General features: G+C 61.4%; 64 protein-coding genes and 1 pseudogene (1 of these 65 only partly in view). 24 read left to right on the forward strand and 41 right to left on the reverse strand.

Annotated features, from left to right (window positions below):
- Both AC13CE_RS02070 and AC13CE_RS02075 read right to left on the reverse strand, forming a co-directional pair.
- Positions 1 to 258, reverse strand: a 258-nt coding sequence (locus AC13CE_RS02070; RefSeq protein ID WP_482971202.1) for a tyrosine-type recombinase/integrase, incomplete at its 3' end; no start/stop codon positions are given.
- Between the two features lie 268 nt (positions 259 to 526).
- Positions 527 to 775, reverse strand: a pseudogene (locus AC13CE_RS02075) (MerR family transcriptional regulator); the annotation flags it as partial.
- Between the two features lie 119 nt (positions 776 to 894).
- Here AC13CE_RS02075 and AC13CE_RS02080 point away from each other — a divergent pair.
- The gene (locus tag AC13CE_RS02080; RefSeq protein WP_482971320.1) at positions 895 to 1,266 is read left to right on the forward strand and encodes a VOC family protein; all 372 of its coding nucleotides are present in this window, start codon (positions 895 to 897) and stop codon (positions 1,264 to 1,266) included.
- A gap of 56 nt (positions 1,267 to 1,322) precedes the next feature.
- Here the strand turns inward: AC13CE_RS02080 and AC13CE_RS02085 are convergent, their stop codons facing one another.
- Together AC13CE_RS02085 and ubiA are read right to left on the reverse strand one after the other, a co-directional pair.
- A complete protein-coding gene (locus AC13CE_RS02085) occupies positions 1,323 to 1,775 on the reverse strand; it encodes a tRNA (cytidine(34)-2'-O)-methyltransferase (protein WP_482971321.1) in 453 nt (150 codons plus the stop codon).
- Between the two features lie 48 nt (positions 1,776 to 1,823).
- Positions 1,824 to 2,738: a 4-hydroxybenzoate octaprenyltransferase gene (gene ubiA, locus AC13CE_RS02090; RefSeq protein WP_482971322.1), complete on the reverse strand. Its 915-nt coding sequence runs from the start codon at positions 2,736 to 2,738 to the stop codon at positions 1,824 to 1,826.
- Between the two features lie 39 nt (positions 2,739 to 2,777).
- Here ubiA and AC13CE_RS02095 point away from each other — a divergent pair, with 39 nt between their 5' ends.
- The 3 genes from AC13CE_RS02095 to AC13CE_RS02105 are packed head-to-tail and all read left to right on the forward strand — an operon-like array spanning position 2,778 to position 5,264.
- A complete protein-coding gene (locus AC13CE_RS02095; RefSeq protein ID WP_482971323.1) occupies positions 2,778 to 3,533 on the forward strand; it encodes a 16S rRNA (uracil(1498)-N(3))-methyltransferase in 756 nt (251 codons plus the stop codon).
- Between the two features lie 41 nt (positions 3,534 to 3,574).
- A complete protein-coding gene (locus AC13CE_RS02100) occupies positions 3,575 to 4,945 on the forward strand; it encodes a glutamate--cysteine ligase (protein ID WP_473822616.1) in 1,371 nt (456 codons plus the stop codon).
- Positions 4,946 to 4,961: 16 nt separating this feature from the next.
- Positions 4,962 to 5,264 (forward strand): putative quinol monooxygenase, encoded by a 303-nt coding sequence (locus tag AC13CE_RS02105; RefSeq protein ID WP_221539774.1) that lies wholly within the window; start codon positions 4,962 to 4,964, stop codon positions 5,262 to 5,264.
- Positions 5,265 to 5,285: 21 nt separating this feature from the next.
- On the opposite strand, the gene AC13CE_RS02110 is transcribed toward AC13CE_RS02105, so the two are convergent.
- The 4 genes from AC13CE_RS02110 to AC13CE_RS02125 form a co-directional block, all read right to left on the reverse strand.
- Positions 5,286 to 6,638: an outer membrane protein assembly factor BamB family protein gene (locus tag AC13CE_RS02110; protein WP_221539776.1), complete on the reverse strand. Its 1,353-nt coding sequence runs from the start codon at positions 6,636 to 6,638 to the stop codon at positions 5,286 to 5,288.
- Positions 6,639 to 6,655: 17 nt separating this feature from the next.
- Positions 6,656 to 7,423 carry a tetratricopeptide repeat protein gene (locus tag AC13CE_RS02115; protein WP_482971324.1) on the reverse strand — a complete coding sequence of 256 codons (768 nt, stop codon included), beginning with the start codon at positions 7,421 to 7,423 and terminating at the stop codon, positions 6,656 to 6,658.
- Between the two features lie 132 nt (positions 7,424 to 7,555).
- Complete coding sequence (locus tag AC13CE_RS02120; RefSeq protein ID WP_482971325.1) at positions 7,556 to 8,659, reverse strand: glycosyltransferase family 4 protein; 1,104 nt, start codon at positions 8,657 to 8,659, stop codon at positions 7,556 to 7,558.
- The gene (locus AC13CE_RS02125) at positions 8,656 to 9,525 is read right to left on the reverse strand and encodes an alpha/beta fold hydrolase (protein WP_482971326.1); all 870 of its coding nucleotides are present in this window, start codon (positions 9,523 to 9,525) and stop codon (positions 8,656 to 8,658) included. The genes AC13CE_RS02120 and AC13CE_RS02125 overlap by 4 nt, the downstream gene beginning before the upstream one ends.
- Before the next feature lie 80 nt (positions 9,526 to 9,605).
- On the opposite strand from AC13CE_RS02125, the gene AC13CE_RS02130 reads away from it, so the two are divergent.
- Positions 9,606 to 11,006: a protein adenylyltransferase SelO family protein gene (locus tag AC13CE_RS02130; protein ID WP_482971363.1), complete on the forward strand. Its 1,401-nt coding sequence runs from the start codon at positions 9,606 to 9,608 to the stop codon at positions 11,004 to 11,006.
- Positions 11,007 to 11,095: 89 nt separating this feature from the next.
- Positions 11,096 to 12,532, forward strand: coding sequence for a succinylglutamate-semialdehyde dehydrogenase (astD, locus tag AC13CE_RS02135; protein WP_482971364.1), 1,437 nt, complete (start codon positions 11,096 to 11,098; stop codon positions 12,530 to 12,532).
- Between the two features lie 101 nt (positions 12,533 to 12,633).
- On the opposite strand, the gene AC13CE_RS02140 is transcribed toward astD, so the two are convergent.
- The gene (locus AC13CE_RS02140) at positions 12,634 to 13,041 is read right to left on the reverse strand and encodes a glycine zipper 2TM domain-containing protein (RefSeq protein ID WP_473822665.1); all 408 of its coding nucleotides are present in this window, start codon (positions 13,039 to 13,041) and stop codon (positions 12,634 to 12,636) included.
- Positions 13,042 to 13,282: 241 nt separating this feature from the next.
- On the opposite strand from AC13CE_RS02140, the gene rarD reads away from it, so the two are divergent.
- Positions 13,283 to 14,185, forward strand: coding sequence for an EamA family transporter RarD (rarD, locus tag AC13CE_RS02145; RefSeq protein WP_482971327.1), 903 nt, complete (start codon positions 13,283 to 13,285; stop codon positions 14,183 to 14,185).
- On the opposite strand, the gene pyrC is transcribed toward rarD, so the two are convergent.
- Positions 14,163 to 15,209, reverse strand: a complete 1,047-nt coding sequence (gene pyrC, locus AC13CE_RS02150) for a dihydroorotase (protein ID WP_482971328.1) — start codon at positions 15,207 to 15,209, stop codon at positions 14,163 to 14,165. The genes rarD and pyrC overlap by 23 nt on opposite strands.
- Before the next feature lie 39 nt (positions 15,210 to 15,248).
- On the opposite strand from pyrC, the gene ygfZ reads away from it, so the two are divergent.
- Positions 15,249 to 15,989 (forward strand): CAF17-like 4Fe-4S cluster assembly/insertion protein YgfZ, encoded by a 741-nt coding sequence (gene ygfZ / locus AC13CE_RS02155; RefSeq protein ID WP_473820875.1) that lies wholly within the window; start codon positions 15,249 to 15,251, stop codon positions 15,987 to 15,989.
- Here the strand turns inward: ygfZ and AC13CE_RS02160 are convergent.
- Complete coding sequence (locus AC13CE_RS02160) at positions 15,979 to 16,572, reverse strand: TetR/AcrR family transcriptional regulator (RefSeq protein ID WP_221539794.1); 594 nt, start codon at positions 16,570 to 16,572, stop codon at positions 15,979 to 15,981. The genes ygfZ and AC13CE_RS02160 overlap by 11 nt on opposite strands.
- Before the next feature lie 115 nt (positions 16,573 to 16,687).
- Here AC13CE_RS02160 and AC13CE_RS02165 point away from each other — a divergent pair, with 115 nt between their 5' ends.
- Positions 16,688 to 17,566: a metal-dependent hydrolase gene (locus AC13CE_RS02165; protein WP_482971329.1), complete on the forward strand. Its 879-nt coding sequence runs from the start codon at positions 16,688 to 16,690 to the stop codon at positions 17,564 to 17,566.
- A gap of 56 nt (positions 17,567 to 17,622) precedes the next feature.
- Here the strand turns inward: AC13CE_RS02165 and AC13CE_RS02170 are convergent, their stop codons facing one another.
- The 3 genes from AC13CE_RS02170 to rplU all read right to left on the reverse strand — a co-directional run bounded on the left by AC13CE_RS02170 (position 17,623) and on the right by rplU (position 19,173).
- On the reverse strand, positions 17,623 to 18,162 hold the full coding sequence (locus AC13CE_RS02170; protein WP_473820878.1) for a GNAT family N-acetyltransferase: 540 nt from the start codon (positions 18,160 to 18,162) through the stop codon (positions 17,623 to 17,625).
- A gap of 204 nt (positions 18,163 to 18,366) precedes the next feature.
- Positions 18,367 to 18,636 (reverse strand): 50S ribosomal protein L27, encoded by a 270-nt coding sequence (gene rpmA / locus AC13CE_RS02175; protein WP_221539800.1) that lies wholly within the window; start codon positions 18,634 to 18,636, stop codon positions 18,367 to 18,369.
- 12 nt (positions 18,637 to 18,648) lie between these two features.
- Positions 18,649 to 19,173: a 50S ribosomal protein L21 gene (rplU, locus tag AC13CE_RS02180; protein ID WP_473820879.1), complete on the reverse strand. Its 525-nt coding sequence runs from the start codon at positions 19,171 to 19,173 to the stop codon at positions 18,649 to 18,651.
- Positions 19,174 to 19,376: 203 nt separating this feature from the next.
- On the opposite strand from rplU, the gene AC13CE_RS02185 reads away from it, so the two are divergent.
- Complete coding sequence (locus AC13CE_RS02185) at positions 19,377 to 19,895, forward strand: hypothetical protein (protein ID WP_482971330.1); 519 nt, start codon at positions 19,377 to 19,379, stop codon at positions 19,893 to 19,895.
- Positions 19,892 to 20,572 carry a Crp/Fnr family transcriptional regulator gene (locus AC13CE_RS02190; protein ID WP_482971331.1) on the forward strand — a complete coding sequence of 227 codons (681 nt, stop codon included), beginning with the start codon at positions 19,892 to 19,894 and terminating at the stop codon, positions 20,570 to 20,572. Before AC13CE_RS02185 ends, AC13CE_RS02190 begins: the two co-directional genes overlap by 4 nt.
- Positions 20,573 to 20,595: 23 nt before the next feature.
- On the opposite strand, the gene AC13CE_RS02195 is transcribed toward AC13CE_RS02190, so the two are convergent.
- The 8 genes from AC13CE_RS02195 to AC13CE_RS02230 all read right to left on the reverse strand — a co-directional run bounded on the left by AC13CE_RS02195 (position 20,596) and on the right by AC13CE_RS02230 (position 25,170).
- The gene (locus AC13CE_RS02195; protein ID WP_482971332.1) at positions 20,596 to 21,003 is read right to left on the reverse strand and encodes a hypothetical protein; all 408 of its coding nucleotides are present in this window, start codon (positions 21,001 to 21,003) and stop codon (positions 20,596 to 20,598) included.
- A 75-nt stretch (positions 21,004 to 21,078) separates the two neighbouring features.
- On the reverse strand, positions 21,079 to 21,546 hold the full coding sequence (locus AC13CE_RS02200; protein ID WP_482971333.1) for a molybdenum cofactor biosynthesis protein MoaE: 468 nt from the start codon (positions 21,544 to 21,546) through the stop codon (positions 21,079 to 21,081).
- Positions 21,539 to 21,781, reverse strand: a complete 243-nt coding sequence (locus AC13CE_RS02205) for a MoaD/ThiS family protein (RefSeq protein ID WP_482971334.1) — start codon at positions 21,779 to 21,781, stop codon at positions 21,539 to 21,541. The genes AC13CE_RS02200 and AC13CE_RS02205 overlap by 8 nt, the downstream gene beginning before the upstream one ends.
- Entirely contained in the window at positions 21,778 to 22,083 is a 306-nt protein-coding gene (locus tag AC13CE_RS02210; RefSeq protein ID WP_473820885.1) for a Rossmann fold domain-containing protein, read from the reverse strand. The genes AC13CE_RS02205 and AC13CE_RS02210 overlap by 4 nt, the downstream gene beginning before the upstream one ends.
- A complete protein-coding gene (locus AC13CE_RS02215) occupies positions 22,080 to 22,454 on the reverse strand; it encodes a dihydroneopterin aldolase (RefSeq protein ID WP_221539809.1) in 375 nt (124 codons plus the stop codon). Before AC13CE_RS02215 ends, AC13CE_RS02210 begins: the two co-directional genes overlap by 4 nt.
- Before the next feature lie 11 nt (positions 22,455 to 22,465).
- A complete protein-coding gene (locus AC13CE_RS02220) occupies positions 22,466 to 23,353 on the reverse strand; it encodes an RsmD family RNA methyltransferase (RefSeq protein ID WP_482971335.1) in 888 nt (295 codons plus the stop codon).
- Positions 23,353 to 24,744 (reverse strand): threonine synthase, encoded by a 1,392-nt coding sequence (gene thrC / locus AC13CE_RS02225; RefSeq protein ID WP_482971336.1) that lies wholly within the window; start codon positions 24,742 to 24,744, stop codon positions 23,353 to 23,355. The genes AC13CE_RS02220 and thrC overlap by 1 nt, the downstream gene beginning before the upstream one ends.
- 48 nt (positions 24,745 to 24,792) lie before the next feature.
- Positions 24,793 to 25,170: an ArsR/SmtB family transcription factor gene (locus AC13CE_RS02230; protein ID WP_482971337.1), complete on the reverse strand. Its 378-nt coding sequence runs from the start codon at positions 25,168 to 25,170 to the stop codon at positions 24,793 to 24,795.
- Positions 25,171 to 25,219: 49 nt separating this feature from the next.
- Between AC13CE_RS02230 and AC13CE_RS02235 the strand changes: the two genes are divergently transcribed.
- Positions 25,220 to 25,699, forward strand: a complete 480-nt coding sequence (locus AC13CE_RS02235) for an SRPBCC family protein (RefSeq protein ID WP_482971338.1) — start codon at positions 25,220 to 25,222, stop codon at positions 25,697 to 25,699.
- A 1-nt stretch (position 25,700) separates the two neighbouring features.
- Here AC13CE_RS02235 and AC13CE_RS02240 read toward each other — a convergent pair whose 3' ends face one another.
- The 8 genes from AC13CE_RS02240 to coxB form a co-directional block, all read right to left on the reverse strand.
- Positions 25,701 to 26,276: an SURF1 family cytochrome oxidase biogenesis protein gene (locus AC13CE_RS02240; RefSeq protein ID WP_473820890.1), complete on the reverse strand. Its 576-nt coding sequence runs from the start codon at positions 26,274 to 26,276 to the stop codon at positions 25,701 to 25,703.
- The gene (locus AC13CE_RS02245) at positions 26,276 to 26,665 is read right to left on the reverse strand and encodes a DUF983 domain-containing protein (RefSeq protein WP_482971339.1); all 390 of its coding nucleotides are present in this window, start codon (positions 26,663 to 26,665) and stop codon (positions 26,276 to 26,278) included. The genes AC13CE_RS02240 and AC13CE_RS02245 overlap by 1 nt, the downstream gene beginning before the upstream one ends.
- Complete coding sequence (locus tag AC13CE_RS02250) at positions 26,665 to 27,486, reverse strand: cytochrome c oxidase subunit 3 (RefSeq protein ID WP_473820892.1); 822 nt, start codon at positions 27,484 to 27,486, stop codon at positions 26,665 to 26,667. The genes AC13CE_RS02245 and AC13CE_RS02250 overlap by 1 nt, the downstream gene beginning before the upstream one ends.
- A 77-nt stretch (positions 27,487 to 27,563) precedes the next feature.
- Positions 27,564 to 28,127: a cytochrome c oxidase assembly protein gene (locus tag AC13CE_RS02255; RefSeq protein WP_221539823.1), complete on the reverse strand. Its 564-nt coding sequence runs from the start codon at positions 28,125 to 28,127 to the stop codon at positions 27,564 to 27,566.
- A gap of 123 nt (positions 28,128 to 28,250) precedes the next feature.
- A complete protein-coding gene (locus AC13CE_RS02260) occupies positions 28,251 to 29,171 on the reverse strand; it encodes a heme o synthase (RefSeq protein ID WP_482971340.1) in 921 nt (306 codons plus the stop codon).
- A 31-nt stretch (positions 29,172 to 29,202) separates the two neighbouring features.
- Positions 29,203 to 30,162 (reverse strand): alpha/beta fold hydrolase, encoded by a 960-nt coding sequence (locus AC13CE_RS02265; protein WP_482971341.1) that lies wholly within the window; start codon positions 30,160 to 30,162, stop codon positions 29,203 to 29,205.
- A gap of 82 nt (positions 30,163 to 30,244) precedes the next feature.
- Positions 30,245 to 31,960, reverse strand: coding sequence for a cytochrome c oxidase subunit I (gene ctaD, locus AC13CE_RS02270; RefSeq protein WP_482971342.1), 1,716 nt, complete (start codon positions 31,958 to 31,960; stop codon positions 30,245 to 30,247).
- 39 nt (positions 31,961 to 31,999) lie between these two features.
- A complete protein-coding gene (coxB, locus tag AC13CE_RS02275; protein WP_473822597.1) occupies positions 32,000 to 33,055 on the reverse strand; it encodes a cytochrome c oxidase subunit II in 1,056 nt (351 codons plus the stop codon).
- A gap of 213 nt (positions 33,056 to 33,268) precedes the next feature.
- Between coxB and pyrE the strand changes: the two genes are divergently transcribed.
- The 10 genes from pyrE (at position 33,269) to AC13CE_RS02325 (ending at position 40,005) form a co-directional block, all read left to right on the forward strand.
- Positions 33,269 to 33,850, forward strand: a complete 582-nt coding sequence (gene pyrE, locus AC13CE_RS02280) for an orotate phosphoribosyltransferase (RefSeq protein ID WP_221539831.1) — start codon at positions 33,269 to 33,271, stop codon at positions 33,848 to 33,850.
- Positions 33,847 to 34,587 carry a pyridoxine 5'-phosphate synthase gene (locus tag AC13CE_RS02285; protein ID WP_482971343.1) on the forward strand — a complete coding sequence of 247 codons (741 nt, stop codon included), beginning with the start codon at positions 33,847 to 33,849 and terminating at the stop codon, positions 34,585 to 34,587. Before pyrE ends, AC13CE_RS02285 begins: the two co-directional genes overlap by 4 nt.
- 163 nt (positions 34,588 to 34,750) lie before the next feature.
- On the forward strand, positions 34,751 to 35,152 hold the full coding sequence (acpS, locus tag AC13CE_RS02290) for a holo-ACP synthase (protein WP_473821346.1): 402 nt from the start codon (positions 34,751 to 34,753) through the stop codon (positions 35,150 to 35,152).
- Positions 35,149 to 36,030: a signal peptidase I gene (gene lepB / locus AC13CE_RS02295; protein ID WP_473821345.1), complete on the forward strand. Its 882-nt coding sequence runs from the start codon at positions 35,149 to 35,151 to the stop codon at positions 36,028 to 36,030. Before acpS ends, lepB begins: the two co-directional genes overlap by 4 nt.
- Entirely contained in the window at positions 36,027 to 37,166 is a 1,140-nt protein-coding gene (locus AC13CE_RS02300; RefSeq protein WP_482971344.1) for an AI-2E family transporter, read from the forward strand. The genes lepB and AC13CE_RS02300 overlap by 4 nt, the downstream gene beginning before the upstream one ends.
- A 1-nt stretch (position 37,167) precedes the next feature.
- The gene (locus tag AC13CE_RS02305) at positions 37,168 to 38,406 is read left to right on the forward strand and encodes a DUF3089 domain-containing protein (protein ID WP_473821343.1); all 1,239 of its coding nucleotides are present in this window, start codon (positions 37,168 to 37,170) and stop codon (positions 38,404 to 38,406) included.
- Positions 38,385 to 38,873 (forward strand): Holliday junction resolvase RuvX, encoded by a 489-nt coding sequence (gene ruvX, locus AC13CE_RS02310; RefSeq protein WP_482971345.1) that lies wholly within the window; start codon positions 38,385 to 38,387, stop codon positions 38,871 to 38,873. Before AC13CE_RS02305 ends, ruvX begins: the two co-directional genes overlap by 22 nt.
- On the forward strand, positions 38,873 to 39,025 hold the full coding sequence (locus AC13CE_RS02315) for a hypothetical protein (RefSeq protein ID WP_221539843.1): 153 nt from the start codon (positions 38,873 to 38,875) through the stop codon (positions 39,023 to 39,025). The genes ruvX and AC13CE_RS02315 overlap by 1 nt, the downstream gene beginning before the upstream one ends.
- A gap of 115 nt (positions 39,026 to 39,140) precedes the next feature.
- Positions 39,141 to 39,599 (forward strand): PaaI family thioesterase, encoded by a 459-nt coding sequence (locus tag AC13CE_RS02320; RefSeq protein WP_473821341.1) that lies wholly within the window; start codon positions 39,141 to 39,143, stop codon positions 39,597 to 39,599.
- Positions 39,592 to 40,005, forward strand: a complete 414-nt coding sequence (locus AC13CE_RS02325) for a PaaI family thioesterase (RefSeq protein WP_473821340.1) — start codon at positions 39,592 to 39,594, stop codon at positions 40,003 to 40,005. The genes AC13CE_RS02320 and AC13CE_RS02325 overlap by 8 nt, the downstream gene beginning before the upstream one ends.
- Here AC13CE_RS02325 and AC13CE_RS02330 read toward each other — a convergent pair.
- The gene (locus AC13CE_RS02330; protein WP_482971346.1) at positions 40,002 to 42,188 is read right to left on the reverse strand and encodes a transglycosylase domain-containing protein; all 2,187 of its coding nucleotides are present in this window, start codon (positions 42,186 to 42,188) and stop codon (positions 40,002 to 40,004) included. The genes AC13CE_RS02325 and AC13CE_RS02330 overlap by 4 nt on opposite strands.
- Before the next feature lie 68 nt (positions 42,189 to 42,256).
- The gene (locus AC13CE_RS02335; protein ID WP_482971347.1) at positions 42,257 to 43,249 is read right to left on the reverse strand and encodes an AAA family ATPase; all 993 of its coding nucleotides are present in this window, start codon (positions 43,247 to 43,249) and stop codon (positions 42,257 to 42,259) included.
- Between the two features lie 55 nt (positions 43,250 to 43,304).
- Between AC13CE_RS02335 and AC13CE_RS02340 the strand changes: the two genes are divergently transcribed.
- Both AC13CE_RS02340 and AC13CE_RS02345 read left to right on the forward strand, forming a co-directional pair.
- Positions 43,305 to 44,150 carry an oxygenase MpaB family protein gene (locus AC13CE_RS02340; protein ID WP_482971348.1) on the forward strand — a complete coding sequence of 282 codons (846 nt, stop codon included), beginning with the start codon at positions 43,305 to 43,307 and terminating at the stop codon, positions 44,148 to 44,150.
- 278 nt (positions 44,151 to 44,428) lie between these two features.
- Positions 44,429 to 45,067: a hypothetical protein gene (locus tag AC13CE_RS02345; protein ID WP_482971349.1), complete on the forward strand. Its 639-nt coding sequence runs from the start codon at positions 44,429 to 44,431 to the stop codon at positions 45,065 to 45,067.
- On the opposite strand, the gene AC13CE_RS02350 is transcribed toward AC13CE_RS02345, so the two are convergent.
- The 9 genes from AC13CE_RS02350 to ccmC form a co-directional block, all read right to left on the reverse strand.
- Positions 45,056 to 46,153, reverse strand: a complete 1,098-nt coding sequence (locus tag AC13CE_RS02350) for an IS630 family transposase (protein WP_482971350.1) — start codon at positions 46,151 to 46,153, stop codon at positions 45,056 to 45,058. The two genes, AC13CE_RS02345 and AC13CE_RS02350, sit on opposite strands and share 12 nt — an antisense overlap.
- Positions 46,154 to 46,207: 54 nt before the next feature.
- On the reverse strand, positions 46,208 to 48,145 hold the full coding sequence (locus tag AC13CE_RS02355; protein ID WP_473820380.1) for a potassium transporter Kup: 1,938 nt from the start codon (positions 48,143 to 48,145) through the stop codon (positions 46,208 to 46,210).
- A 119-nt stretch (positions 48,146 to 48,264) separates the two neighbouring features.
- On the reverse strand, positions 48,265 to 48,912 hold the full coding sequence (locus AC13CE_RS02360; RefSeq protein ID WP_473820379.1) for a tetratricopeptide repeat protein: 648 nt from the start codon (positions 48,910 to 48,912) through the stop codon (positions 48,265 to 48,267).
- Positions 48,909 to 49,313: a cytochrome c-type biogenesis protein gene (locus AC13CE_RS02365; RefSeq protein WP_473820378.1), complete on the reverse strand. Its 405-nt coding sequence runs from the start codon at positions 49,311 to 49,313 to the stop codon at positions 48,909 to 48,911. The genes AC13CE_RS02360 and AC13CE_RS02365 overlap by 4 nt, the downstream gene beginning before the upstream one ends.
- Positions 49,310 to 49,837 carry a DsbE family thiol:disulfide interchange protein gene (locus tag AC13CE_RS02370; protein ID WP_473820377.1) on the reverse strand — a complete coding sequence of 176 codons (528 nt, stop codon included), beginning with the start codon at positions 49,835 to 49,837 and terminating at the stop codon, positions 49,310 to 49,312. Before AC13CE_RS02370 ends, AC13CE_RS02365 begins: the two co-directional genes overlap by 4 nt.
- On the reverse strand, positions 49,834 to 51,789 hold the full coding sequence (locus AC13CE_RS02375; protein WP_482971351.1) for a heme lyase CcmF/NrfE family subunit: 1,956 nt from the start codon (positions 51,787 to 51,789) through the stop codon (positions 49,834 to 49,836). The genes AC13CE_RS02370 and AC13CE_RS02375 overlap by 4 nt, the downstream gene beginning before the upstream one ends.
- On the reverse strand, positions 51,786 to 52,247 hold the full coding sequence (gene ccmE, locus AC13CE_RS02380; RefSeq protein WP_482971352.1) for a cytochrome c maturation protein CcmE: 462 nt from the start codon (positions 52,245 to 52,247) through the stop codon (positions 51,786 to 51,788). The genes AC13CE_RS02375 and ccmE overlap by 4 nt, the downstream gene beginning before the upstream one ends.
- Entirely contained in the window at positions 52,244 to 52,399 is a 156-nt protein-coding gene (locus tag AC13CE_RS02385) for a hypothetical protein (protein ID WP_482971353.1), read from the reverse strand. The genes ccmE and AC13CE_RS02385 overlap by 4 nt, the downstream gene beginning before the upstream one ends.
- Positions 52,399 to 52,815: the 3' portion of a heme ABC transporter permease CcmC gene (gene ccmC / locus AC13CE_RS02390; RefSeq protein ID WP_482971354.1), read on the reverse strand. 306 nt of this gene lie beyond the right edge of the window; 417 of the gene's 723 nt are visible here — the last part of the coding sequence; its start codon lies off the right edge, out of view; the stop codon is at positions 52,399 to 52,401. The genes AC13CE_RS02385 and ccmC overlap by 1 nt, the downstream gene beginning before the upstream one ends.

The raw sequence follows: 52,815 nt of genomic DNA on the forward strand, positions 1-52,815 counted from the left end.
CGAGAGTGCCCCAAACCGTGGTATCAGCCGTTTGTCGATGTAAGCCCGAGATGCATCGCGCGTGGAAGGCTTCCAATGCGGTGAATAGTCGAGCCAGAACTCCTCCGCGAATTCTGCAAAGAGTGGAGCCTTAAGCTTCTCTGGAGCAGTAGGCAGATCGGCAAGTGTCGCCTTGATGAGCAATCTGCGCGCGGCAGCGCGCGCGGCGGGAGCGCCTAACGCACCTGCCGCCACTCCCGCGCTTCCCAGCGTCACCATTCGCTGCACGCCTCGCGGCCTGTGCTTTACGATCCACGTGAGATGTCCCGACTTGCGCTTGCGAAGTCCGAAGCCGGGAAGCTCTGTATCCCATGTGATGCCGACCGGAAGAGACTTTCGCCGCGCAACATAGCCGGTCAGTTTGAGACGATGGGACTGCCTGCGGCGGGATACTGCTGTGCCTTGGCTACCACCTGATTGCTCAGTCTTTCGGACTTGCGATGCTTCTGTTTCTTCGTGCCTTTTTGCCATTCCATGCAGCTACCGCTGCGTACGGTGTGCGTCCTTGCGGCAGGTCCGCCAGCGCATCCTCGATTTCTCCCAGTGACAGTCCGAGCTTCTGCGCGATCAGTATGAAACTGAGCCGCCTAATGTCGCTGCGCAGGAAACGGCGCTGGTTGCCGGACGTGCGCAGGGGTTCGACCAGTCCCTTTTCCTCGTAGAAACGGATGGCCGAGACGGACAGACCGGTACGGCGGGCAAGATCGCCGATCGGCAGGAGGTCGTTCGCTTTCATCGATTACAGAGATAGTGCAAATGAGGCTTGACCTCAACTTAGCTTGAGGTTGCATATACCCGTGCATCGCAACCAGCGCCGCGTCTCTGTGAGATCGGCGCGACAGAAGGAGATGCACCATGGCGCAAGGACGCCTCGAACACGCCAATATCTCGGTCACCGATCCGGAACGGAGTGCCGCGTTGTTGATCGATCTACTCGGCTGGCACGAACGCTGGCGCGGGCCATCCCAACTCGGCGGACACTCGGTCCATGTCGGCGCGGAGCATGACTATGTCGCGCTCTATACTGGCGAGCACGTTAAGGGCGAATATCGCAAGGGCCAGCCGCTCAACCATATAGCCTTTACCGTCGAAGATCTCGATGCGGCGGAAGAAGTGGTCAAACGCCATGGCATGGAGCCCTTCGGACATGATGATTACGACCCGGGTAGGCGGTTCTATTTTTTCGACTGGGACGGGATCGAATTCGAGGTGGTCAGCTATGAATGAGATCATGCCTCGCCGCCCTCTGTTCGGCTCACGAGAACACATGAAAGAGCGTGACGTCAGCCCGGAAGAGTCCCCGACTGCCGCAGTGCCTCTGCCAGAGCGATCGCAGCGCTTGTCGCCAGGTTGAGCGAACGCACCTCGGGTCGCATAGGCAGCCGCACGCTGGCATCGACGGACGCGCGCACCGCGTCCGTCACACCCGCGCTCTCCTTGCCGAACAGCAGCACATCGTCGGGGCGATATTCGAAATCGTAAGACGACTGGGTCGCTTTAGTGGTGAACAGCACCAGGCGGCACCCGGCACGCGCCTGACGGAAAGCCTCGAAACCGCTGTGCCGCACCACCTCGACATGGTCGATGTAATCCATCGCGGCGCGCCGCACACGCCTGTCGTCCCACGGAAACCCAAGTGGCTCGATCAGATCTACGCCCGCACCCATGCAGGCACCAAGCCGCATCACGGCACCGACGTTTCCGGCAATCTCGGGTTCGAACAGGGCTATGCGCATGGCTTCAGAGCAGCCCCACCCGGCCGTTGCCCTTGGTCCTGATGCACATCACGCATTGCCTACGACGAAGCAGGCGGCGGCGACCAGCGCGCCTGCCCAGCGGTTCGAACGGAAGCGTTCAAGCGGGTTGGCGGGATCGTCTCCATCGAGAGTCGAGACTTGCCACGCCAGATGGCCGGCCGCCGGGATCAGCGCCAGCAGCGCAATCCAGTCTGCGCGGTAAAGCCAGAAAGCCAGCGCCCACAGCGCCACCGCCCCGGTGTAGAACACCGCAACTCCACCCTGGACCTGACCGCCGAGTCGCAGCGCGGAGGAGCGGATACCGACCAGCGCATCGTCCTCGCGGTCCTGCATGGCATAGATCGTGTCGTAGCCGATGACCCACAGCGCCGCACCCGCATACATGGCGGCCAGCGCATCGAGATTGTCGGCGCGGAGCTGGGTCCAGCCCACCAGCAGCCCCCATGTAAACACGAGACCGAGCCAGGCCTGCGGCCACCATGTAATCCGCTTCATGAAAGGATAGGCGGCGACCATGGCGAGACTGGCCAATGCGACGATCTGCGCCAGCGGACGCAGTTGCAGCAGCGCGACCAGCCCGACGAGGCAGAGCGCCAGCAACCAGCCCCAGGCGAGTTTTTTCGGCACCCGTCCGCTAGCCACCGGGCGGCTGGCGGTGCGGGCCACCTTCCGGTCAAGATCGGCATCGACGATGTCGTTATAGACACAGCCCGCCCCGCGCATGGCGATACTGCCCAGCAACAGCCAGCCGAGCAGCGCCCATTGCCAGCCGGCACCTGTCAGCCACACGCCCCAGACGCAGGGCCAGAACAGCAGCCACCAGCCGATCGGCCGGTCGAATCGTGCGAGCTGCGCAAGGTCTCGCAGGCGCTGCGGCAGGCGCCCGACGAGCCCGCGATGCTCGCTGTCCGGTACGATATCATTCGAAGCTGGTTCGCTCATGGGTTGCTCCCTACCCTCGCCCGTGCCACCTGCAAAGCCATGCCCGCAACTCCCGCCTGGCCGCCCAAGAGCGCACCGCGCCTGTTCGTCGACAGCCTCTTGTCCGAAGGTGCGGAGGTGCGCATCGAAGGCAATCAGGCGCATTACCTCGGCAAGGTCATGCGCATCTCGCCAGGCGACACGGTGATCCTGTGCGATAACGAATCCGGCGAATGGGCCGCGGAAGTTATCGAGGCTGCCAAACGCCATATCACCCTGACGGCGCGGCAACATCTGCGCGAGCGGGAGGAAGTCCCGGACTTCTGGCTCTGCGCCGCGCTTCTGAAAAAGGACCGGTTCGACATGGTGCTGGAAAAGGCGACCGAGCTGGGCGTCGCCGCGATCCATCCCATCGTTACCCGCCGCTGCGTGGCCGACAAGCTCAATTCCGAGCGCGCTTCCGCCATCGTGACCGAGGCGGCGGAGCAATGCGCGCGCACCGCGCTGCCCGTAGTGGCCGAGCCGCGCAAGCTCGATGCACTGCTACGTGACTGGCCCGAAGACCGGATACTTTTCTTCGCCGACGAGGAAGGTGGTGAATCTGCCGCAGACGCCTTCTGTTACGCCGAAGGTCCCGCCGCCCTGCTCACCGGCCCGGAAGGCGGGTTCGACGACGAAGAGCGCGTGGCGATTCGCGCGCATCCCAATGCCCGGCCCATCAGCCTCGGCCCGCGGATTTTGCGCGGCGAAACTGCCGCTCTTGCCGGCATCTCCGTATGGATGGCGGAAGCTGGTGACTGGATCGATGCAGAATAATTCTCTTTCCTCGCGAGGTTGGGTTTCCTATCGCAACTTTCATGAGCACGCGCGACACATCCGCCAGGGAAGACCCGATCATCGAGAGCCGCGACCAACTGGTCGCCCCGATGCAAAAGGGAGAGAAACCCAAGGCGGACTGGCGTATCGGAACGGAGCATGAAAAGCTCGTCTTCAACAGGTCGGACCACCGCGCTCCATCTTACGAGGAAAAGGGCGGTATACGCGATATCCTGCTGAGTTTGCGGCAGTTTGGATGGGAACCTGTGGAAGAAGGCGGCAAGGTCATCGCCATGCGCGGCGAAGATGGCACCGTCAGTCTGGAGCCTGCGGGCCAGCTGGAACTTTCCGGCGCGCCGCTGGAGAATCTCCACGAAACCTGCGCGGAAACCGGCCGCCACCTCGATCAGGTGAAGCAGGTCGGCGAAGCCTGCGATGTCGGTTTCCTCGGTCTCGGCATGTGGCCGGACAAGACCCGCGAAGAGCTGCCCATGATGCCCAAGGGTCGCTACGAAATCATGAAACGGCATATGCCGCGGGTCGGCACGCTGGGCCTCGACATGATGCTGCGGACCTGCACGATCCAGGTCAATCTCGACTATTCTTCCGAAACCGACATGGCGCAGAAATTCCGCACCGGCCTCGCGCTGCAGCCGCTGGCCACCGCGCTGTTCGCCAATTCGCCCTTCACCGAAGGCAAGCCGAACGGCTACCTTTCCTACCGCAGCCATATCTGGAGCGACACCGATCCACACCGCACGGGCATGCTGCCGTTCGTCTTCGAGGACGGCTTCGGCTACGAACGCTGGGTCGATTACATGCTGGATGTGCCGATGTATTTCGTCTTCCGCGACGGGAAATATATCGATGCGGCGGGCCTCAGTTTTCGCGATTTCCTCAAGGGTGAACTTTCGGTCCTTCCGGGCGAGAAGCCGACCGAAAGCGATTGGTGGGACCATCTCTCCACCGCCTTTCCCGAAGTGCGCCTGAAGAGCTTCCTCGAAATGCGCGGAGCGGACGGCGGGCCGTGGAGCCGGATTTGCGCCCTGCCCGCCTTCTGGGTCGGCCTGCTCTACGAGCAGACCGCGCTCGATGCGGCGTGGGACCTCGTCAAACACTGGACGATGGAAGAGCGCGAGGAATTGCGCAACGCGGTTCCGAAACTGGCTCTCGATGCGCCCATTCCCGGCGGGGGCAAGCTACAGGATCTTGCGAAAGACGTTCTCAAGATCGCACGTTCGGGGCTGACCGCACGCGCCCGAGTCAACGCGTCGGGTGATAACGAGACCGGTTTCCTCGAGACGCTCGACGAGATCGTGGCGAGCGGCAAGGTGCCCGCGCAGATACTGCTCGACCGTTATCATGGGGAATGGGGCGGCGATATCAGCCGGGTTTACAAATACAGCTTCTGACCAAGGGAAAGCGTGGATGATCCAGATCAACGGAACGATCAAGCTGGGGCGCACGATCGACGCCACGATGCAGAAATCCCTTGTCGAGATGGTCCGCGCCAGCCGCGCCGAAGACGGTTGCCTCGATTACAGCTTTGCGCGCGATCTTGCCGATCCGGACACGCTGGTACTGTTCGAACGCTGGCGCGACCGTGCAGCGCTGGATGCACATGGGCAATCCGCGCACATGGCGGAATTCCAGAAGGTCATGGCGGCCAACCCGCCCGCCTCGCGCGATCTCAGGATCTACGAGACCGACGAGGGCCAGCCGCTCGGCTGACCCTCGGCACATCAGGCGCGTCTAGCGGAAAGCCGTGATCCGACCGCTGTCGTCGAGCACGTAGAGCGTATTGTTGGCAACGATCGGGGGGAGGCTGATCGGCTGTTCCAGTTCGCGGAAGAGGGTGGCCGAACCTTCGCCCGTGCTTACGGTGTAGATCTGGCCTTCCGAATTGACCGCCCACAGGCGATCGCCTGCGAGAACCGGCCCCTGCCAGAAGATCGGATCTTCCTTGTCTTCCTCGTCACGGAAGCGCGGAAGCTGGGTAAGCCAGCGAACCTTGCCGGTGCCGCGCGCAATCGCCAACATGCGTGCATCGTCGGTCAGCGCGAAGATCCAGTCACCCGCAATGGCCGGGGTCGAAATGCCCGCGACCGTAAGTTCCCACAGGCGCTGGCCAGTGACCAGTTCGTAAGCTGCCATCCGACCGCCTTGGCCGAGCGCGAAGACCTGACCCCTGTCGATAATCGGATCGGCATCGATATCGCTCAACGCCCCGACTTGCGTTGAGATCGAGGTGCGTGCCAGCGCATCGGCCCACAGGCTGCGGCCGTTTTCGTACCGATAGGCAACCAGTTCACCTGAAGTATAGCCGGCGACCACTGTCCCGTTTCCGGCTGCAGGTGCGGCAACTCCGAATACGCCCGCCATCGTGGTGGAACCGGATTCCTGCCACACTTGGCGTCCGTCGGCAGCGTTCAGCGCAAAAAGCTGGTTGTCCTGGGACATGACAAAGACATTGCCGAAGGAAACCGTGGGCGAGCCGCGCAGCGGTCCGCCGGGCTTGACCTTCCAGAGTTCGGCACCGTTGTCGGCGTCCAGCGCATAGACGTTACCGGCACCATCGGTGCCATAAACCCTGCCACTATCGAAGCTCACCCCGCCGCCGAAGGCCGAAGGGCGCGTGTCGTCGGTCAAATCACCCTGATAGGCCCAGATGCGAGATCCGGTCTGTGCGTCGAAAGCGGAAACCTGCCCGTCCGCGCCGACGGCAAAAAGCTTGCCGCCTCCCACAACCGGTGCCGCACCCAGACGGCGCTTGTTGCTGGCGCCTTCGACCTGGGCGGTGAAGGCCTGCGCGGGAGTCGCCCCGAGAGCCAGATGGCCGTAGCTTTTGCTCGCGGTCCCGCCAGCCTGGCCCCAGGTATCGTTGGACCGGGCTGCCGGAAGCGTGACCGCCGTTCCCGCCAAGGCAGGGTCGACTTTTGCGCCGCTTTCGATCCGCGAAAGGATCGGCTGGCGGTCGCCGATGGTAGGCGTGTCCTTCTTTCCGTCGCCGCCGCCGAACAGGCCGCCACTGCACGCTCCAAGCGCAACCGCGGAGGTTGCAAGGATCGCGCCTCTGAAGAGGGATTTAGCGTAGTTCTGGCTCATCGAGTTTCCGTTTCGTGTCATTCGGTGCCTTCACCGCCTGCGCCTTGCGCATCGAGGATATCCTGCACATCGTCGACTGCGTCGACGCCAAGGATACCCGCCATGTTGAGCATGCGGGCCCGGGCCGGTTCGGGAGTATTTTCGTCTCGCGCTATCTCGGCAAACAGCGCACCAGCTTCGTCGCGCTGGTTCTGTGCGAGATAAGCGTGTGCGACCAGTTCGCCCGCGCTGGCGAAGAACGGTTCGCCCGGGACAGCGAGCGGCTTCATCGCAGCGATGACCTCGGCCGGTTCCGTCTGGTCGAAAAGCAAAGCCGTGCGGCGGATGAGCGCAAGGTTCCGCATAACGTCCGGCGCGTTTTCGTCATCGGCAATCTCGCCGAACAGGGTGGCCGCCTGCGCGACATCCCCGCTTTCGGCGGCAATTCCGGCCCTCAGCATCTTCGCGCTGATGGCGGGCGTACCCTCTCCCTCGAACGCTTCGAGACGCGCGGTTGCGGTATCGACGTTCCCGGCTTCCAGCTGGTCGAGCGTCGTGACGAGTTCCTCGCTCGATGATTCGAGCGCCGTTTCCTGGCGGTTGTCCCAGTAGAGATAGCCGGCGAAGGACAGAAGTCCGATCACTACCACCCCGATGAGCGGCTTGCCGTAGCGGTCCATGAAGCTTTCGAGATCGCCCTGGCGAACGGCATCGTCGACTTCGCGCAGCAGTGCTTCCTGCTCTGCTGCGCTGGCTTTCGCCTTTTTCTCTTCACGGGTGAGTTCGGTCTTGGGTGTTCGTGCCACTGCGGCGCGGTCTCCGGTCCTTGGATATCAGGTCTGCGGGTCTTTAGGCATGGCACCTTCGAAGGGCAATGCCTTGGCGACCGTGCACCAACGCCTGTCCCCGTTCGCGTGAATGTGCGATGAAAGCCACTTTCAAAATTCGCGTCTCATTGCGCTGGAATAGAGACGCCGGAAGGTGGCGATCATCTTATCTCGGTCGAATTCTCGTACGGCCTGGACCCGGTTCGCCTCGCCTATGGCCTTGCGCAAGCCCCCGTCTTTGGCGAGCGCGTGGAGATTTGCCGCAAACATGCTTTCGCTGGCACCTTCCGTCAGCCACTCGCGATTGGGTTCGCTTACGATATCTGCAGTTCCGCCTTCCCGGGGCGCGATGACCGGCACGGACGCCGACATCGCCTGGACGAGCCGTTCCGGAAATATCGGTGATACGCCCGGATCGACGAAGATGTCGAACAGGCCGAGCACGCGCGCCGGCTCCTTCACCGCGCCGGGGAAATAGACCCGGTCGTTCAGGCCGAGCCGGTCGATTTCCGCCTCAACGCCAGTTGTATTCTGTCGTTCTCCCAGAACAATCAGCTGCCACTTCTCGTCCAGGTTGGCGAATGCCCTCACCAGACGCGCAATTCTGGACGCGCCGGGATCATCGGGCCATGTGCCGACCCAGTTCTCACCGGGATGCTTGATAAGACGGAATCCGTCGTTCTTCGGCTTCTTGGCGAAAGCCTTGGTGTCGATTCCCGGGGCGATGCGTTTCACCCGGCCCATAGGCTGTTGCCAGTCGACCAGCGCGGCCTCTTCAAGCCTTTCGCCCGGTACAACGACACCGGCGGATTTCCCCAGCGCGATCCGGCGATACCACTTGCGGCGAAAAGCGCGCCGCTGATCCGGCGCATATTCGTGATGCACCAGCGGCGGCAGGTTCATCGCATCCTTGAACAGCGTATGAGCCATCGCAACGTCGAGCGCTTCCGGCCCGTGGGTCAGCACCAGATCGAACGGGGTTATCGCGCGCGCCAGCTTGAGCATGCGGCCAGGAATAGGCAGGCCCTCCAGCGCGGGGAAGTTGCTTGCAGGCTTGAGATAGGCGCTCCGGCGAAGCCCGGTCGGCAATTCTCCGTCCTGGGTCACCAGCGTGTGTCGCAACTTGTTGCCGAAAGCAGATATCAGCTCGACTGAAGCGCCTTGGGGAAGGACATGGAGGAGGTTCGGCGCCAGCTCGCCTTTCCCACCACTCATCCCACTTTGCCGAGCAGTGCATCGATGGCACTGCGCACTTCAGGCTCGTCGAGCGTCGGGGCATGTCCGGCATTCGGGACCACGACGATATCGGCGCCGGGGGCGCGGCGCTGCATTTCGGCCAGCGTCTCTTCGCTCAGGATCGTGGAAAGCGCGCCGCGAACGAGTACTATCGGCTTTCCGGCCAATGCCTCGAAGCCGGGCCAGAGATCGGGCGGAACCGCATTTTCATCGGCCTCGTTGAAGGGATCGGCGATCTTCATGTCGTAATCGAAGGCGATCCGGCCGTTGTTGCACAGCGTCATCGAACGCTTGGCCATCCTGATCCAGTCGTTCGTGTCGAAGGAGGGGTGCGAATCGCCATGGACCTCCTCGAGCGAACGCGCGGCATGCATCCATGTCGGAAAGCTGCCGCCCTTGCCGAGATAGGTCTTGATCTTGTCGATCCCCTGAGGGTCCACGACCGGGCCGATATCGTTGATAACCGCTCCGGCAATCCGATCGGGCGCGAACTGGGCGATCAGCATGGTCATCAGACCTCCCATTGATGTTCCGATGGAAATGAAGCGCTTCATTCGCTCCTGTTCGAACAACGCCATGACGTCCGCAATATAGGTCGGCACGGCGTAACTCGCGCTGTCCTCGGCATAAGCGCTTTGCCCGCGCCCGCGCATGTCGGGCACGATGACCCGGTGCCCCAGCGACGCAATATGCGGCGCCAGCGCATCGAAATCGCGGCTGTTCCGGGTGAGACCGTGCAGGCAGACGACCGGAAGCTTGCCCGTATCGTCGCCTGCATAATCGCGGAAATACAGCTCCAAACCGTCGGGGCTTTGCCAGCTGCGTTCGATGAATTCGCTATTCATGATTGTTCCGGTAGCGCCACTGCGCGCAAATTTCGAGAGACGACTTGCATGGATGGTGCATGACCCCCATCCCCTATGGCATGCCCAACCTCCCAGCGCCTTCCGAATATCGCCCCGACACGCCGATTCTGGGGGTTGCTGACTGGCTGGCAGACCCGGTCCAGTCGGCCGATTTTCCCGAAACGCGGCTGCGCTTCCGCAATGATCGCTGGGCAGAGGCTGTAGGGCTTGCAGATTTGACCGACGAAGAATGGCTCAGCCATTTCGGGCGTTTCGAACCGCTTGAGGGCAATCTGCCCCACCCGCTGGCGCTGCGTTATCACGGACACCAGTTTCGCGTGTACAATCCGGAAATCGGTGACGGCCGCGGCTTTCTTTTTGCGCAGCTACGCGACGGCGAAGGCCGTTTGCTCGATCTCGGCACCAAGGGATCGGGCCAGACTCCCTGGAGCCGGGCAGGAGACGGTCGGCTTACTCTAAAGGGCGGTGTGCGCGAGATCCTCGCCACCGAAATGCTCGAAGCACTGGGCGTCAATACTTCCAAGACCTTCAGCATCGTGGAAACGGGTGAGGAATTGGTCCGCGGGGACGAGCCTTCGCCCACCCGTTCCGCAGTGATGACACGGCTCAGTCACGGCCATATCCGCATCGGTAGCTTCCAGCGCCTGCTCGCACTCGAAGAAAAGGCGCATATGGAGCAACTGGTCGACTATTGCCTCACCCAGTTCCCCGGCCCTCCTCCGCCGGAGGACGCACCTGGACGTAACGAACCGGCCGTGAAGCTGATGCATCTGGTCGTCCAACGCCTCGCCGACCTTGCGGCAAGCTGGATGGTAGCAGGCTTCGTCCACGGCGTCCTGAACACGGACAATATGAACATCACGGGCGAAAGCTTCGACTATGGCCCCTGGCGGTTCCTGCCCAGATGGGAGCCGGGATTCACCGCCGCCTATTTCGATCATGCGGGGCTATACGCCTTCGGACGCCAGCCGGAGGCACTGCATTGGAACTGCGGCCAATTCGCGATTGCACTGCGGCTGATCGCCGATGCGCCGCCGCTGATTGCCGCGATGGAGCGCTTCGGGTCTCTTTACATGGAAGCCGTTGCGCGGCGGTGGTGCTGGCGGCTCGGTATCGAAAGCAAAGGACTCGAAGGAGACAGCAAGCTTGTCGGGGCCTGCGAGGCATCTATGGCGGAGAGCGGAGAGCAACCGGACGCCTTCTTCTATCGCCATCGCGGCGGAAAGGATGGCGATGACGAACTCGGCGATCTGCTCTCCACCTATCGAGCGGTTGGCGGTAGCCATCCATACTGGTCGGAAGGCAACCCCGAAAGCTTGGTGATCGACGAGGTCGAGGAGATCTGGTCCGCGATCGACGAGCGCGATGACTGGCAACCGCTATATGACAAAGTAGAGCGTCTGCGCCGCATGGGCGAGGCTCATGGGGTGGCTCCTGCCCCTGCAGCACACAGCGCCTAGACTCAATTTGACGCACCATGGCAGAAAGCACATAGGCCATTTCATCCAAGGCAACCGTTTCAAGGACAGGCTATTCAGTGTCGGACAAGATGATTTCCACCGAACCCGCCACAGGCAACCAGATCTGGCGCGGCAAGGTCGGCAATGTCGATGAAGTCCTTGAACGCGCGGTCGCCGCCAAACGTGGATGGGCCACTGAATCCGTCGCGCGGCGGATTGAATTCGTGCGCCGTTTTGCCAACCAGGTTCTCAAGCACGCCGAACCCTTCGCGGAACTGATCGCGCGCGAAACCGGAAAGCCCTTGTGGGAAGCTCGCACCGAGGTCGAAGCGGTCAAGAACAAGGTCGAGATTTCAATCACGGCCTATGCCGAACGGACGGGCCAGAAAAAGCTCGACAGTGCACTGCAGGGCAGCGCCGCCCTGCGCCACAAGCCGCACGGTGTGATGGCGGTGCTTGGGCCCTATAATTTTCCCGCGCACCTTCCCAATGGTCATATCGTCCCTGCACTCATCGCGGGCAACGTCGTGGTCTTCAAGCCGAGCGAGAAAACGCCTGCAGTGGGCGAATTCCTGACCAAGCTGTTTCATGAAGCAGAAGTACCGGAAGACGTGGTGCAATGTCTCCACGGCGGCCCCGACGCCGGCAAGGCGCTCGTCGCGCATGATGCGGTCGATGGCGTTCTGTTCACCGGTTCGGCCCCGGCGGGCATCGCGATCAACAAGAAGCTCGCATCCAATCCGGCAAAGATCGTTGCGCTGGAAATGGGAGGGAACAATCCCATTGTCATGCTCGATACGCCGAAGATCGAGGATGCGGCCGTTACGATTATTCAGTCGGCTTATACAACGGCCGGTCAACGCTGCACTGCTGCGCGTCGCCTTATCGTGCTGGACAGCGTATACGATGAGATTGTTCCCGCTGTAAAAAGGCTTGCCAGGCGTCTTCTGGTTGACGAACCGTTTGCCGAGCCGCAACCGTTCATGGGTACCGTGATCGACAATGCAACCGCCGAAATGCTGATGGAAAGCCAGGAGGCTCTGCTATCGCACGGCGGAGAAGCGATCCTGGGCATGACCCGTCCACAGGGAAAATTGCCTTTCCTCACGCCCGGCATCGTCGAAGTGACCGCAATCGACGAACGGCCGGACGTCGAATTGTTCGGCCCGTTGCTGCAGGTAATCCAGGTCAAGGATTTCGACGAGGCGATCGCCGAAGCCAATAATACGCGTTACGGCCTATCTGCCTCGCTGGTCGGCGGCAAACCCGAAAACTTCGAACGCTTCTGGAGCGAAACCCGTGCCGGGATAGTCAACTGGAACCGTCCGACCAACGGCGCTTCCTCTGCCGCGCCCTTTGGCGGGATCGGCCTTTCCGGCAACCACCGCCCTGCGGCCTATTATGCTGCGGATTATTGCGCTTATCCGGTCGCAAGTACCGAGATGGATCAGCCGCGCGCCAGTATCGGCGTGGGCCTGAAAGACGCCAGCAAGCCCACTCGCAAGACCAAGGACGCGCATAAATAAAGGGCGCCGCCGGTTCCTCTTATAATGAGGATACCGACGACGCCCACAACGACCCGAAGGCCGCCTTCGAACTGCGGGTGGGCGCAGTTCGAAGATCGTAATTATCCGCAGCGCGTGCTGGAACGATCGATCGAACGACCCAGGAGTGCGCCGGCTGCTCCGCCAAGGATGGCACCGAGCGTCCGATCACCGCCACGGCCGGCTACTTCGTGGCCAAGCAATGCACCCACCCCGGCTCCGACCAGCAGGCCGGTCGTGCCATCATCCTTGCGGCAATAGTAACGGTTGTCGCGGCCGCGCCAGATACGGGTGTCGCGGCGCACCGGCTGCCCCCAATCACGCGAGTAGCCTTGATAATAACCGCGCTGACGATCACGACCGTAGTATTGGCGCTGGTTATGACGCTTGCGCCCGTGCTCGAAGACCGTCCCGCTGGCGATATCGGTATATCCTTGCGGTGCCGCGCTTGCAGGCGCGACATTCGAAGGCACTGCAGCGGAAGCCGGCATTGCCAAGCTTAGACCGGTTGCTGCGAAAGCTAGTGATAGAGCTTTTGTAATTTTTGGCATGGCGCTCGTCCTTTGGTCGTTTTTGACTCGCTGGTTGTTGATGTCGTTCATGAATAGCGATGGTTTCCTGAACCAATTGCAACCGAAGCGTCAGATTTGAGATAATCGACCAGCCGTGCAGAGCTGATGGACGAAATGAGGCTTGCAGGCCTTTACAGGCCCACCTAGGCGCTCGGAGTTCATGGAAACGACAGGAACCGAACACCCGAAGACGGGTCTCTGGGCAGCCGTTGGCGCCTATCTGATCTGGGGGTTTTTGCCGCTCTACCTGATTCTGGTGCGCAGCGTTCCTGCGATGGAATTCGTCGGCTGGCGGATTGTCTGGACTCTGCCGCTGTGCCTGGTGATCGTGACCGTGCGCAAGCAGTTGCCGCAATTGCGCGCGGCATTGACCAATCGCAGGACGATGGGTTGGCTCTTCGTCTCAGCTACCCTCATCGCGGTGAACTGGATCGTCTATGTATGGGCGATCCAGAGCAATTACGTCTATGCTGCTAGCCTCGGTTACTACATCAATCCGCTGATAAACGTTCTGCTCGGTACCCTGCTTTTGAAAGAGAAGCTTTCGCGTTTCCAATGGGCGGCCGTTGCTCTGGCAGCGGTCGGCGTATCGTTGCTCCTCGGCGGCGCTCTGACCACGCTCTGGATCAGTCTTACACTGGCACTAAGCTTCGGAACCTACGGTCTCATACGCAAGCAGGTGGATGTAGGCGCCCTACCCGGCCTGACCATCGAATCCCTATTGCTGCTGGTCCCCGCCTCCGGCGTGATCTGGTTCTACTCGGGCACACCTGGAGGTTCGTCATTCGCCCAGTCGACCGAGCTTAGCCTCGCGATCATGCTGGGCGGTGTACTCACGGCGATACCGCTGCTTATGTTCGCCATCGCCGCCAAACGACTTCCTTATTCGACGCTCGGTTTTATCCAGTTCCTCGCTCCGAGCATCGTCTTCGTTCTCGGACTGACCGTCTTCGGCGAGGAATTGAAACCCGTCCAGGCCGCATGCTTTGCCTGTATCTGGGCAGCGGCGGCGATCTTCGTGTGGGATCTGTGGTCGCGCTCTAGGAAGCCAGCCGCCATTTGAGTGTTTCGCCCGCGTGGAAGGGCACGATGGCTGCTTCTCCGCCTTCCACTTCGGAAGGAACTTCGACCGGCCTTTTTTCCAGCGTGATGCGCGCCTCATTCACCGGCAAGCCGTAGAATGCGGGACCATTGAGGCTGGCAAATCCCTCGAATTGCTCGAGCGCATCTTCCTCGTCGAAGACCGTGACGTAGCTTTCGAGAGCGAAGGGTGCGTTGAAAATGCCCGCGCAACCGCAGTCACTTTCCTTGGCGTAACGATGGTGCGGCGCACTGTCCGTCCCGAGGAAGTATTTCGCCGAACCGCTCGTCGCCGCCTTGCGCAGCGCCAGGCGGTGTTCCTCGCGCTTGGCAACCGGCAGGCAGAACATGTGCGGGCGGATACCGCCGACGAGGATCGCGTTGCGGTTGATGTGCAGATGCTGGGGCGTGATCGTCGCCCCGACCCTTGGCCCGGAAGCATCGACGAACTGCACTGCCTGTTTCGTGGTGATATGCTCGAAGATAACCTTCAGCTCGGGCAAACGCTCGACAAGCGGGGCGAGGACTTGGTCGATGAATACCGCCTCGCGATCGAAGATATCGATCTCGGCGTGGGTAACCTCGCCGTGAACGCATAACGGCATTCCGATCTGCGCCATGCGCTCGAGAACGCCAGATATATTTGCAACGTCCGTCACGCCATGGGCGGAATTGGTCGTCGCCCCCGCAGGATAGAGCTTCGCTGCTGTAAGCACGCCATCGGCGAAGCCCGCGGCCAGATCATCGGCATCGGTTTCGTCCGTGAGATAGGCGGTCATCAGCGGAGTGAAATCCAGCTCTTCGGGCACGGCCTCGAGAATCCGAGCGCGATAGGCGGATGCAAGCGCGCTTGTAGTCACCGGCGGGGCGAGGTTCGGCATTACGATGGCGCGTGCGAACTGGCGCGCGGTATGCGGCACGACTGCGCGCATCGTGTCACCGTCTCGGAAATGGAGATGCCAGTCATCGGGGCGGCGGATCGTCAGCGATTCGGTGGCGGTACTCATGGCGGTTGCCTATGGCGGCAGGCAGCCTATCTGTCACCCATGACAGCTACCCGCCTGACCAACCGCGCGGTCATCCGCCTCTCCTCGCAGGACGATAGCGAAAGCGTCGCCGATTTTCTCCAGGGACTGCTGACCAACGATGTGAAGCAGAAACTGCCGGTCTATGCTGGCTTGCTGACTCCGCAGGGCAAGGCGCTGTTCGACATGATTGTCTGGCCCGCAGGCAACGGCCAGCTCCTGCTCGACTGCGAAGCGGAGTTTGCCGAGGAACTGGTCAAACGCCTCTCGCTTTATCGACTGCGCCGGAAAATCGACATTGCGGTGGACGAAAATGTCGGTGTGCACTGGGAGAAGCATGGTGGCGACGGCGGCGCGCCCGATCCGCGGCTCGCTGCAATGGGCCAGCGCTGGCTTGCCCCCGTGTCTGATGGCGACGAGGCGATAGATGATGCGTATATCGCCCACCGCCTATCGCTCGGCGTACCCGAAGGTCGTGCCGAACTGGGTGACATATTGTGGCTCGAGACCAATGCCGTCGAGCTACACGGCGTCACTTTCGATAAGGGTTGCTATATCGGGCAGGAAAACACTGCGCGGATGAATTGGCGCAGCAAGGTCAACCGGCGACTGGTGGTGGTGCCGTTCGACATGTCGGAAGAGAAACGCCGCAAAATCGGCTATCCCGATCTAGGCTTCGCCGTCGATCACTTGCGTGTGAGCGACATCGATCCGCTGATCGCTCCCGACTGGATGCGTTCGGGCCTGGTACCTAAAGAATAGTCGTTTCGAGCGAGCGGACCAGCATCCGCTCCGCCCGGTCTCGCGCAGCGGTTTCAGGGAGGCCCAGCGAGCGAGCGAGCGCTGATCCGATCAGCGCATCGCCCATTGCCATCAGCACGAGCGCCAGCGTTTCCTCATGGACCTGGGTCGCGTTGCCCGAATGCGCGGCTTCCTCAGGCGCTATCTCATCAACCAGTGCATGGATCGTTTCGACTATGGGCGTTAGCGCGTCCTCATTGCCGGTCAGGATCATCCAGCTGGCGAGCGCGCCTGCACCTTCCTTGTCGAAAGCATCGAATGCGAGATCCACGACTTCGCGCGGGTGGCCAAGGCCGGCCCGGCTGGCACGCACGGCATCGGCAATGGTGGAGCAGACAGCCTGAGCCAGATGACCCGCGAGTTCTTTCTGCAATCCGGCAGCCGAACCGAAATGGTGCAACAGATTGGCATGGGTACGTCCGATCCGGCCCGCCACGGCCTTGAGCGTGACCGATTGCGGCCCGGTCTCGATCAGCAGGCTGCGCGCCGCTTCGAGTGCGGCGAGACGGGATTCTTCTGGAGATAGACGTTTGCGGGTTGCCATGGCCACATAGCGTTATCGTATCGACCGTTTAACGCAAGGCGTTAAGCTCACGTTATTGACATGAATGTAAGTAATCACTACTGACATCAATGTAAGTTAACCCGGAGCCGTCCCGATGAACGCCCCCGCGCATTTCGATCACTCACAAACCAAATCTACGCCCACTCCGGCAGACCTCACGATCACTGTTCGTGACGAGCGCTTCAATCGCGCCACTACCCCGCGTCGCTGGTGGGCGGGCGAGCCATTCGGCACAGCCTGGCACAATGCCCTGTCTGCCACCTTCCCGCGTGGCGAAGCCTTCTTCATCGAAGCCGTAAAGGCGCATCGCGACGGCGCCGATCCGCAGCTTGCGGCAGAGATCCGCGCTTTCGTAAAGCAGGAAATCAACCACACCCGCGAACATATCGCCTTCAACCGTCTCGCCGAGGATCATGACTATGACATCAAGGCGATCGACAGGCGGGTGGAACAAATGCTCGCCCTGACCAAGGATCGCCCGGTCATCGTGAACCTCGCCGCAACCATGGCGCTCGAACATTACACCGCCATGATGGCGAGCGAGTTCCTAGCCAATCCGCAGCATTTCGAGGATGCCGATCCGGAAGTACGCGCGATGTGGGAATGGCATGCGATCGAAGAGATCGAACACAAGGGCGTCGCTTTCGACACCTGGAACCATGCCACGAAGGACTGGTCGAAGTGGCGGCGCTGGAAGCTGCGCAGCCTGATGATGTTGATCGTCACCTTCAACTTTTTCCGCAATCGCTGGATCGATACACTCGAACTGCTCGCTCAGGACGGGATCAAAGGCGGAAAGGCCAAATGGGGTCTGCTCAAATACCTTTTGGTCAGCCCGGGCGTGGTGCGCCGGATCTTCCCCGCTTGGCTCGCCTACTTCAAGCCCGGCTTCCACCCATGGGATCACGACGACCGTGAATTGATCGGCAAGTACGAAGGCGAATTCGAAGCCGCTCTCATCCCGGCGGAATAATTTCGCGCGCCTCGCCACAGAAACAAGGGCCCCGCGATTATTTGCGGGGCCCTTTTCTATGCCGCCTGGAGCGGAGCGGCGATCTCGTCGCCTAAATCGATGCGATAGAGCATGCATTCGGCCTCTTCGCCGCGTCCGCAGCTATGCCGCAGCGCAACCTTGCCTGTGGGCCGGAAGCCTAGTTTACGAAGCACCCGGCCAGATGCCGGATTGTCCGTGAAATGGCCCGCGCTCAGGCTGTTGTGACCGAGCAGACGCGCGATCTCCATAACCCCGCGCGCCGCTTCGGTGGCATATCCCTGCCCCCAGAATGGCTGGGCGATCCAGTAACCGAGCTCTGTGCCGTCCACTCCGGGATCGATTCCGATGCAACCGATCAGGTCAGAACCATCGGCTGTCGGACGGGTAATCAGAAACACCGGATGGCGCGGATCGTGATCGCGCTGGACGAAGCTTCGGGCATGCTCGGGGAGATAGGGCCAGGGCGCCGAGGCGAGATTGCGGACGACTCCCTGATCGGCGATTACGCCAAACAGCGCTTCGGCATCTTCGGGCCAGGCAGGCCGCAGCAGCAACCTGTTCGTAACATGGAACATCGGTATTCTCCCCGTGAGAACCACGCTCCGGGCTCCTAGGCCGGACGCGTGACAATTGCGTGGCGGCGATACAAAGTTTCGCCGAATGGAGAGGGAGAAACGACAAGAGGGAGACGGGTCGGCCCCATCTCCCTCTTCGTCTGCCGGATCGTTAGCCCGGCTGGGACCGTCCCGTCTGGACGATCCCGTTATCGGAGCGTCCTGTTATTCCGCAGCTTCCGCCATCATATCGACCGATACGTATTTGCGGCCGAGCTTGCCCGAGTGGAATCGGACGACGCCGTCGGTAAGCGCGAACAGCGTGTGGTCCTTGCCCATGCCGACGTTGACGGCCGGATAGAACTTCGTGCCACGCTGGCGCACGATAATGTTGCCGGCGACCACGGACTGGCTGCCGAACTTCTTCACACCAAGACGACGACCGGCCGAATCACGACCGTTACGCGACGAACCGCCTGCTTTTTTATGTGCCATGGTCCGGTTTCCTTACTTCTTGGATTCGGTCTTCTTAGGCGCTGCCTTCTTGGCCGGAGCCTTCTTAGCAGGTGCCTTGTCGGTAGCTGCGGCCTTCTTCGGTGCAGCCTTCTTCGCCTTGGGCGCGGCCTTCTCTTCGGAAGTATCCTTCTTCGGAGCGGCCTTCTTGGTTTCAGCCTTCGGCGCGTCGTCCTTCTTGGCGGATTCCTTCTTGGGAGCAGCCTTCTTCTCGGCCTTCGAATCGCCCACCGCGGTGATGCGCAACAGGGTCATCTGCTGGCGATGGCCGTTCTTGCGGCGATAGTTGTGACGGCGACGCTTCTTGAAGACGAGGACCTTTTCGCTCTTCGCCTGCGCAATGATTTCGGCCGACACGGTAACCTTGCCGGCGTCCGAAAGCTTGTCGCCTTCGCCTGCAAGCAGGACATCGCCCAGCGTGATGGTGTCACCGGCTTCGCCAGCCAGCTTCTCAACCGCGATCTTGTCTCCGGCGGCAACCCGGTATTGCTTGCCGCCCGTGCGCACTACTGCGAACATGGTACGTATCTCTCGTTCAAATTGCTGTGCCGCAATCCACAAAACGAACTCTTGCGAATCCGCGGCGCACCCGTCGACCCACCGATTGGCGGGCCCGGAAAGAAGCGTGCCGTTAGGCGAATGCCGTGCCCAAGTCAACGCCGGACAATGCGCTTTTTTGCATTCCCGCTGGCACGAAGCCGCGCCCGTGCTATGTGGCGGGCATGCCGCGTCATGCAAGAGCTACCCTTCTCACCTCGCTGGCAATCCTGCTGGGTGCCTGTGCCTCGACCGACGGGAATTATCCTTCGCTCGCCATACGCGACGCCGAGCGGGCGGAAGGACAGTTCGACACGGGCGAACCCGCTCGCCTCGACATTCCACCTGTCGAAGTAGACCTGACCGGCGGACTGGACGCACGTCTGTCCAGCCTGGTGGCGGCTGCCGAGGAAGCGCATGCCGAATTCCTGGAAGTTCGACCCCGCGCCGAACGCCTTGTTTCCACAGCAGCGGGCAATGCCGTGGGCAGCGATAGTTGGGCCAGTGCCCAAGTCGCCCTCGCCGAACTCGATTCGGCTCGTAGCCGTGCAGCCGTTCCGCTGGGCGACCTCGACGCGCTCTACGCAGCGGCGCGCGTAGCCGCCGAAGATACCGCCGCCGTCGATCTCGCCCGCGACCGGGTTATTGCGCTGGTCAGTGAAGAGGACGCAGTTCTGGAATTCCTGCGCGCCCAAATCCGATGAGTCTCGCGTGTTCGACCTGTCCGGTTCGCGATCGGGCGGCCTGTTCCGTATTGGAGGAGGCCGAGCGAGAAGAACTGGCCAAGGCCGGACGGACGCGCAAGCGCGCGAAAGGCGAAACCCTGTTTGCCGCAGGAATGAGCGCAGCGTCCTGTGCCACCCTGCTCAGCGGCGCACTCAAGATTACGTCGACCGATGCCGACGGGCGAGAGCGTATCCTTTCCCTGGTCCACCCTTCCGGCTTCGTGGGTGAGATGTTCGCACCCTATATGCGGCATGACGTTGTTGCCTTGGGCGATAGCGAGCTTTGTGTATTCTCCGGTCCCGCCTTCGCCGATGCGATCGAGCGCTACCCGAAACTGAGCCAGGCGCTTTTGCGGCGGACGCAGGAAGATCTTTTCGCCAGTCGCGAGTTGCTGGCGCTGACCGGCAATGCCTCGGCAGAGCAGCGCGTCTCCGGCGCCCTGCTTTCGATGTCCCGCGCAGCGAGCGATTCGCCCTGCCATCTGGCCAGCCGTTTCGACTTGCCCATCACACGTGGCGAACTTGCAGACATGCTGGGCCTGACTATCGAGACGGTCAGCCGCATGCTGACCCGGTTCGAAAGGGAAGGCGCGATCAGGCGCAACGGAAAGCGCGGGATCGAACTGGTCGACCCCGCGCTCCTCCCCCTGTCTTGAGGCGATCTAACGGACTAGGGACGCTATAGAGACCGTTGCCACGCCCCAGCAGAAGATGATGATCGGTAGTATGAGCATTGCACGCTGGCGTCCCGCGCGTGCAATCGGCCCGTCAGCGTGGCGATGCCATCGCGTCGAAGCCTCGAGAAGGTCATTTGCTTTGACGCGGTCTCCGGAGCCAAGCGCGTCCAGATGGCCGGGACACCGAAGCCCGCGACGATGAAGACCGTGAAGATCGCCATCGGAATGATGAGGCCCGGCGTTGACAAGCCCGCCGCCATGACGATCAGGAAGCCGAGATAAAGCGCCACGGTCGCGGCATAGAGACCCTTTGGCAGTTCGAAAGTGCGATCGACTTCATGCCGCGGCTTCGGCGCGTCAACTATGATAGCCTGCTCGGCAACGAGTTCGCGAGTGAGGTGCTTGGACATTTCCGATCTCCTTCGTTGGAGATGGATTGCCTCTTTGGCGGGCCGTTTTCCTTGATCGAGATCAAACGGCCTAATTTATTTCCAGCGGGCGAGGTCGATCCGGTCCTGTGCGCGCGGCTCGATCCAGTGCCAGCCACCGACACGCCGTTCGCGCTTCCAGAACCACGCAGCGGATTTGAGATGATCCATCAGATAGTCGGCCGCATCGAAGGCGCTGCGTCGGTGATGGGCGGCAGTTGCGACCAGTACGATTGTTTCGCCCGGGCTCATTACGCCGACCCTGTGCCAGACAAGAGCACCTTCGAGATCGAAACGTACACTTGCTGCCTTGGCCAGTTCTTCCATTCCCCGGAGGGTCAAGGGTTCGTAGTGCGAGAGTTCGAGGGCGCGGACACCGTCACCGGGGCGAACCTTGCCAAGGAATGAGACGATCCCACCTGCCTCGTCATGCGCTGCGTTGAACGCGGCGAGCGCCTCCCCGACCGATAGCCCCTTATCGAGCAATCGCACGTCGAGCGGACTGGAAAGCGCGAGCCTAGCCACCGCTCACCGGGGGCAGCAAAGCCACCTCGTCGCCGTCTTTGGCTTTCAGCGCGCGCTTGTCGGCGAGCACGCGGCCCTTGCAGGCGAGATTGACGCGATCCTCATCCAGCTGTGCCGCAACTTCTGGCCCGACCGCTTCTCGCAACCCTGCCCAATCGAGCGGACCGTCCACCTCACGCGATTGCTCACCCGCAATATCGCGCAGCGGGCCCAGGAAAAGGATGGTGACGCTCACGAAGCAGCCTGAAGATATTGTCCGGTGATGCCCGGCGCAGTGGAGAGATAGTCCTCGATCGCCGCCAGAGATCCGCCCGTGCCCGCGACGAGATTCACACGTTGCGGCGTGTGCTTGCGGGCCAGCATAGCGGCCACGGCCTTCCGCCATTCGCCATGAGTATGGTCCGCAGGTTCCAACGCCACCATCACGTCCTGCCCCGCGCCGAGTGCACGTTCGATGGGATCAAGCCAGTTCTGGTGGAACAGCCCTGCAGCGGCAAGGGGTTCGTCCGGCAGGCCTTCGACTTCGATCCGCTTCATTCACGCCGCTCGCGGTGGAGCGTGATGCCGATCTTCTCTCCAGCCTCGGCGATGGCCAGCTTGACGATCTTCACCGTCACCGCCTCGACGCGCCGGTCCTGCAAAAACAGCGTTTCGCAGATATGATCGGCTACCGCCTCTATCAGTTTGAAATGCACACCCTCGGGTAGCGCGCCTGAAGCTGCGAACTTGAGATCCATGTAATTCTTCGAATCATCGAGCGAAGTGTCCGCGTGATAATGCCGCAGCGGTTTCATCCGTGCCTGGATCGTGAAGCGCAAAGGCTGCGGCTTACCTGTCTCCTCCGAGTAGATTCCGGTGAGCACGTCGTGTTCGAAATCGGCGACTTCGAGGATAAGCGAATCGTTCATGCGACGGGGCTTTAGCGCGGATTGGACCAGCGCGCGAAAATTGCTGTCGGCAGCAGGCGTCCGCCCTCTTCCTGCACCGCCAGATCGCCATGTTCGACTGTGCCGGGAAGTTCCGCGAACATCTCTTCCAGCAGACCACCCAGCGCAAGGCTGCTCATGCGCACGGCATAGACGGTTAAAAACAGGAAGCTGCTTTCGTCATCGAGCAGCTGGCGGCAATCGGAAACGAGATCGGGCAGGCCCTGCTCGAGCCGCCAGACTTCCCCGTCCGGACCGCGACCGAATTTGGGCGGATCGAGTATGATGCCATCATACCGGCGTCCGCGGCGAACTTCGCGCGCAGTGTATTTCATCGCGTCTTCGACCAGCCAGCGGATCGGACGATCCTCCAGCCCCGCCAATGCTGCATTTTCGCGGGCCTGCGCGACGGACTTCTTGCTCGCATCGACGTGGGTGACACGGCCGAAACGGGACAGGGCCTGGCTACCCACACCTGTATAGCCGAAGAGATTCATCGTTTCGGCATCGGTGCGGCCGTCCAATTGGTCCCCCATCCATGTCCACACCGGGGCCATATCCGGAAAGAAGCCGAGATGGCGGAAGGGTGTGCATTGTGCAGTAAAGCGCGCTTCGTCACCCCAGCCGAGTTCCCAGCCGTCACGCGGCACATCGCGAAAGAATTGCCAGCGCCCGCCGCCGTCCTCGTCGCTGCCGGGGACGAATTCGCCATGCGCATCCCACTCGTCGAGACGCGGCGACCACATTGCCTGTGGCTCGGGGCGGATGAAGCGATACTCGCCATAAGCCTCGAACTTGCGTCCGTGACCGCTATCGAGAAGCCTATAGCCGTCCCAACCCTCGCCGACCATCAGCACCGGTTTGTGCAAGAATTCGGCCATCAAGCGGCGTTCTCGAGGATATGATCGCGCACGGCCTCATATGTACCGGGCAGCTCGACATAGCTCTCTTCGCGAGCGAAGAGATCGCCCGTACGGGCAGGAAGGCCGGGGCGGATACCGGTGGCCCGCTCGACCGCGTCGGGGAATTTCGCCGGATGCGCGGTGGCCAAAGTAACGACCGGAACTGAAGGATCCACATCCGCCTGCCGCGCGGCGTGGATACCGATCGCGGTGTGCGGGTCGAGCAACTGACCGCATTCCTCATAGGCCCAGCGCATGGCCTGAGACGTCTCGGTCTCATCCGCGCGGGTGCTGGTAAAAAGCGTTGCCGCGCCTTCACGCTGAGCGTTGGTTAGACGCATTGCCTTTTGCGTGTCGAAGCCGCGCATCTGCTGCGCCATGGCCGCCCCGTCGCGCCCGCCGACATCGAACAACAGCCGCTCGAAGTTCGAGCTTACCTGAATGTCCATGCTGGGCGCGGCAGTGGGCGTGACCGTACCGGCCGAATAATCCCCCTGGCTGAGCGCACGGTGGAGGATATCGTTGACGTTGGTGGCGACGATCAATCGCTCGATTGGCAGACCCATTCGCGCCGCAACATGACCGGCGAAGACATCGCCGAAATTACCCGTCGGGACGCTGAATGCCAGCTTACGATGTGGCCCGCCCAGCTGAAGCGAAGCTGCGAAGTAATAGACGACCTGCGCCATCAGTCGCGCCCAGTTGATCGAATTGACTGCGCCGATGCGAAGCTTGGCAGTCACATCACTGTCGGCAAAGATGCGCTTTACCATCGCCTGAGCGTCATCGAAGCTGCCCTCGATGGCGATGTTGTGAACATTGGGTGCGCGCACCGTCGTCATCTGGCGGCGCTGGACATCGCTCACCCGGCCCTTCGGGTGGAGCATGAAGATTTCGACATTCTCGAGCCCCGCCACCGCATCGATCGCTGCACTGCCCGTATCTCCGCTGGTCGCGCCAACAATCGTCAGGCAGTCATCCTTGCCGCTGAGGAATTCCTCGAACAGCAGGCCGAGCATCTGCAATGCCACGTCCTTGAAGGCCAGCGTTGGGCCATGAAAAAGCTCGAGCACCCAATGGTGTTCGTCCAATTGCACTAACGGTGTCACCGCCTTGTGCGAGAAGCGGTCATAGGCCTTGGCGGTCAGCCTGCGCAGACGTTCGGGCGTCAGGCAGTCGCCCACGAAAGGCTGCATGATCCGCGCCGCCAACGCCGGATAGGAAAGGCCTGCCAGTGCGGCGATCTCCTCCTGCGAGAAACGAGGCCATTCGCGCGGCAGGTAAAGCCCACCGTCGTTGGCCAGCCCGGCGAGAGTGACGCCTTCGAAATCGAGCGCCGGTGCGCTGCCGCGTGTTGAGACGTATTCCATCGAACCGAGCGACTAGCCGCGCCCCGCGCGCCTCGCAAGCAACACCGGCTAGGCCCGGTCGTGGCCTTGCTTCTTTTCGGCCTGTTTCCCGGCGCCTTCCTCGCCCGCTTCCAGCCCAAGCTTGAGGCGATGGAGGCCGGCAGCAGCAGCAGCCGCGTGCGGCCCGATCCAGCGTTCGTGAATCGCCTGGATCGGCATGGCGTCGAGGTGATTGAACCGTTCGCGCCCCTTGCGCACCGGCACCACCAGCCCGGCCTCTTCCAGCACGCGCAGGTGCATCATCACCGTTGTGCGGTCCAGTGCCGGGAAGCAGGTGCACAGTTGCTTGGTGGTGAGCGGCCGCAATTTCAGCGCATCGCAGATTTCCCGCCGCACCCGGTTAGCCAGCGCCTTGAAAACATGATCGAGTTCATCTTCGTTTGACATGTTAGATTTTTATAACATAATTGGCCGCGACTCAAGTGGAGTATGAAGTATGCAGGTGAATTTCAGAGTGTCGGGGCGGATCGCTAAGCCGGTGGCAGAAGTGTTCGAAGCGGTCGCCGATCCGGAAAAGCTATCCCGATATTTCACGACCGGCGGCGCCGAGGGCAGGATAGAGCCGGGTGCCACGGTGACATGGGATTTTCACGATTTTCCCGGCGCCTTCCCGGTCGAGGTGATCGAGGTCGTTCCGAACGAGAAGATCGTTCTGGAATGGGACGCAAGCGAAGGCGAAAGCGGCGAGATTGGCACGAAAATGCGGGAGGCGGGCTACAAGACCACCGTCACCATAATGTTCAAGCCCATCGAAAACGGGCGCACGCTGGTGGAAATCGCCGAGGAAGGCTGGCGGGACACGCCCGGCGGGCGGCGCAGTTCCTACAACAACTGCGAAGGCTGGACCGGGATGCTGATCGCGATGAAAGCCTGGCTGGAGCACGGCATCAACTTGCGCGAAGGGTTTTACAAATAGGTCACTCGCCCGGCCGCCGCCTGCGCCGCAGGGCGAGCACATAGATTACCAGCGCAGTGAGGGCGAAGAAGAACCACTGTCCCGCATAGGCGAGATGGTTATTGGGAATGTCCGCAGGATCGGGGGGTGAGAGCGGTTCCAGCCCGGCTTGCGGCGGAGATGCGACGAGCCGGGCTTCCTGCCCTGCCGGCCCAACGATACCCTCGACGGGCCCACCACTCCACTCGACGACCTGTGGCCGTGCGCTCCAGCCGAAGGCAACCTCGGCTTCCCCGCCCCCTGCGAGCCTGCATCGCGCCATCTGCGCCACGCCGCTCTGTCCCGTGAGATTCCGTCCAGGGGTGGTTCGCTGCGAAAGAACTTCTTCGCAAACAAGGTTGCTGCGCCTGTAAAGTGTGCCTTCGATTTCTTGAGTACTTCGCGGAAATTCGACCGGACTCGCGAGATCCTGCGCCGAGGCAAAGCGGGCCAGCATCGCTTCTTTCTCGTCCATTCTTGCAAGCTGCCAGAAACCCAGAGCCACCATGGTCGCGATTGCCGCAGCCACGATAATCGTTGAAAGGAGCGGAATACGCATCACAGCTTTCGGCTCCCTGCCTCGCGCGCGTCATTGCCGTATTCACTGGCCAGCAGTCCCGCCTTGGTCACCCGTAGTAAGCCGATGACCAGTGCAAAAGTCAGCGGTATCCAGAGCAAAGCATGCACCCACCAGGGCGGTTCGACCGAGAGCTGGAACCAGATCGCCAGGCCCACGGTAATCGTCCCCACCACCAGCGTAACCAGTGCAACGGGTCCATCACCCACGTTGAAGCGCGAATAGTCGAGTTCGCAATTCGAGCATTTATCGGAGAACGCCAGCACGCCGTCGAACATGGTCTTCTCGCCGCAGCGCGGGCACAAACCGAAAAGGGCAGCCTGGCCAATGCCGGGCTGCCCCTTGTACGGTTCCGGCGAACCGGATGTCATCAGTGGGTCGCGGCGCCCCAGCCGCCCCATACATAGACGACAGCGAAGAGGAACAGCCATACCACGTCGACGAAGTGCCAGTACCAAGCAGCGGCTTCGAAGCCGAAGTGCTGGCGCGGTGTGAAGTGGCCCTTGTAGGTGCGGATGAGGCAGACGATCAGGAAGATCGTACCGATCAGCACGTGGAAGCCGTGGAAACCAGTCGCCATGTAGAAAGCGGAACTATAGGTGTTTCCGCCGAATTCGAAGGGTGCGACGGCGTATTCGTAAACCTGGATGGAGGTAAACAGCACTCCGAGAAGGATGGTGAGCCAGAGTCCCCTCTTGAGACCTTCACGATCGCCGTGAATCAGCGAGTGGTGCGCCCAGGTTACGGTCGTGCCCGAACAGAGCAGAATCAAGGTGTTAAGCAAGGGAAGGCTGAAAGGATCGATAACGTATTCGATCGCCGCTGGCGGGAATGTCCCCCCGATCACTTCGGAAATCTCGCTTGGAAACAATGCGAAATCGAACCAGCTCCAGAACCAGCCGACGAAGAACATCACTTCCGAAGCGATGAACAGGATCATACCGTAACGCATGTGCAGTTGGACGACAGGCGTATGGTCGCCGCGCTCGGCCTCCTTCACTATGTTGGAAAACCAGCTGAAGAAGGTCGCGATCAGGCCGGCAATGCCGAGGCCAAGCACGAGATGCGCGGACGGCAATTCGTGCATGTAAAGCACCATGCCGCTGGTGAAGGTCAGTGCAGACAGCGAACCGACAAAGGGCCAGATGTCGGGTTCGAGAATGTGATATTCGTGATTGACGTTACCAGCCATTGTATTCGTATCCTGGGTTTCGCTTTGCGTGAAGCCCTTAATGCGCGATCGCCCGCGGGTCTAGGGGCTAGGCGCGCTTAATCCTTCGCCTCGTGGAAAGTGTAGGAAAGGGTGATCTGCTCCACGCCTTCCATGTTCGGATCGTCCAGCGCCTTGGGATCGACGAAGTAGAGCACCGGCATGCGCACTTCCTGCCCTGGCTGGAGTGTCTGCTCGGTAAAGCAGAAGCACTGGACCTTGTTGAAATAGGCGCCGGCCTGTTCAGGCTCGACGTTGAAGGTCGCGGTCCCGGTAATCGGGCGGTCCGAATTGTTCTTGGCGAGGTAGATGGCCATGTCACGCTGCCCGATGGTGACCGTGTCCGTCACCTGCTCGGGCCTGAACGACCAGCCTAGGCCCGGCGCGACCGTTCCGTCGAACCGGATGGATATCTGCTGGCCGCCTGCGGCCTGCCCCAGCCGCTCGGCAATCGCCGCTTCGCTTTCAGTAGCGCGCTGGGTCGTGCCACCGAAGCCGGTTACCTGACAAAAGAGCTGGTAGAGCGGCACCGCCGCATATCCGAGGCCCAGCATCCCCGCAGCCGCCGTCAGCGCGAGCAGCGCAGTCCGGTTCTTGCGGGATTCGAGCGTCGCGGTAGTCATGTCTGCCTCACATTCTCACAATGGTGATAGCGTAGAACAGGATTGCCATAAACAGCAGGATGCCGCCGAGTACGAGGTTGCGGCTCTTCTGACGCCGGCGATATTCCTTCTCTTCTTCGGGGGTCATCCGAATACTCCATATTGAGCTGCGACACGATCGATCACCAGCGCACCAAACAAGGCGAACAGGTAGAAGACGCTGAAGGCGAACAGCCGCTTTTCGAGGCCCATCTTGTCACCTTCCTCCGCCGTGCGGAATGCCACGGGCAAGCTCATCAGCAGGAAGACCAGCGACAGCAGGATCGCGGTCACACCGTAAAATGCACCGGTCCCGCCGATCAGCCAGGGTGCGGCGGCGATGGGAACCAGCACGATGCAATAGGCGAGTATCTGGCGGCGGGTCGACTTCTCGCCCTTGACCACCGGCATCATCGGGATACCAACCTTGGCGTAATCGCTCTGCACGAACAGCGCGAGCGCCCAGAAATGCGGCGGGGTCCAGAAAAAGATGATAGCGAACAACAGAACCGGCATCAGCGTGATGTCGCCGGTTACCGCGATCCAGCCGATCATCGGGGGAAACGCACCTGCACCGCCACCGATTACGATATTCTGCGGCGTGCGCGGCTTCAGCCAGATTGTGTAGACGACCGCGTAATAGATAATGCTGAGCGCGAGGATGGCGGAAGCCAGCCAGTTGACCCCCAACCCCATGATTACGACCGATGCGGCAGAAATTAGGACGCCAAAGTCGCGCGCATCGGTACGATGCATCCGGCCTGCGGGCAGGGGACGCTTCGATGTGCGCTTCATCCCCGCATCGATATCCGCTTCCCACCATTGATTGAGCGCGGCCGCCCCGCCCGCACCCAGGGCGATACACAGGATGGCGGTAAACCCTATGATCGGATGGATGCTTCCCGGCGCAGCGAGCAGACCGCACAGGCCGGTGAAGATGACGAGGCTCATCACGCGCGGCTTGGTCAGCGCGAAAAAGTCGCGCCAGTCCGCAGGGAGCTGGGTAGTTGAGACGGCGTCGGTCATGGGATTCGCTTGTGGCAGCGCCTATAGGCGGTCAGACCCGCTTAATCCAGTCAATCAGCAAGCGATTGACTGCCTCGGGCCGTTCCTGCTGCGTCCAGTGGCCCACACTATCCAGAATATGCCCCTCTACCTTCGGAGCGAACATCTTCATCAGCGCTACGGGATCCGTCACAGCTCCGAAGAGATAGGTTGCGGGATCGCGCGTTCCACCAATGAACAGTGCAGGCTGCTCGATCCGCTTGCCTTTCCAAGCCTGTAGCCATTCATAGTCGCGCTCGTGGTTACGATAGCGGTTGAGCGGGCCGCGAAAACCCGACCGGCTGAATTCACCTTCGTAGAAGTCGAGGTCTTCCTTTGTAAGCCACGGTACGGGCTGCGGGTCCGGCAGTCCTTCGAGGAAGGTCGCACCTAGCGGCTTCGTCCAGTAATCGCCCGGCGGCACATCGCCGCTGATCGAATACATCATTCGCGCCACCCAGTCGCGCGGGTCTTTTTCCGCCTCGGCTTCGGCAATGCCCGGTTCCTGGAAATATTCCTGGTAGAAGAACATGTCCTTGCTGGTGAAGTGTTCGCGAAAGACTTCGGTGAAAGGCCGCTGGGGCACACCTGCGAAGGGGACTGAGAGGCCTGCCACAGCTTTGAAATGTTCCGGATGGGTCAATGCCGTGTTCCAGACGATCGGCGCACCCCAGTCATGACCGACGAGGATCGCCGGCTGGTCAGGCTGTAGAGCCATCTTGAGCCCCACGAGATCGCCGACGATACGCTCCATCGAGTATGCTTCGACCGGATGCGGTTTGTCCGAACCGCCATATCCGCGCACGTCGATTGCGCAGGCGGTGAAGCCTGCTTCCGCGAGCGGGGCCAGTTGGTGACGCCAGCTATACCAACTTTCGGGAAAGCCGTGGACGAGGATGACTAGCGGGCCCTCCCCCTCGATGGCACAGCGAAGGCTCAGTTCTCCGACGTCAATGTTCCGCAATTCGGCCATGATGTTCCTCAATCCGTACAAAAAGAAAACGGACGGCCCTTCATGGGGCCGGCCGCTCTCACTTGTCCAGTGGCGGTGACGCTCAGGCCTTGGCAGGCTTCGGGTCGCCGATATGGTCGTGATAATCGTGGTGTTCCTCGATCACCGGCAGTTCGCTGAACTGGTGGAACGGCGGCGGGCTCGACAGGCTCCACTCGAGCGTGGTCGCACCTTCGCCCCAGTAGTTGTCTTCCGCCTTCTTCCCGGCCACGAAAGCGTAAATGATGTTGATGAAGAAGAACACCATCGAGAACGCCATGATCATGTAGCCGATTGTGCTGATCTCGTTCCAGTACTGGTACGCGTCGGCATAGTCGGGATAGCGGCGCGGCATGCCCTGCCAGCCAAGGAAATGCTGCGGGAAGAAGATCACGTTCACGCCGATGAAGAACAGCCAGAAGTGAATGTGGCTGAGCAGTTCGGAGTGCATCTTTCCGCTCATCTTCGGGAACCAGTAGTAGAAGCCCGCGAACAGCGAGAACACCGCACCCATCGACAGGACGTAGTGGAAGTGCGCAACCACAAAGTAGGTGTCATGTACCACGTCGTCCACGCCGCCATTGGCGAGATAGACACCCGTCACGCCGCCCACGGTGAAGAGGAAGATGAAGCCCAGCGCCCAGACCATGGGTGACTTGAACTCGATCGATCCGCCCCACATGGTGGCGATCCAGCTGAAGATTTTCACACCGGTCGGTACCGCGATGACCATGGTGGCAGCCGTGAAGTACATCTTCGTGTTCACGTCGAGGCCCACGGTATACATGTGGTGCGCCCAGACGATGAAGCCGACCACGCCGATAGCGACCATGGCATAGGCCATGCCGAGATAGCCGAACACCGGCTTGCGGCTGAAGGTCGCCACGATCTGGCTGATCATGCCGAAGCCCGGCAGGATCATGATGTAGACTTCGGGGTGACCGAAGAACCAGAACAGGTGCTGGTACAGGATCGGGTCACCGCCGCCAGCGGGATCGAAGAAGGTCGTGCCGAAGTTACGATCGGTCAGCAGCATGGTAATGGCTGCGGCCAACACCGGAAGTGCAAGCAGCAGCAGGAAGGCAGTGACCAGTACCGACCATACGAACAGCGGCATCTTGTGCAGGGTCATACCCGGCGCGCGCATGTTGAAGATGGTGGTGATGAAGTTGGTCGCGCCCAGGATCGAACCTGCACCGGCAAGGTGCAAGGAGAAGATCGCGAAGTCGACTGCCGGACCGGCCGAACCGCTGGTAGAAAGCGGTGCGTAGACCGTCCAGCCGGTGCCCGCGCCCGGTCCCGTGCCGCCAGGCACGAAGAGCGAGAACATCAGCGAGGCAAAACCGGCGACGGTCAGCCAGAACGAAATGTTGTTCATGCGCGGGAAGGCCATGTCCGGCGCGCCGATCATAAGGGGCACGAACCAGTTGCCGAAGCCGCCGATCATCGCGGGCATGACCATGAAGAAGACCATGATCAGGCCGTGGGCGGTGATGAACACGTTCCACATATGCAGCGACGTGTCGAAATCGGCGGTGCCGCCCATGAATTCGGCCCAGAACTGCAGGTACTGGATACCCGGCTCTGCAAGCTCTGCCCGCATGATACCCGAGATCGCACCACCGACGATACCGGCGATGATCGCGAAGATCAGGTAAAGCGTACCGATGTCCTTGTGGTTGGTGGACATGAACCAGCGCGCGAAGAAGCCGGGTTTGTGGTCGGCATGATCGTGCGCGTGGTCGGTATGGGCCTGGAAGTTATCGGCGGTGGTAGCCATGATGCTAGTCTCTCGCGTAGGAAATCGTCGTCGGTCTTATCAGTTGGTCGCGTCTTCGACCGGCGGTGCACCTGCTCCCGGAGCAGACGGTTCGGAACTTTCCGGCTCTTGCGCGGGCACGGCGGCAGGATCGGCTTCCACGCCCTCCTCTTCCGCCCCGGCAATGGTGCCGCCCTGCGCCAGCACCCATGCATTATACTGGTCCATAGGCAGAGCCTCGACGGCGATCGGCATATAGCCGTGGCGCGCGCCGCATAGTTCGGAACACTGGCCGTAATAGACGCCCGGTTCGTCAACCTGGAAAATCTTCTCGTTCAGACGACCTGGAACGGCGTCCATCTTGAACCAGAGGCTGGGTACGGCGAAAGAGTGGATCACGTCGGCCGCAGTAACCTGCAAACGGATCGGAACGCCGACCGGCACGACCATGCGATTGTCAACTGCCAGCTGGTGCGGCTCTCCGCGCGCCAGAGCCTCTTCCTTGTCGAGCATGTTCGAGACGATTTCGAAATCGCCATTATCGGGATAGGCATATCCCCAGTACCACTGGTAACCGATCGCCTTGATCGTGATCGCATCCTTAGGCGGGGATTCGTACTGCTTGGCAATCAGCGTGATCGAAGGGATCGCGATAGCAAGCAGAATGAGCGCGGGGACAACGGTCCACACGACTTCGATCAGCGTATTGTGGCTCGTCTTAGAAGGAACCGGGTTAGCTTTCTTGCGGAAGCGGAAGATGGTGTAGAGCATCAACAACAGGACAAAGGCACAGATTGCCACCATCACCCAGATGAGGCCGAAGTGCAGGCCATAGGCAAAATGGCCCGTCTCGGAATATTGCGGCTGGATATCCCAGCCCGCATCTACCGGCATGCCCTTGCCTTCTGTCGGCGCCATCGGCGTGTAAGCGCCGCTGCCTTCCGAAACCGCCTCGGGATTCGCTACATCCGCCGCTTCGGCCGGATCTACGGATTCGAGTTGTTCGGTCGCGGCTTCTTCCGCGGCGTCCTGGGCCAGCGCGATATTTGCGCCGAATACCAGCATGAGCGCCATCGCAAGGCTGGCTACGATCCGGTGAAATCCGAGAGTTTTCATTACTTTGGCACTCTTCCGTGTCGTGTCGTATTTCGGGTATGCGTCGCCCGCGGATCCCACTTGCGCGCGGGAATCCGTCCCTCAAGCGAGGCCCGATTGCGTTGCGCCCTATAGGCAGGGTTTCCGCCAGCCTCAAGCGGGACGCGGATAAAAATGTGCAAGGCCCTTTGCCTCTTGCGCAATCGTGCACAAGTCGCTTTGGCTGCCCCCATCATGACCGAAGATGAAATCCTTTCCGAATTCCGCGCGAGCGAGGCACTGCTCGAAGGCCATTTCCTGCTCTCGAGCGGACGCCATAGCGGCCATTATCTGCAGTGCGCCCGGGTTCTCATGAACCCCGAGCGGGCCGGAAGGCTGGCCTTCGCGCTGACGCAGAAGATCCCCCGCGATATCCGCAGCCGGATCGACGTGGTAATCAGCCCTGCGATGGGCGGAATCATTATCGGCCAGGAAATGGGGCGCGCCCTGGGCAAGGATGCCATGTTCCTGGAACGGCCTGAGGGCGAATTCCACCTGCGCCGCGGTTTCCGTCTGGAAGCGGGCGCGAAAGTTCTGATGGTGGAAGATGTGGTGACTACCGGCCTCTCCAGCCGCGAGGCCATCGACGCAGTGAGCCGCGAGGGCGGCGAAGTCATTGCCGAAGTAGCCTTGGTCGATCGCAGCAATGGCGAGGCCGATCTCGGGGTACCCTTCTACCCGCTTATCGACATCAATTTCCCGACCTATGCCGATGACGAGGTGCCCGAGGCATTGGCCGCTATCGAAATCACCAAGCCCGGGAGCAGGAAAGCTTGATCCGCCCCCTCCGTCTCGGCGTAAATATCGATCACGTCGCCACCATCCGCAATGCGCGCGGCGGCGACCATCCCGATCCGGTGCGTGCAGCAGAAATCGTAGCACGCGTCGGTGGTGACGGCATTACAGCCCATCTGCGCGAAGACCGGCGGCATATCCGCGATGCTGATTTGAAGCGAATACAGGAAGCGACAGACCTTCCACTCAACCTCGAAATGGCGGCTACCGAGGAAATGCTCCAGATCGCGCTGCGCCATAGCCCCCATGCCGCCTGCATCGTTCCCGAAAAGCGCGAGGAGCGGACGACAGAAGGCGGGCTTGATGCTGCGGGCCAGCACAACACGCTCGCGCCGATCGTGGGGAAACTGCGCGACAATGGCATTCGCGTGTCCCTGTTTATCGAGGCGGACGAACGCCAGCTCGAAGCGGCACTGCGGCTGGGCGTGCAGGTAGTAGAATTCCACACGGGCGAATACGCCCACGCTCACCTCGATGGCGACAGCGAGAGGACGGCGCGCGAACTGAAGCGTATCGCCGATATGTCAGCGCTCGCCGCGAAGAACGGGATCGAACCGCACGCAGGCCACGGCCTTACTTACGAGAACGTCCAACCCATCGCCGCAATCCCGCAATTGGCAGAACTCAACATCGGGCATTATCTCGTCGGCGAAGCAGTGTTTGTAGGGCTGGAGCAGGCCGTGCGCCACATGCGCGAGCTGATGGACGAAGCACGGTGATGGGCAGCGGGTTTCCGATCCTCCCAGACACGGGGAGGTGGCAGACGATGCGGCAGCATCGGCTTGCGGAGGGGACTCGCGGAAAGGTCCTGTACTGGTGGCCAGTCCCCCCCACCACCGGACTTTCCCCGGCGATATCCCTCCCCGGAGCGGAGAGAATATCGTGATCATCGGCATGGGCAACGACCTGACAAACATGGACCGGATCGCCAATTCGCTCGAGCGGTGGGGCGAAAAATTCGAAGTGCGCTGTTTCACCGACATCGAGCGGGCCAAGGCAGCGAAGCGTCCCTTCACCCGCGTCGGCACCTTCGCCAAGCGCTGGGCAGCGAAAGAGGCCTTCGCCAAGGCGATTGGCACCGGTTTTGCGCGCGGCGTGTTCCACAAGGATATCGGAGTGGTGAACGCGCCCTCGGGCAAGCCGACGCTCGCGCTCACCGGCGGGGCGGCGGAAAGGCTTGCCGAAATGATGCCATCCGGCCATGAGGCGCGCATTCATCTTACCCTCACCGACGACCATCCATGGGCACAGGCCTTCGTGATTATCGAGGCCTTCCCCGCATGAGCGCTGACACTGCCGACGTGACCCAATCTACCGACAAAAAGACGCAGGAAGACGATAAGAAGGTCGACTGGATCGCGGAAATCCGCGGTCTGGCACTGATGCTGCTCGCGGTATTCGCCTTTCACAGCTTCATCGCCAAACCCTTCTACATCCCATCGGAATCGATGCTGCCCAACCTGCTGGTGGGTGACCGGCTGGTGGTGAGCAAATATCCCTATGGCTGGAATTGGTCCTCGATCAGTTTCCATCTCGCCCCACGCGGCGACTGGCGTGTGGCCGGATCGACGCCCGAGTATGGCGACATCGTCATTCCCGTACACCCGGAACGCGACGAGGATTACATCAAGCGCGTGGTCGGTCGCCCGGGAGACCGAATCGCAGTGCTCAACGGCCAGATCATCCTGAACGGCGAACCCGTTCCGCAGGAAGCAGAGCCGCCACTGGACCTGCCGATTGATGCGAATTCGGATTGCATGGGTTTCTACGACCCCTCCTTCCTCATCACCGATGAGGCGGGAAACCGGGTCTGCCGCGTGCCGGTCTATCGCGAAACGCTTCCCAACGGGGCGAATTACCTGATCATCGATCATGTAAACGGCGGGCTGGATAATTTCGCCGAGATGACCATCCCCGAGGGTCATGTCTTCGTGATGGGCGACAACCGCGATCATTCTTCCGACAGCCGCGAACTCAATTCGTCGCGAGGCTTGCTCGGTCCTGTGCCACTTGAAAATATCGGCGGCCGGGCGGAGTTCATCACCTTCTCGCTCGACGGAACGACCACGCTCAACCCGATCAGCTGGTTTACAAGCTTGCGCGAAGGACGTGCTTGGACCACGCTGCGCCCGGCAATCGATGCAGAGGCAAGTGCCGAATGACAGATACGACGTCGGATGGGGGTCGCACGAGCAGGAACGACCTCGCCTATCATGACGATCCAGGAGCTAGTCCGACTTATATCGGCAACCCCAAACTGCGCTTCGAAGCCGGTCGCGCGCTGGTCTGGGGCCTCGTCCTCGGGATTCTCTGGCTGACGGTACATATCTCGCAATCCCTGCTGGTCATCTTCGGTGCGATGGTGTTCGCCTGCATGATCGACGGCGGCGCTCGCCTGATTGCCAAGGTCCTGCCCATCGGCAGAGGCCTGAGGGTCGCCATCGTCCTGCTTTTCGTGACCGCCTTCTTCGTCTGGCTGGGCTATTTCGCCGGTTCGCAGATCTCTCAGCAGGCTGCCCAGTTTCCGGCCATCGTCAACGAGCAGCTGGCAAGGGTGTTTACCTATCTGCAGGAACAGGGCTTCGCCATCGGGCCAGACGACATCGAGCGTCTTGCGGGCAATTTGGCCAGCGGCGTAGGCACGGTCACCAAGGCGATTGGCGGCATATTCGGAGGCGTTACCACGCTGGCGCTGATCGTCATCATCGGCATCTATTTCGCCATCGACCCCCGGATTTACGAGCGGGGTGTCGCCTGGATGGTGCCCGCCGGGCAGCGCGGCGCTTTCTACGATACGCTGAGCCACCAAGCCTATACGCTGCGCCGCCTCATGGCGGGTCGTCTCGTCGGCATGACCTTCGAAGGTTTCTTCACTTGGATCATGCTAGCCTTCGGTGGCATGCTGATCGGCATCGAGCCGGTACCAATGGCGGCCTTGCTAGGTTTGCTGACCGGTCTTCTCGCCTTCATCCCGAATATCGGAGCGATCATTTCGGGCGTGCTGATGGTACTTGTGGGCTTTTCCGGCGGTGTCGACATGGGACTTTATACGATCTTCGTCTATTTCCTCGTCCAGAATTTCGATGGATACGTCCTTGTCCCGATGATTGCCAAGAAGACTGTCGATCTCGCGCCGGGGCTGGTGCTTTCAGCACAGCTCATCTTCGGCGTTCTGTTCGGCATCCTCGGTCTCGCCCTTGCCGATCCGCTTCTTGCGATGATCAAGGTCGCGCTCGAACGGCGCAGCTCGCGCCGCAAGGGCGATGTCGAACCCGCCCAAGCACCGGAGCCCGCCTGACATGGCCCGCAAGTTTCTATTCATTGTTGCTCTGATCATCGTGCTGGTGATCGGCGGGGCCATCGCCCTGTCGATATGGTCGCGCGAAGCAACGGAGATTGCTCTCGTCCCACGCGGTGAGTTCGTGGAGCAGGAATCGCTTGCCGCCAATGCCTATGAAGATCCCGAGATGTGGTATTCGCGCCCCGGTCTCGGCATTAACGATCCCTCACGCTACCAGCCCGCGGTCGCCCAGCCTGCAACGGACCCGGCAGACGAAGTTCCCTCGCCCGACAGCCCGGCGGCGGAGCGCAGTCTCGATGCGCCCGGCAGCCTCGATACCGGACCTTCAAGCCCGGGCGAAGCGGCAGATGCGGCCGAAGTGCCCGGTTTTGCAGTGTTCTTCGTGCCTCCCACGAGCTTCCTCAAGGCGGGTGGCACCGAATGGAATGCGACGCTCGACGACGCGACCACCAACAGCCGCGCGCGGACCTTCCTGCGCGGACTGGCCAGTCCGTTCAACCGCGCCGACGAGCTGTGGGCCCCGAAATACCGCCAGGCGGCAGCCGGCGCGTTCCTGACCGACCGGCCAGAAGCGCAGATGGCTATCGACGCGGCCTATGCCGACGTCGCGCAAGCGTTCGACTATTTTCTTGACAGCGTGAACGCAGACAAGCCCATCGTCCTTGCCGGCCACAGTCAAGGCTCGGTCCATATCCTGCGCCTTCTGATGGAAGCGGCAGAAAAGCGGGGAATTACGGACCGCATCATTGCAGTCTATGCCATCGGCTGGCCCATCTCGATCGAACATGACCTGCCCGCCCTTCCCCTTCCGGCCTGCGCTTCGCCGGACCAGTCGGGATGCATCCTGGCCTATTCGGCCTTTACCGATGATGGCGATGCCGATCTCATCAAGCGGCGCTATGAAGCCACCCCTGGATTCACCGGTCGTCCACGCGGTGACGGACCGATTCTCTGTGTCAATCCGCTGACCGGAAGCACCGGCGGTCAGGCTCCTGCCTCCGCCAATCTGGGCACGCTGAAACCGAGCGAGGATCTTCGTTCGGGCGAACTCATTGCCGGTGCCATCCCTGCCCGATGTGACGAACGCGGCCTGCTGCTGATCGGCGATCCGCCCGAACTGGGCCCCGGCGTTCTTCCTGGCGGAAACTATCACGTCTACGATATTCCGCTCTTCTGGAAGAACCTGCAGGAAGACGTGCTCCGGCGCGTGAATGCATGGACCGATCGGGAAGCGTGATCACCGATAGTGCGCTGGAATATGGCGATGCCCTTCCTGAAGGTGGGGCGCTGCTGGGACTCGACCTTGGCACAAAGACAATCGGGGTCGCCACCTGCGATGCGGGTTGGCGCTATGCCACCGCTGGCAAAACCATTCCTCGCAGCAAGTTCACGAAGGATTGCGGCAAGCTGCGCGAGATCGTTACCGAACGCTCCATAAAGGGTATCGTCATCGGTCTGCCGCGCAATATGGACGGCAGCGAGGGCCCCCGCGCGCAGGCAAGCCGTGCCTATGCGAGAAACTTATCCCAAGCGCTTGAACTTCCGATACTTCTATGGGACGAACGCTGGTCCACTTCGAGCGCCGAAGGCGCCATGATCGGCCTGGACATGAGCCGTGCGAAGCGGGCGGAGAAGATCGACAGCCATGCCGCTGCGGTCATCCTGCAAGGTGCGATAGACGCACTTGCAGGAGGAGGAATTTGATGGGGAAGGGTCGCACAATGATGGATTTCGACGAAAGGCTGGATGCGCTGTCCGGTCGCAGGCGCAGCGGAGTGGTCAATGCAATCGGAAGGCTGGTTGGAATTGCCCTTGTCGGACTGCTCTTTATCCTGACTATCGCGATCCTGCTTTAGCGCGAACTTGCGGCGTGATATCGGGCACCTTGGGCACCAACCCGAACCGGTCCCAATCCGGGCGAATTAAAAGGTTGGCTTCGGCGAGAGCTCGCGGCTATCCGCGCAATCGCACATGAGCCAGCAAGCTGCCTTCGATCCGAAAACGGCCACTCCGTTTCTTACCAGCAGGGGGCATCCCGGCTGGCTCGGCATGCGGTATTCCGACCATGGCGACGATTGGGTCGAACTCGAACTGCCATGGCGAGAGGATCTGCTGGGCGAGGAAGGCCAGCACGTCCTTGCTTCCGGCCCTATCCTCAGCCTGATGGACATGGCCAGCGGTCTTGCAATCTGGAAGGCGATGGACAAGTTCGAAGCCATCGCCACGCTCGATCTTCGCGTCGACTATGTTCGCCCAGCCCGCGAAGGTGCGGCGGTATTCGGCCGATCGCAATGCTACAGGATAACGCGAAGTGCTGCCTTCGTCCGGGGACTCGCGCATGATGGCGATGCGGATGATCCGGTTGCCCACATCCAAGCGGTTTTCATGAAGATCGGCGGCGATCCGAAGCGGGAGCTTCCGGGTGGCTGACAACCCCGATATCGAGGCGCTGACGCCTTATGCGCGTTCTCTCGGCATCAAGCTTGCCGATTGGGAAGAGGGCGTGCCGATCATGTGTGTAGATTTCATCGAAGCGGTCGAAGGACGGCCAGAACATTTTCATGGCGGGGCCACCGGCGGCCTGCTCGAAACGGCGGGCTATGCCGCCTTGCGCGCCGAACTGGCACGCATCGAACGCGAAGCCGTGCTGAAGCCGATCAACATCACCGTTCAATATCTCGCCGCAGGCAAATCGCAGACCAGCTTTGCCAAAGGCCGGATTACCAAGCTTGGGCGCCGCAGTGCGAATCTGACGGTAGAGGCGTGGCAGGAAGACCGTTCGCGCCCAATCGCTACGGCAGTCATGAACGTATTGATGGCCAAGACCGAGGGCTAGTTGCCCTCGATCCGCCCTTCGGTCTCGAGCTGGTCGCGGACTTCCTCGTAGCGTTCTTCTTCTTCCCTGCGTCTTTCCTCGGCCCTTCGGCGCGCGGCTTCGATCGTCTGTTCATCCACTCCGATGCCCCGATCGTCGAGCCGGATGTCGATCGGTATGCCGTCGACTTCGGTACTGAAGACGGCCTCACCGTCGCGGATACGGATGCGGGAATTGCCATCGCCAAGAGGAATATCTTCGAGATTCGGCACGTCGAGTGGTTCGACAGGACCTTCTGGATCGGGGCTGGTTGTCGGGGTGGGGCGCGATGGAGCCGTAGAAGCACCCAGAGCCTTGCTCATGAAATCGCGCCATATGCGGGCTGGTAACCCCCCTCCCGATACGCCCCTCAAAGGCGAATTGTCATCATTACCGATCCAAACGCCGACCACCAGATCGCCCGCATAGCCAACGAACACCGCGTCGCGATTGTCCTGCGTGGTACCGGTCTTGCCGAAAGCGGGCATAGACAGGCGCGCCGCAGTCCCGGTCCCGCTGTCAATCGCGGCACGCAACAGGCGGTCCATCTTTTCGCTGGTCGAGCCGGAGAATCTGGACGGCCCATCGATCATGTTCTCGAACCATCCCCGCTCGGGCGTCGGGAAAGCGCGTGGCTCGACCGGATAGGCATTGCCTGCCACGGCGGCATAGGCGGCCGTGAGTTCGAGCAGGCTCATGGTAGAAGTGCCCAGAGCCATGCTTGGATCGCCGCTCGCCAATGGAGAGGTCACGCCAAGGTCGCGCGCTGTCTCGATCACCTTTTCACTACCGACCTCGCCGAAGAGGCGAACTGCTGCGACATTGCTCGACTGAGCGAAGGCCTGTTCAAGGGTCAGGCTGTCCGAATAGCGTCCGCCGGAATTCTCGGGCCGGTAACCGCCCTGCTCGATCCTGGTATTCGCGATCCGGTCGTCCGGGCTCCACCCATCGCGCATCGCCGCGAGGTAAACGAACAGCTTGAAGGTGGATCCGGGCTGGCGTTTTGCCTGCGTCGCCCTGTTGAAAGGCGATTTCTCGTAATCCTTGCCCCCGATCATGGCGACTACCTCGCCATTGGGCCGCATCGCCACCAGCGCCACCTGTGCTTCACCCAGCGGCGCATTCGACGTCACGCGGCGGGCGATATTCTGCAGCCGCGCATCGAGCGTAGTGGTCAGCGTCTGGCGCGAATACCCCGTTTCGGACATTTGCCGCGCTTCAGGCAGTGCCCAGTCGGCAAAATAGGTCCCCGTCGGAAGGTCGCTCTTGAGCCTTACGTCGAGCGCGGGCGATCGCATGTTGCGCGCTTCCGCCTCGGTGATGAATCCCGCCGCGACCATCGATTGCACGACCAGTTCCATGCGCTTCTCCGCCCGCTCGTAATGCCGGGTCGGCGCATAGGCGCTCGGGGCCTGCAACAGCCCGGCCAGCATGGCCGCCTGGTTTGGGAGCAGGTTTTCCGGCTTGCGATAGAAATAATGGAGGCTCGCTGCGCGCAGGCCGTAAACGTTGTCGCCGAAATAGGCGTTCGACAGATAGCGTTCGAGGATTTCGTCCTTGGTCAGCCAGGCTTCCAGCCAGAAGGCGATCAGCGCCTCGCGCGCCTTGCGTGTCAACGTGCGTTCGGGCGTCAGGAAGGTGAACTTGGCGAGTTGCTGGGTGATGGTGGAGCCGCCACCCGTCCCGGTGAAGGCCGCGCGGGCGATGCCGCGCGGGTCGACGCCCCAATGATCGTAGAACCGCCGGTCCTCGATTGCGAGAAAAGCCTCGACCACATGCGGCGGCAGCGCATCGATATCGACCGGCTCGTCCACCACCGCGCCATTGCGCGCGATCGGCGTACCGTCGGACGCGAGCAAGGTGATCTGCGGCGGCGCGATGGGTTCGAGCGACTTGTTCAGCGGCGCGGTAATCGCCAGCCAGGCCACCAGTACCATGAACAGCGCAAGCATTGCCGCCAGACCGCGAACGATCCACCAGCGCTTGCGGCGCCCGAACCAGTGTTCGCGCTGCCACCATTTCTGTCGCTTCCGCTCTTCGGCGAGCACGGCATGGTCAACTGCATCGAGTCGATCATCCCACGCATCGTCGTCCCAGTCGTCGCTGAGCGAGTAATAGCCGCGATGGCCGGACATTTCCGGTTCGGGCTTCCTGCGTCGGAACATGGAGTCGATCACGCCCATCGGTTTACTGTGCTACACAAATAACACAGCCATGCATAGGCCCCGCAACCTTAACTCTTGCCAACCACGCTCTCGGGCAGGTCTTCGCTGAATACGCGCTGGTAATATTCGGCCACCAGCATGCGCTCTTCCTCGTCGCATTTGTTGAGAAACGACAGGCGGAAGGCGAAGCCGACATCCTTGAAGATGGCATAGTTCTGCGCCCAGGTGATTACCGTTCGCGGGCTCATCACGGTGGAGATATCGCCATTGATGAAGCCCTGCCGCGAAAGGTCGGCCACCTTGATCATGTCGGCGAGGATCTTGGGATCGATATCCGGATTCTTCGCCTCGACGATCTTCTGCTCGGTCTCGGCGGGCAGGTAATTCAGCGCGGTGACGATGTTCCAGCGGTCCATCTGGCCCTGGTTGATCGCCTGCGTGCCGTGATAAAGCCCGCTCGTATCGCCGAGCCCGACGGTGTTGGCCGTCGCGAAGAGGCGGAAGTTCGGATCTGGGCGGATCACGCGGTTCTGGTCCAGCAGGGTCAGCTTGCCCTGCTGTTCGAGCACGCGCTGGATCACGAACATCACGTCCGGGCGGCCCGCGTCATATTCGTCGAACACCAGCGCAACCGGATGCTGCAGCGCCCAGGGCAGCAGGCCTTCGCGGAACTCGGTCACCTGCAATCCGTCCCTGAGGACGATCGCATCGCGCCCGACCAGGTCGATACGGCTAATATGCGCATCGAGGTTGATGCGGATGCACGGCCAGTTGAGACGCGCGGCGACCTGTTCGATATGGGTCGACTTGCCGGTACCGTGATAGCCCTGCACCATCACGCGGCGATCGTGCGCGAAGCCGGCGAGGATGGCGAGCGTGGTATCCGCATCGAAGACATAGGCTTCGTCGAGATCGGGCGTGCGCTCGTCCGGCTTCGAAAAGGCCGGGACCTTCCAGTCGATATCGATGCCGAAAGTCTCGCGCACGTCCACCTCGGTGTCGGGCGCGGGAAGCACGGTCTTGGCGGAAGGTTCGAAGCTCTTGTCGGTCATGTCATTCATCGCCCCGGCGACGTAGGGATTTATCTCCGGCGCGCCAAGCCTATATTGGCTGGCGATGCCGCAAACTCCCCTTTCCGAAAAGCTGCGCCTGAGGCTGGTCGAAAAGGTCCGCGGCGTGTTCAACGATGTCGAAGGCGGCGAGCAGCCCGTCCCTCCATCGGAGGAAGCTCTGTTCGAAAAGGACACGCCGATCCGCATGGTCCACGCGGATATCGTGGCGATGATGGTCGGCGGCATTCGCGGGCTGCTGCTCCAGATGCTCCACCCTCACGCGCTGCAGGGCGTGCTCGATCATTCCAATTTCCGCAGCGACATGCATGGCCGGCTGCGGCGAACGGCGCGTTTCATCGCCGTGACGAGCTTCGGGCACCGCGATGACGCCAGGGCGGCAATCGAGCGGGTCAACCGCATCCATGCCGCTGTCGGGGGCACGCTCCCGGACGGGAACCCCTACTCCGCCACCGATCCGCGCGTGCTCGCATGGGTCCATGTGGCCGAGGCAACCAGCTTCCTCGCTGCCTATATGCGCCATGTCCGTCCCGATATGCCTGGCGGAGAACAAGACGAATACTATCGCCAGTTTGCAGTTATCGCCCGTGCACTGGGGGCTGATCCGGTGCCGACAGACCGGCGCGAGGCGGAGGCGATCTTCCGCGAGCTGCGCGCCGACCTGAGGACTAGCCCCGAAGCGCGCGAGATCGCCGATCTCGTCCTCAGTCAGAGACCGCAGGGCGCCCCGCCCGCCGTTCAAGCCATGCTCGGCGCAGAAGCAGTCGCCCTGCTCCCGCCTTTCGCCCGCTCGATGCTCGGCCTCGAGCGCCCGGGCCTCACCGCCCTCCCCGCCCGCGCTGCGACATGGGGCATGGGCAAGACCCTGCGCTGGGCATTTCGGCAGGGGTGAGAGGCGCGTTCGGCCGTGGCCGAAGTTGGAATGCCCTTCGTCGTTTTCGAGACATGGACCACGTGGACCACAGTCCAGGGGAAGAAAAAACTGTTGCGGCGTAAGGCCACATATAAAGCTCTGCGAGCCAGTGAGAATGGTGTCGACGGCCATGGATGAAAGATGGCACTGCACGCGATGAGTAGGAAAGGCGCGAATGTCCGCAACGACGCCATTGTGGTCGTTGAGCCATCATGTCATTCTCGGCGCGATCGATGTGGCGTTCGGGAGTGTGATCAATGAAAAAGTATTTGCTCCTTTTTGGATTGCTGCCCTGTGCCGGGATGGTGCATGCCCAGGGCGAAACCGACTACCCTTCGGTTAAGAATGCTGCTGCGATTGTAGATGCCATTCGCTCAAAGGCCGAGCTGAATGCGATCGGGTTTGATCGGCTCGCTACCGATGCGGAGATCGACGCGTTGAAAAAGCTCGGCGACTGCGAGCCGATCCAACAGGGCGAGATCGAAGAAAACTTGGCGCTATTCCACTTGAATTGCGGCGGAGCCTCCTCGACGGAAGGCGATGTGAGTTTGCAGCTTCGATTCCGAGACGATGGTTCATTGTTCGCCTTGGCTTTGAATCCGCTCAAAGCGAATTTTGCGCCAACCGAGGCCGGAATGCAGTTCGCCGATTGGCCAAGCCGCAAGAAGACTGCAGAGCGCTTTGTCGATGCCGTTATCTCCGGTGAAGACCCCACTCTCGGCCAACTTGTTCCGCTCACGTCGCTTCAAGTCACGCATTTGCAGGCTTTTGCCGGTGGCGAAGGCAACGTTGTGCGATACATGACGGAGCGTGAAAAACGTGTCGCGCGGCGTCAATTAGGCCGCGATGTAAAATTTGCCGAAGCGCCGGACAATGCAATAGATCTAGTCACCTGAATCTGAAGTTCGGCTCATAGCTTTTTGACAGAAGCGTTTGACCGAGGCGAGTATCTCATCGGCGGATTTGGTCCAGCGATAGGGTTTGGGGTTTTCGTTGTGCGTTTCGATGAAGGCGAGGATATCGGCTTCGAGCTCGGCGGTGGATCGATGGACACCGCGCTGCAACTGCTTGCGAGTGAGTTCGGCGAACCAACGCTCTACCTGGTTGATCCAGGAAGCTGATGTCGGCGTGAAGTGAACATGCCAGTGCGGCCGCCGCGCCAGCCAGGCCTTGATCCTTGGCGTCTTGTGCGTGGCGTAATTGTCCATCACGAGGTGCACGTCCGGTCCCTCGGGCATCGCGGCGTCGATCTGCTTGAGGAAGTCGAGAAACTCGGTTGCCCGGTGGCGCTTGTAGCATTTGCCGATCACCGCTCCTGTGGCAATGTCGAGCGCCGCGAACAGCGAGGTCGTGCCGTTTCGAACATAGGTATGGGTGCGCCGCTCGGGGACGCCGGGCGCCATCGGCAGGACCGGCTGTTCACGGTCGAGCGCCTGGATCTGGGACTTTTCGTCGACACACAGCACCACCGCCCGGTTCGGGGGCGACATGTAGAGGCCAACGATGTCCTGCACCTTGTCGACGAACAGCGGATCGGTGGAAAGCTTGAACGTCTCGGATCGGTGCGGCTGCAGGCCAAAGGCCGCCCATATCCGGCGGATGGTGGTGTGCGAAAGTCCGGTCTCGGCGGCCATGGAGCGGATCGACCAGTGGGTCGCGTCCTTAGGCGTGGTGTTCAGCGTGCGCTCGACTACCTTTGCCACCTGCTCATCGGAGACGGTGCGCGGGCGGCCGGGTCGGTACTCATCGGTGAGCCCCTCGATCCGGTCCTTCACGAATCTGCGGCGCCATTTGCCGACCGTGTGCTCGTGGACCCCAAGGCGCTCGGCCACCTCCTTGCTTTGCGAGCCTTCTGCGCACAGCAGGATCATCCGACACCGATCCGATAACGACCGAGGGGTTTTGTGTCTCCTAACCTGCGTCTCGAGGAAATCGCGCTCCTCGTCTGTTATCACCACCGCATCCGCCAGCCGACCTACCATCGCTCATCTCCTCAATGGATCTGAATCAATGATATGGATTACAGTTCCAGGTGACTAGATTTCCACTTGGCTCCCCAGCTCCACCACGCGGTTGGTCGGCAGCCTGAAGAAGTCCATCGCCGTCGCCGCATTTCTCAGCATCCAGGCGAAAATCTTCTCGCGCCAGATTGGCATGCCCGGCTTGTCGCTCGGCAACAGGGTCTGGCGAGAAAGGAAGAAGCTGGTGTGCATCATGTCGAATTCGCCGCCGCAGCGTTCCATTTCCTTGAGTCCCTGCGGGACGTTGGTTTCCTGCATGAAACCATAGTGCAGAACGGCGCGATAGAAGCCGTCACCGAGGTCGTGGATTTCGCAGCGCTCATTCTCGTCCACATAGGGGGCATCCGCGATCAGCACGGTCAGGATCACCACGCGTTCGTGGAGGACCTTGTTGTGCTTGATATTGTGCAGCAATGCGGAAGGAACGCCCGCAGTCTGGCTGGCCATGAAAATCGCCGTGCCGGGCACGCGCGTAGCGGAATTCTTCGCGCTCTTGGCAAAGATTTCGATCGGCAGCGCGGTCTCATGCATGCGCTCGCGCATCAGCTTCCGCCCGCGCGCCCAAGTGGTGAGCAGGGTAAAAGCGACGAGGCCGACCACGAGCGGGAACCAGCCTCCATCGGGAATTTTCACCAGATTGGCCGCAAAATAAGCACCGTCGACGATCAGGAAGAAGATCACGACCGGCGCTGCTATCCACCACCTCCACTTCCATACGCCGACGAACAGCACGCCCATCAGCAGCGTGTCGATGGTGACGGCGCCAGTTACGGCGATACCATATGCCGCGGCAAGGTTTGAAGATGACTGAAACGTCAGCACCAGCAGGATCACCGCTATCATCAGCGCCCAGTTGATCACCGGGATGTATATCTGGCCGCTCTCGGTCTCGCTGGTATGCCGGATGGTCATACGTGGCATGAAGCCCAGCTGCATCGCCTGATGGGTGATGCTGAAAGCGCCGGATATCACCGCCTGGCTGGCGATAAAGGTCGCCACGGTGGCTAGGATAACCAGCGGCAGGCGGTATTCTTCGCTTGCGAGAAGGAAGAAGGGATTGCGGACGACTTCCGCGGCCTGCTCCGCCGGCAGGCCGGCAATCATGGCTCCCTGCCCGAAATAGTTGAGCAGGAGGCAAGGCATGACGAAACCGAACCAGGAAAGCCGCATCGGCCCCCTGCCGAAGTGCCCCATGTCGGAATAGAGTGCCTCCGAACCCGTAACCGCCAGGACCACCGCACCCAGGGCGAGGAAGGCAACCACGCCGTCCGTCAGGAAGAATTGCACGGCATACCAGGGGTTCAGCGCCCAGAGAATGTCCGGGTTCTGCAATATCTGGTTGGCGCCGAGTAGCGCGATAGTGACAAAATAAACGATCATCACCGGGGCGAAGAGTGCACCCACCTTGGCCGTGCCGCGGCTCTGCAGGAAGAAGAGGAATACCAGCAGGAGAAGTGCGATGGGAATGACCAGCGGGTCGAGCCCGGGATTGACGACGGTCAGACCCTCCACCGCAGACAGCACCGAAATCGCGGGCGTAATCATGCTGTCGCCGTAGAACAGCGAGGTCGCGAACACTCCCAGCAACACCACTAGCCAGCCGTATTTCGATCGGCCGATGTGCCGGCTCAGCAACGCGACAAGAGCAAGGCTTCCGCCCTGCCCCTTGTTGTCCGCGCGCATCAATATGGTGACATACTGGATCGAAACCACGATGAGCATCGACCAGAAAATCAGGCTGACCACGCCCAGCACGTGCATCCGGTCGATGGCGATATTTGCCGCGCCGGCAAAAGTCTCACGGAAAGCGTAAAGCGGACTGGTGCCGATATCACCGAAGACAATGCCCACAGCGCCGACGGCGAGCGCGGTCTTCGACGCTCCATGGCCGTTGCCATGCGCTTTCGACCCGTCCTGTACGGGTGCAGCATCTGGCACGTTCGCCTCGCTCATATAAAGGGTGTTACCTGCCGCATAGCGTCAAAACCTTGAGATCCGGGATGCCTGCCCCCGTGCAAGGGGGCGGCGCTTAGCACCAAGGGGGAGAGGGAGCAATACGCGCCGCTCCGGGCCTAGTCGTCCGTTTCGGGTTGCGGCGTGCCTTGCCCGGACATCGCTTCGAGCTGCATCACCCGGAGAGCCAGCGATTCGCGCCACTCCGCATCTTCGGGTGCTGCCCGCAGGGCTTCGCGCCATAATTCCAGCGCTCTCCCGGCCTCGCCCATACGCAGCCATGACAGGCCGAGGAAGTAGCGCGGGCCAGCGTTCTCCTCGTCGATCTCCTGTGCCTTTTCGAAAGCATAGAGCGCCGCAGGGGTGAGTTGGCCATCGCCATGCTCGACCAAGGCGATACCCAGGGCCAACCAGGCTTCCAGATCGCCGGCATTCTCCTGCGTGGCGCTGCGATAGAAGCCGGCCGCCTGCGCAAAATCTCCGCGACGTGCGAAAGCATCGCCGGTCGTGATCCAGCGTGATGGAAGTTGGGATGTGTCGAAATATTCGCGGCGCGCGGAGATCAGTAGCTCTCCGTCGACCTGTTGCCGTTCGGCGGCAATGCCAGGTGCGGCGGGCTGGCCTGGACTACCTTGAAGCGCATAGCCTGTAAGGCCGAACAGCAGGGTCGCGCCGAGCAGGGTCCAGCCGCTGCGGTTGACCTTGAGCAGGAAGGCGGCGACGAGGAACACCGCTGCGGCCAAGACGATTATCGGAACCCAGCTCATGCACGCCTCCTGAATCGGCGCCAGAACAGCAGGCCCGCGATGCCGACCAGCAGCGCAGGAACTGCAAACAGCGGCCAGGTCGTCGCGCTCATCACCGGTTGGTAGCTGACGTAATCGCCATAACGATCCATCAGCCAGCGGCGTATTTCGCCCGGCTCTTCGCCTGCCGCAATGCGGATGCGGACCTGATGCCGCATATCTCCGGCCATCGGGGCATCGCTATCGGCGATGGATTGCGACTGGCACTTGAGACAGCGCAGCGTCTCCATCAACTCCTGCGCCGCAGCTTCCTGCTCGGGATCGTCGAGCTGGCGATAGGCATAAGGGGCTGGCGGCATGGAATCCTGTGCCGCGAGCGGGAGCGCGATCAAGACTGCCAATAGAATAGCGAGCGCTCTCATCCTTCGGCCTTGCGCAATTCTTCGAGAAGCACAGGCACATGTTCTGGCCGGATATCGCCAATATGCTGGTAGGTGATGATGCCCTCGCCATCGATTACGAAGGTCTCAGGCACTCCGGACGAACCGATACCCAGCTGCACTTCGGACAGATCGTCGCGTCCTATGCGGGTATAGGGATTGCCGTGCTCGGCAAGAAACCGCATCACGTCGGAAGGCTTGTCGCGAATGGCGACGCCGACGATCTCCACGCCCTCCTCTTTCAACCTTTCCAGCTGCGGAGCTTCGGCGATGCAGGGCAGGCACCAACTCGCCCAGATGTTGAGCAGTTTCGGCCCGCCATCGTGGAAATAGCTGCTGTAGACGCCTGGTCGATCGAGGCTGGCAGGCGGCAAGGTGAAGTAGGGCAATTCCTTGCCCACCATCGTGCTCTTGATGAATTCGTCCTTGGGCTGGCTCAGCTGGTAGGCCGCAAGCCCCAGGAAACCGAAAAATATCAGGAAAGGAAGCCACAAACGCCAGCTCATGCCAGGGCCTCCTCATCCTTGCGGCGCACAGCAAGTCTGCGACGTACCGATCGCCGCCTCAAATCGACCCGCACGCGGCCAATGAGTGCAAGGGCTCCGCCGAGCGCCACCAGCAGGCCGCCATACCAGATGAAGGTCACGAACGGCTTCCACCACAGGCGCAGCTGCCAGCGACCGTCGTTGTTCTCTCCGCCCATCACCGCATAGAGTTGTCCGTTCCAGCGGGTGACCAGAACGCTCTCGGTGGTCTGCTGAGCAGGCGCCCAGAAATTACGCGATTCGGGTGCAATCCGGGTCGGTTCGCCACCCTTGTAGGAAACGTCGAGTTGTCCGGCCATTGCGGTCCAGTTCGGACCGGCGATCGGATCCACCGATTCCAGCCGGACGGCCCAGGGGCCTACCGCCGTCGTTCCTCCCTCTTCGAGCGCTGCCAGCTTCTCTTGCGAGAAGGCGCCTTCGCTGGCCATTCCGAACAGTGCCACGGCAATCCCGAAATGCGCGATTACCATGCCCCAGGTCGCGATAGGAACGCGCAGGAGGCTCCGTCCTTTCAGGGGCAGGAAGCTCGCCGCTCCAAGGGCCACGGCAAAGGAAAGGCCCAGCAGGGGCAGAAGCGCCGCCCCGAACAGCACAGTGCAGAGTATCAATGCGGCAAGGAGCAATGCCGCGACCAATGCGATTTCTTTCGAAATGCGCGCCCAGCTATCTTTGCGCCAGCGCAGAAGCGGACCCACCGCCATGACTGCCAGCATCGGAAATGCAAAAACGGCACCGACGGGATTGAAATAGGGCGGCCCCACGGAAACACGCACATCGAAGGCTTCGGTCAACAACGGATAGAGCGTGCCCAGCAGGACGACGGCAAGAATGGCGCTGAGCATAACGTTATTGACCACCAGCGCGCCTTCGCGACTGGCCACCGAGAAACGCTCGCCCTCGTTGATCGACCCGGCCCGCAAGGCGAACAGCAGCAACGCCCCGCCGATGTACAGCGCCAGCAGGAAGAGGATGAAGCTCCCCCTCTCCGGATCGACTGCGAAGGCATGGACGCTTGTCAGTATGCCGGAACGAACGAGGAAGGTGCCGAGCATCGACATCGAAAAGGCGACCACTCCCAGCATGATCGTCCACACCCGCAAAGCGTCGCGGCTGGCCAGAACGCTGGCCGAATGCAGCAGAGCGGTCGCGGCGAGCCAAGGCATGAGCGATGCGTTTTCGACCGGGTCCCAGAACCAGTAGCCACCCCAGCCGAGTTCGTAATAGGCCCAGTAACTGCCCGCCGTGATCCCCAAAGTGAGGAACACCCACGCCCCCAGGATCCACGGGCGCATCGCGCGCGCGAAATCGGGCGTGACCTGCCGCGTCATCAAGGCACCCACAGCGAAACTGAAGGCGACGGACAGGCCGACATAGCCGAAATAGAGCGTCGGCGGATGTAGCGCGAGACCGATGTCCTGAAGCAGCGGATTGAGCCCGAGCCCTTCTACCGCTGGTTGCGGAAGTCGCTCGAAGGGATTGGAGCTGAGGAGAAGGAAAGCATAGAAGCCGAGCGCAACGAACCCTTGCGCTGCAAGCGTCGCCTGCATGGTACGCTCGGGCAGACGCCGCTCGACCCCGGCGATCAGCGCTCCGGCCAGCGCCATCACCGTCACCCACAACAGCATCGAGCCTTCGTGATTGCCCCAGGCTCCCGAGAGCTTGAAGATAAGCGGCTTCATGGTGTGCGAATTCATCGCCACCAGTTTGACCGAGAGATCGGTGATGGCGAAAACCCACAAAAGCATGGCGAAGGACACGGCCACGAGCCCGCCCTGCAGGATCGCTGCCGGACGCGTCAGCCCGGCAAGTTCGCTTTCGGTCCCGCCGCGCAGCGCGAGAACGCCGCCCACCAGCTGCAGCACCGCCAGTGCCGCCGCCAGCCACAGTGCCGCGAGACCGATTTCTGCAATCATTCGAGACCGACCGTCGTCTCTTCGGCCATCTCGGCGGCCTGATGCTCGCTCATCCCTTCAAGCTCGCGCGGCACGTAATTTTCATCATGCTTGGCGAGCAGATTATCCGCAACGAATGTTCCGTCGGCCGCGAGGCGTCCTTCGGCAACCACGCCCGATCCTTCCACGAAAAGATCGGGGAGGATTCCGGCATAGCGAACCGGCACTGCCGAATTCTCGCGGCCGGTGACGATGAACGTAACGGTGATACCGTCCGCCAAAGTCTGCAGAGAATCCGTTGCTACCATGCCGCCAAGCCGGACGGCCTGCCCGACTTCGGGCGGGTCGGCCTCCATCTGCTCGGGAAGATAGAAATAGCTCGCCTGATTGCGCAGCGCGTAGGATGCCAGCAACGCCGCACCGATCAGCGCGGCGAGGGCGAGCACCACTAGGACGAGACGCTGGTGCTTGGCTTTCATCTATCCGCCTTCGAGCCGGAACGTGTCTTGGCACGGCGCGCTTCGGCGCGCTTCATCGCGATCCAGCTCCAGGCGATCATCGCCAGAGTGCCGCCGACCCCGATGACATAAGCCAGATAGACGAAATTCCACTGGTCCAGAGCTTCACGCATCAGTCCATCTCCATCGCGCGGCGGCGCAGGCGTGCTTCGGCCTGTATGTCGGCCAGAAGTGCTCGCATGCGCGCCAGCACCACGCCGCCGAAAATGAGCGAGAAACCGACAACCGCGACCAGCAGTGGGGCGAGGAAAACGCCGTCGATCGAGCTATTGCCCAGCGTGATACTCGGCGGCTGGTGCAGCGAGTTCCACCACACGACGCTCCGATTGATAATCGGGATGTTGATTGCGCCCAATAGGCCGAAGATTGCCGGGATGCGCGCCGAAACGCCCTCACGCTCCGCCGCTTGTGCGAGGGCAATATAGGCAATGTAGAGGAAAGCGAGCACCAGCATCGAAGTGAGCCTGCCATCCCATACCCACCACGCCCCCCAGGTTGGACGCCCCCAGATCGAGCCGGTTGCAAGACA

This window comes from Qipengyuania sp. B-5, from assembly GCF_056857815.1.

Excerpts from the sequence above, each read along its gene's own strand:
- AC13CE_RS02080 (WP_482971320.1), top strand. The coding sequence starts at position 895 with ATGGCGCAAGGACGCCTCGAACACGCCAATATCTCGGTCACCGATCCG.
- AC13CE_RS02085 (WP_482971321.1), bottom strand. The coding sequence starts at position 1,775 with ATGCGCATAGCCCTGTTCGAACCCGAGATTGCCGGAAACGTCGGTGCC.
- ubiA (WP_482971322.1), bottom strand. The coding sequence starts at position 2,738 with ATGAGCGAACCAGCTTCGAATGATATCGTACCGGACAGCGAGCATCGC.
- AC13CE_RS02095 (WP_482971323.1), top strand. The coding sequence starts at position 2,778 with ATGCCCGCAACTCCCGCCTGGCCGCCCAAGAGCGCACCGCGCCTGTTC.
- AC13CE_RS02100 (WP_473822616.1), top strand. The coding sequence starts at position 3,575 with ATGAGCACGCGCGACACATCCGCCAGGGAAGACCCGATCATCGAGAGC.
- AC13CE_RS02105 (WP_221539774.1), top strand. The coding sequence starts at position 4,962 with ATGATCCAGATCAACGGAACGATCAAGCTGGGGCGCACGATCGACGCC.
- AC13CE_RS02110 (WP_221539776.1), bottom strand. The coding sequence starts at position 6,638 with ATGAGCCAGAACTACGCTAAATCCCTCTTCAGAGGCGCGATCCTTGCA.
- AC13CE_RS02120 (WP_482971325.1), bottom strand. The coding sequence starts at position 8,659 with ATGAGTGGTGGGAAAGGCGAGCTGGCGCCGAACCTCCTCCATGTCCTT.
- AC13CE_RS02125 (WP_482971326.1), bottom strand. The coding sequence starts at position 9,525 with ATGAATAGCGAATTCATCGAACGCAGCTGGCAAAGCCCCGACGGTTTG.
- AC13CE_RS02130 (WP_482971363.1), top strand. The coding sequence starts at position 9,606 with ATGCCCAACCTCCCAGCGCCTTCCGAATATCGCCCCGACACGCCGATT.
- astD (WP_482971364.1), top strand. The coding sequence starts at position 11,096 with ATGATTTCCACCGAACCCGCCACAGGCAACCAGATCTGGCGCGGCAAG.
- AC13CE_RS02140 (WP_473822665.1), bottom strand. The coding sequence starts at position 13,041 with ATGCCGGCTTCCGCTGCAGTGCCTTCGAATGTCGCGCCTGCAAGCGCG.
- rarD (WP_482971327.1), top strand. The coding sequence starts at position 13,283 with ATGGAAACGACAGGAACCGAACACCCGAAGACGGGTCTCTGGGCAGCC.
- pyrC (WP_482971328.1), bottom strand. The coding sequence starts at position 15,209 with ATGAGTACCGCCACCGAATCGCTGACGATCCGCCGCCCCGATGACTGG.
- ygfZ (WP_473820875.1), top strand. The coding sequence starts at position 15,249 with ATGACAGCTACCCGCCTGACCAACCGCGCGGTCATCCGCCTCTCCTCG.
- AC13CE_RS02160 (WP_221539794.1), bottom strand. The coding sequence starts at position 16,572 with ATGGCAACCCGCAAACGTCTATCTCCAGAAGAATCCCGTCTCGCCGCA.
- AC13CE_RS02165 (WP_482971329.1), top strand. The coding sequence starts at position 16,688 with ATGAACGCCCCCGCGCATTTCGATCACTCACAAACCAAATCTACGCCC.
- AC13CE_RS02170 (WP_473820878.1), bottom strand. The coding sequence starts at position 18,162 with ATGTTCCATGTTACGAACAGGTTGCTGCTGCGGCCTGCCTGGCCCGAA.
- rpmA (WP_221539800.1), bottom strand. The coding sequence starts at position 18,636 with ATGGCACATAAAAAAGCAGGCGGTTCGTCGCGTAACGGTCGTGATTCG.
- rplU (WP_473820879.1), bottom strand. The coding sequence starts at position 19,173 with ATGTTCGCAGTAGTGCGCACGGGCGGCAAGCAATACCGGGTTGCCGCC.
- AC13CE_RS02185 (WP_482971330.1), top strand. The coding sequence starts at position 19,377 with ATGCCGCGTCATGCAAGAGCTACCCTTCTCACCTCGCTGGCAATCCTG.
- AC13CE_RS02190 (WP_482971331.1), top strand. The coding sequence starts at position 19,892 with ATGAGTCTCGCGTGTTCGACCTGTCCGGTTCGCGATCGGGCGGCCTGT.
- AC13CE_RS02195 (WP_482971332.1), bottom strand. The coding sequence starts at position 21,003 with ATGTCCAAGCACCTCACTCGCGAACTCGTTGCCGAGCAGGCTATCATA.
- AC13CE_RS02210 (WP_473820885.1), bottom strand. The coding sequence starts at position 22,083 with ATGAAGCGGATCGAAGTCGAAGGCCTGCCGGACGAACCCCTTGCCGCT.
- AC13CE_RS02215 (WP_221539809.1), bottom strand. The coding sequence starts at position 22,454 with ATGAACGATTCGCTTATCCTCGAAGTCGCCGATTTCGAACACGACGTG.
- AC13CE_RS02220 (WP_482971335.1), bottom strand. The coding sequence starts at position 23,353 with ATGGCCGAATTCTTGCACAAACCGGTGCTGATGGTCGGCGAGGGTTGG.
- thrC (WP_482971336.1), bottom strand. The coding sequence starts at position 24,744 with ATGGAATACGTCTCAACACGCGGCAGCGCACCGGCGCTCGATTTCGAA.
- AC13CE_RS02230 (WP_482971337.1), bottom strand. The coding sequence starts at position 25,170 with ATGTCAAACGAAGATGAACTCGATCATGTTTTCAAGGCGCTGGCTAAC.
- AC13CE_RS02235 (WP_482971338.1), top strand. The coding sequence starts at position 25,220 with ATGCAGGTGAATTTCAGAGTGTCGGGGCGGATCGCTAAGCCGGTGGCA.
- AC13CE_RS02240 (WP_473820890.1), bottom strand. The coding sequence starts at position 26,276 with ATGCGTATTCCGCTCCTTTCAACGATTATCGTGGCTGCGGCAATCGCG.
- AC13CE_RS02245 (WP_482971339.1), bottom strand. The coding sequence starts at position 26,665 with ATGACATCCGGTTCGCCGGAACCGTACAAGGGGCAGCCCGGCATTGGC.
- AC13CE_RS02250 (WP_473820892.1), bottom strand. The coding sequence starts at position 27,486 with ATGGCTGGTAACGTCAATCACGAATATCACATTCTCGAACCCGACATC.
- AC13CE_RS02255 (WP_221539823.1), bottom strand. The coding sequence starts at position 28,127 with ATGACTACCGCGACGCTCGAATCCCGCAAGAACCGGACTGCGCTGCTC.
- AC13CE_RS02260 (WP_482971340.1), bottom strand. The coding sequence starts at position 29,171 with ATGACCGACGCCGTCTCAACTACCCAGCTCCCTGCGGACTGGCGCGAC.
- AC13CE_RS02265 (WP_482971341.1), bottom strand. The coding sequence starts at position 30,162 with ATGGCCGAATTGCGGAACATTGACGTCGGAGAACTGAGCCTTCGCTGT.
- ctaD (WP_482971342.1), bottom strand. The coding sequence starts at position 31,960 with ATGGCTACCACCGCCGATAACTTCCAGGCCCATACCGACCACGCGCAC.
- coxB (WP_473822597.1), bottom strand. The coding sequence starts at position 33,055 with ATGAAAACTCTCGGATTTCACCGGATCGTAGCCAGCCTTGCGATGGCG.
- pyrE (WP_221539831.1), top strand. The coding sequence starts at position 33,269 with ATGACCGAAGATGAAATCCTTTCCGAATTCCGCGCGAGCGAGGCACTG.
- lepB (WP_473821345.1), top strand. The coding sequence starts at position 35,149 with ATGAGCGCTGACACTGCCGACGTGACCCAATCTACCGACAAAAAGACG.
- AC13CE_RS02300 (WP_482971344.1), top strand. The coding sequence starts at position 36,027 with ATGACAGATACGACGTCGGATGGGGGTCGCACGAGCAGGAACGACCTC.
- AC13CE_RS02305 (WP_473821343.1), top strand. The coding sequence starts at position 37,168 with ATGGCCCGCAAGTTTCTATTCATTGTTGCTCTGATCATCGTGCTGGTG.
- ruvX (WP_482971345.1), top strand. The coding sequence starts at position 38,385 with ATGGACCGATCGGGAAGCGTGATCACCGATAGTGCGCTGGAATATGGC.
- AC13CE_RS02315 (WP_221539843.1), top strand. The coding sequence starts at position 38,873 with ATGGGGAAGGGTCGCACAATGATGGATTTCGACGAAAGGCTGGATGCG.
- AC13CE_RS02320 (WP_473821341.1), top strand. The coding sequence starts at position 39,141 with ATGAGCCAGCAAGCTGCCTTCGATCCGAAAACGGCCACTCCGTTTCTT.
- AC13CE_RS02330 (WP_482971346.1), bottom strand. The coding sequence starts at position 42,188 with ATGTTCCGACGCAGGAAGCCCGAACCGGAAATGTCCGGCCATCGCGGC.
- AC13CE_RS02335 (WP_482971347.1), bottom strand. The coding sequence starts at position 43,249 with ATGAATGACATGACCGACAAGAGCTTCGAACCTTCCGCCAAGACCGTG.
- AC13CE_RS02340 (WP_482971348.1), top strand. The coding sequence starts at position 43,305 with ATGCCGCAAACTCCCCTTTCCGAAAAGCTGCGCCTGAGGCTGGTCGAA.
- AC13CE_RS02345 (WP_482971349.1), top strand. The coding sequence starts at position 44,429 with ATGAAAAAGTATTTGCTCCTTTTTGGATTGCTGCCCTGTGCCGGGATG.
- AC13CE_RS02350 (WP_482971350.1), bottom strand. The coding sequence starts at position 46,153 with ATGGTAGGTCGGCTGGCGGATGCGGTGGTGATAACAGACGAGGAGCGC.
- AC13CE_RS02355 (WP_473820380.1), bottom strand. The coding sequence starts at position 48,145 with ATGAGCGAGGCGAACGTGCCAGATGCTGCACCCGTACAGGACGGGTCG.
- AC13CE_RS02360 (WP_473820379.1), bottom strand. The coding sequence starts at position 48,912 with ATGAGCTGGGTTCCGATAATCGTCTTGGCCGCAGCGGTGTTCCTCGTC.
- AC13CE_RS02365 (WP_473820378.1), bottom strand. The coding sequence starts at position 49,313 with ATGAGAGCGCTCGCTATTCTATTGGCAGTCTTGATCGCGCTCCCGCTC.
- AC13CE_RS02370 (WP_473820377.1), bottom strand. The coding sequence starts at position 49,837 with ATGAGCTGGCGTTTGTGGCTTCCTTTCCTGATATTTTTCGGTTTCCTG.
- AC13CE_RS02375 (WP_482971351.1), bottom strand. The coding sequence starts at position 51,789 with ATGATTGCAGAAATCGGTCTCGCGGCACTGTGGCTGGCGGCGGCACTG.
- ccmE (WP_482971352.1), bottom strand. The coding sequence starts at position 52,247 with ATGAAAGCCAAGCACCAGCGTCTCGTCCTAGTGGTGCTCGCCCTCGCC.
- AC13CE_RS02385 (WP_482971353.1), bottom strand. The coding sequence starts at position 52,399 with ATGCGTGAAGCTCTGGACCAGTGGAATTTCGTCTATCTGGCTTATGTC.